Origin of the sequence: Burkholderia seminalis, assembly GCF_001718535.1 — a bacterium.
Lineage (GTDB): Bacteria > Pseudomonadota > Gammaproteobacteria > Burkholderiales > Burkholderiaceae > Burkholderia > Burkholderia seminalis.
Genome location: NZ_CP013398.1, coordinates 3,358,766 through 3,414,249 on the forward strand (window position 1 = coordinate 3,358,766; position 55,484 = coordinate 3,414,249).

The 55,484-nt window shown below is 68.9% G+C and carries 55 protein-coding genes (2 of these 55 running past the window's edge); 26 read left to right on the top strand and 29 right to left on the bottom strand.

Features of this window, described 5'->3' with window-relative positions; genetic code table 11:
* Positions 1–319, bottom strand: the beginning of a protein-coding gene (locus WJ12_RS15190; protein WP_059561587.1) for a M24 family metallopeptidase. It extends 1,532 nt beyond the left edge of the window; 319 of the gene's 1,851 nt are visible here — the first part of the coding sequence; the start codon lies at positions 317–319; its stop codon lies beyond the left edge, outside the window.
* 415 nt (positions 320–734) lie between these two features.
* On the opposite strand from WJ12_RS15190, the gene WJ12_RS15200 reads away from it, so the two are divergent.
* Positions 735–1,496 (top strand): helix-turn-helix domain-containing protein, encoded by a 762-nt coding sequence (locus WJ12_RS15200; RefSeq protein ID WP_049034916.1) that lies wholly within the window; start codon positions 735–737, stop codon positions 1,494–1,496.
* A gap of 34 nt (positions 1,497–1,530) precedes the next feature.
* Here WJ12_RS15200 and WJ12_RS15205 read toward each other — a convergent pair whose 3' ends face one another.
* The 4 genes from WJ12_RS15205 to WJ12_RS15220 form a co-directional block, all read right to left on the bottom strand.
* Entirely contained in the window at positions 1,531–2,772 is a 1,242-nt protein-coding gene (locus tag WJ12_RS15205; protein WP_034190303.1) for a multifunctional CCA addition/repair protein, read from the bottom strand.
* Positions 2,769–3,416, bottom strand: coding sequence for a glutathione S-transferase family protein (locus WJ12_RS15210; protein WP_034190302.1), 648 nt, complete (start codon positions 3,414–3,416; stop codon positions 2,769–2,771). The genes WJ12_RS15205 and WJ12_RS15210 overlap by 4 nt, the downstream gene beginning before the upstream one ends.
* 67 nt (positions 3,417–3,483) lie before the next feature.
* The gene (locus WJ12_RS15215) at positions 3,484–4,443 is read right to left on the bottom strand and encodes a complex I NDUFA9 subunit family protein (protein WP_034190301.1); all 960 of its coding nucleotides are present in this window, start codon (positions 4,441–4,443) and stop codon (positions 3,484–3,486) included.
* A 57-nt stretch (positions 4,444–4,500) separates the two neighbouring features.
* Positions 4,501–6,453 carry a lytic transglycosylase domain-containing protein gene (locus WJ12_RS15220; RefSeq protein ID WP_034190300.1) on the bottom strand — a complete coding sequence of 651 codons (1,953 nt, stop codon included), beginning with the start codon at positions 6,451–6,453 and terminating at the stop codon, positions 4,501–4,503.
* Positions 6,454–6,461: 8 nt separating this feature from the next.
* Between WJ12_RS15220 and WJ12_RS15225 the strand changes: the two genes are divergently transcribed.
* On the top strand, positions 6,462–7,070 hold the full coding sequence (locus tag WJ12_RS15225) for a 5-formyltetrahydrofolate cyclo-ligase (protein WP_051701040.1): 609 nt from the start codon (positions 6,462–6,464) through the stop codon (positions 7,068–7,070).
* A 74-nt stretch (positions 7,071–7,144) separates the two neighbouring features.
* Here the strand turns inward: WJ12_RS15225 and WJ12_RS15230 are convergent, their stop codons facing one another.
* Entirely contained in the window at positions 7,145–7,657 is a 513-nt protein-coding gene (locus WJ12_RS15230) for a winged helix DNA-binding protein (RefSeq protein WP_034190299.1), read from the bottom strand.
* 148 nt (positions 7,658–7,805) lie between these two features.
* On the opposite strand from WJ12_RS15230, the gene pxpB reads away from it, so the two are divergent.
* From pxpB to pxpA, 3 genes are read left to right on the top strand one after another with little or no spacing between them, the layout of a single operon-like run.
* Positions 7,806–8,462 carry a 5-oxoprolinase subunit PxpB gene (gene pxpB / locus WJ12_RS15235; protein ID WP_059561538.1) on the top strand — a complete coding sequence of 219 codons (657 nt, stop codon included), beginning with the start codon at positions 7,806–7,808 and terminating at the stop codon, positions 8,460–8,462.
* Positions 8,459–9,526, top strand: a complete 1,068-nt coding sequence (locus WJ12_RS15240; protein WP_059561535.1) for a 5-oxoprolinase subunit C family protein — start codon at positions 8,459–8,461, stop codon at positions 9,524–9,526. Before pxpB ends, WJ12_RS15240 begins: the two co-directional genes overlap by 4 nt.
* Before the next feature lie 56 nt (positions 9,527–9,582).
* A complete protein-coding gene (pxpA, locus tag WJ12_RS15245; protein ID WP_034190296.1) occupies positions 9,583–10,347 on the top strand; it encodes a 5-oxoprolinase subunit PxpA in 765 nt (254 codons plus the stop codon).
* A 545-nt stretch (positions 10,348–10,892) separates the two neighbouring features.
* On the opposite strand, the gene WJ12_RS15250 is transcribed toward pxpA, so the two are convergent.
* From WJ12_RS15250 to WJ12_RS15295, 10 genes are all read right to left on the bottom strand, one after another.
* Positions 10,893–12,038 (bottom strand): TraB/GumN family protein, encoded by a 1,146-nt coding sequence (locus WJ12_RS15250; protein WP_034190295.1) that lies wholly within the window; start codon positions 12,036–12,038, stop codon positions 10,893–10,895.
* A complete protein-coding gene (locus WJ12_RS15255) occupies positions 12,031–13,044 on the bottom strand; it encodes a peptide ABC transporter ATP-binding protein (protein ID WP_034190294.1) in 1,014 nt (337 codons plus the stop codon). The genes WJ12_RS15250 and WJ12_RS15255 overlap by 8 nt, the downstream gene beginning before the upstream one ends.
* Positions 13,041–14,036: an ABC transporter ATP-binding protein gene (locus WJ12_RS15260; RefSeq protein ID WP_175029089.1), complete on the bottom strand. Its 996-nt coding sequence runs from the start codon at positions 14,034–14,036 to the stop codon at positions 13,041–13,043. The genes WJ12_RS15255 and WJ12_RS15260 overlap by 4 nt, the downstream gene beginning before the upstream one ends.
* A gap of 2 nt (positions 14,037–14,038) precedes the next feature.
* Positions 14,039–14,956, bottom strand: a complete 918-nt coding sequence (locus tag WJ12_RS15265; RefSeq protein ID WP_034190292.1) for an ABC transporter permease subunit — start codon at positions 14,954–14,956, stop codon at positions 14,039–14,041.
* 4 nt (positions 14,957–14,960) lie between these two features.
* Positions 14,961–15,971 carry an ABC transporter permease subunit gene (locus tag WJ12_RS15270; RefSeq protein WP_034190291.1) on the bottom strand — a complete coding sequence of 337 codons (1,011 nt, stop codon included), beginning with the start codon at positions 15,969–15,971 and terminating at the stop codon, positions 14,961–14,963.
* Between the two features lie 110 nt (positions 15,972–16,081).
* Positions 16,082–17,710 carry an ABC transporter substrate-binding protein gene (locus WJ12_RS15275; RefSeq protein WP_034190290.1) on the bottom strand — a complete coding sequence of 543 codons (1,629 nt, stop codon included), beginning with the start codon at positions 17,708–17,710 and terminating at the stop codon, positions 16,082–16,084.
* A 325-nt stretch (positions 17,711–18,035) separates the two neighbouring features.
* The gene (locus tag WJ12_RS15280) at positions 18,036–19,343 is read right to left on the bottom strand and encodes an MFS transporter (RefSeq protein WP_034190289.1); all 1,308 of its coding nucleotides are present in this window, start codon (positions 19,341–19,343) and stop codon (positions 18,036–18,038) included.
* Between the two features lie 191 nt (positions 19,344–19,534).
* On the bottom strand, positions 19,535–19,846 hold the full coding sequence (locus tag WJ12_RS15285; RefSeq protein ID WP_021163765.1) for a high-potential iron-sulfur protein: 312 nt from the start codon (positions 19,844–19,846) through the stop codon (positions 19,535–19,537).
* A gap of 137 nt (positions 19,847–19,983) precedes the next feature.
* The gene (locus tag WJ12_RS15290) at positions 19,984–21,093 is read right to left on the bottom strand and encodes an NAD(P)/FAD-dependent oxidoreductase (RefSeq protein ID WP_059561533.1); all 1,110 of its coding nucleotides are present in this window, start codon (positions 21,091–21,093) and stop codon (positions 19,984–19,986) included.
* A gap of 159 nt (positions 21,094–21,252) precedes the next feature.
* The gene (locus WJ12_RS15295; protein ID WP_034190287.1) at positions 21,253–22,233 is read right to left on the bottom strand and encodes an AAA family ATPase; all 981 of its coding nucleotides are present in this window, start codon (positions 22,231–22,233) and stop codon (positions 21,253–21,255) included.
* Between the two features lie 229 nt (positions 22,234–22,462).
* On the opposite strand from WJ12_RS15295, the gene WJ12_RS15300 reads away from it, so the two are divergent.
* From WJ12_RS15300 to WJ12_RS15340, 9 genes are all read left to right on the top strand, one after another.
* On the top strand, positions 22,463–23,182 hold the full coding sequence (locus WJ12_RS15300) for a nitroreductase (RefSeq protein ID WP_049030758.1): 720 nt from the start codon (positions 22,463–22,465) through the stop codon (positions 23,180–23,182).
* A 146-nt stretch (positions 23,183–23,328) separates the two neighbouring features.
* The gene (locus WJ12_RS15305) at positions 23,329–23,817 is read left to right on the top strand and encodes a hypothetical protein (RefSeq protein WP_059561530.1); all 489 of its coding nucleotides are present in this window, start codon (positions 23,329–23,331) and stop codon (positions 23,815–23,817) included.
* A 5-nt stretch (positions 23,818–23,822) separates the two neighbouring features.
* Complete coding sequence (locus WJ12_RS15310; RefSeq protein WP_034190285.1) at positions 23,823–24,638, top strand: endonuclease/exonuclease/phosphatase family protein; 816 nt, start codon at positions 23,823–23,825, stop codon at positions 24,636–24,638.
* A gap of 97 nt (positions 24,639–24,735) precedes the next feature.
* Complete coding sequence (locus tag WJ12_RS15315) at positions 24,736–25,383, top strand: LysE family translocator (RefSeq protein ID WP_069245721.1); 648 nt, start codon at positions 24,736–24,738, stop codon at positions 25,381–25,383.
* A gap of 227 nt (positions 25,384–25,610) precedes the next feature.
* Positions 25,611–26,381, top strand: coding sequence for a ferredoxin--NADP reductase (locus WJ12_RS15320; RefSeq protein ID WP_034190283.1), 771 nt, complete (start codon positions 25,611–25,613; stop codon positions 26,379–26,381).
* A gap of 415 nt (positions 26,382–26,796) precedes the next feature.
* Positions 26,797–27,612: a quorum system sensor histidine kinase RqpS gene (rqpS, locus tag WJ12_RS15325; protein WP_059561524.1), complete on the top strand. Its 816-nt coding sequence runs from the start codon at positions 26,797–26,799 to the stop codon at positions 27,610–27,612.
* A 7-nt stretch (positions 27,613–27,619) separates the two neighbouring features.
* Complete coding sequence (rqpR, locus tag WJ12_RS15330; protein WP_049036699.1) at positions 27,620–28,276, top strand: response regulator transcription factor RqpR; 657 nt, start codon at positions 27,620–27,622, stop codon at positions 28,274–28,276.
* 244 nt (positions 28,277–28,520) lie between these two features.
* Positions 28,521–29,927: an amino acid permease gene (locus WJ12_RS15335; protein ID WP_059561522.1), complete on the top strand. Its 1,407-nt coding sequence runs from the start codon at positions 28,521–28,523 to the stop codon at positions 29,925–29,927.
* Positions 29,928–30,191: 264 nt separating this feature from the next.
* On the top strand, positions 30,192–31,217 hold the full coding sequence (locus WJ12_RS15340) for an XdhC family protein (RefSeq protein ID WP_059561519.1): 1,026 nt from the start codon (positions 30,192–30,194) through the stop codon (positions 31,215–31,217).
* A 55-nt stretch (positions 31,218–31,272) separates the two neighbouring features.
* Here WJ12_RS15340 and WJ12_RS15345 read toward each other — a convergent pair whose 3' ends face one another.
* The 6 genes from WJ12_RS15345 to fliE all read right to left on the bottom strand — a co-directional run bounded on the left by WJ12_RS15345 (position 31,273) and on the right by fliE (position 35,311).
* Complete coding sequence (locus tag WJ12_RS15345; RefSeq protein ID WP_034190278.1) at positions 31,273–32,007, bottom strand: PepSY-associated TM helix domain-containing protein; 735 nt, start codon at positions 32,005–32,007, stop codon at positions 31,273–31,275.
* A gap of 270 nt (positions 32,008–32,277) precedes the next feature.
* The gene (locus WJ12_RS15350) at positions 32,278–32,595 is read right to left on the bottom strand and encodes an EscU/YscU/HrcU family type III secretion system export apparatus switch protein (RefSeq protein WP_034190277.1); all 318 of its coding nucleotides are present in this window, start codon (positions 32,593–32,595) and stop codon (positions 32,278–32,280) included.
* Positions 32,592–33,941, bottom strand: coding sequence for a flagellar hook-length control protein FliK (gene fliK, locus WJ12_RS15355; protein WP_069245722.1), 1,350 nt, complete (start codon positions 33,939–33,941; stop codon positions 32,592–32,594). Before fliK ends, WJ12_RS15350 begins: the two co-directional genes overlap by 4 nt.
* 101 nt (positions 33,942–34,042) lie before the next feature.
* On the bottom strand, positions 34,043–34,375 hold the full coding sequence (locus tag WJ12_RS15360) for a flagellar protein FliT (RefSeq protein WP_006486993.1): 333 nt from the start codon (positions 34,373–34,375) through the stop codon (positions 34,043–34,045).
* A complete protein-coding gene (gene fliS, locus WJ12_RS15365; protein ID WP_034190275.1) occupies positions 34,372–34,806 on the bottom strand; it encodes a flagellar export chaperone FliS in 435 nt (144 codons plus the stop codon). The genes WJ12_RS15360 and fliS overlap by 4 nt, the downstream gene beginning before the upstream one ends.
* 160 nt (positions 34,807–34,966) lie before the next feature.
* Positions 34,967–35,311, bottom strand: a complete 345-nt coding sequence (gene fliE / locus WJ12_RS15370; protein WP_034190274.1) for a flagellar hook-basal body complex protein FliE — start codon at positions 35,309–35,311, stop codon at positions 34,967–34,969.
* 248 nt (positions 35,312–35,559) lie between these two features.
* Here fliE and fliF point away from each other — a divergent pair, with 248 nt between their 5' ends.
* Genes fliF through WJ12_RS15400 form a run of 6 tightly spaced genes read left to right on the top strand, consistent with a single transcriptional unit; the run spans position 35,560 to position 42,388 of the window.
* Positions 35,560–37,323: a flagellar basal-body MS-ring/collar protein FliF gene (gene fliF, locus WJ12_RS15375; protein ID WP_034190273.1), complete on the top strand. Its 1,764-nt coding sequence runs from the start codon at positions 35,560–35,562 to the stop codon at positions 37,321–37,323.
* Complete coding sequence (fliG, locus tag WJ12_RS15380) at positions 37,313–38,308, top strand: flagellar motor switch protein FliG (protein WP_049029801.1); 996 nt, start codon at positions 37,313–37,315, stop codon at positions 38,306–38,308. Before fliF ends, fliG begins: the two co-directional genes overlap by 11 nt.
* Entirely contained in the window at positions 38,301–38,984 is a 684-nt protein-coding gene (gene fliH / locus WJ12_RS15385; RefSeq protein ID WP_034190271.1) for a flagellar assembly protein FliH, read from the top strand. Before fliG ends, fliH begins: the two co-directional genes overlap by 8 nt.
* A 32-nt stretch (positions 38,985–39,016) precedes the next feature.
* Positions 39,017–40,522 carry a flagellar protein export ATPase FliI gene (gene fliI / locus WJ12_RS15390; RefSeq protein ID WP_264169519.1) on the top strand — a complete coding sequence of 502 codons (1,506 nt, stop codon included), beginning with the start codon at positions 39,017–39,019 and terminating at the stop codon, positions 40,520–40,522.
* 5 nt (positions 40,523–40,527) lie between these two features.
* Positions 40,528–40,986 carry a flagellar export protein FliJ gene (fliJ, locus tag WJ12_RS15395; RefSeq protein WP_034190269.1) on the top strand — a complete coding sequence of 153 codons (459 nt, stop codon included), beginning with the start codon at positions 40,528–40,530 and terminating at the stop codon, positions 40,984–40,986.
* Between the two features lie 31 nt (positions 40,987–41,017).
* Positions 41,018–42,388, top strand: a complete 1,371-nt coding sequence (locus tag WJ12_RS15400) for a flagellar hook-length control protein FliK (RefSeq protein ID WP_059561509.1) — start codon at positions 41,018–41,020, stop codon at positions 42,386–42,388.
* Positions 42,389–42,417: 29 nt separating this feature from the next.
* Here WJ12_RS15400 and WJ12_RS15405 read toward each other — a convergent pair whose 3' ends face one another.
* Positions 42,418–44,058, bottom strand: coding sequence for a GMC family oxidoreductase (locus WJ12_RS15405; RefSeq protein ID WP_034190267.1), 1,641 nt, complete (start codon positions 44,056–44,058; stop codon positions 42,418–42,420).
* 722 nt (positions 44,059–44,780) lie between these two features.
* Between WJ12_RS15405 and WJ12_RS15410 the strand changes: the two genes are divergently transcribed.
* Positions 44,781–46,223, top strand: coding sequence for a coniferyl aldehyde dehydrogenase (locus WJ12_RS15410; RefSeq protein ID WP_059561506.1), 1,443 nt, complete (start codon positions 44,781–44,783; stop codon positions 46,221–46,223).
* Positions 46,224–46,304: 81 nt separating this feature from the next.
* On the opposite strand, the gene WJ12_RS15415 is transcribed toward WJ12_RS15410, so the two are convergent.
* Positions 46,305–47,327, bottom strand: coding sequence for a serine/threonine protein kinase (locus WJ12_RS15415; RefSeq protein ID WP_082744767.1), 1,023 nt, complete (start codon positions 47,325–47,327; stop codon positions 46,305–46,307).
* A gap of 56 nt (positions 47,328–47,383) precedes the next feature.
* A complete protein-coding gene (locus WJ12_RS15420) occupies positions 47,384–47,596 on the bottom strand; it encodes a hypothetical protein (protein WP_006477514.1) in 213 nt (70 codons plus the stop codon).
* A gap of 657 nt (positions 47,597–48,253) precedes the next feature.
* Between WJ12_RS15420 and WJ12_RS15425 the strand changes: the two genes are divergently transcribed.
* Entirely contained in the window at positions 48,254–49,141 is an 888-nt protein-coding gene (locus WJ12_RS15425) for a DMT family transporter (protein ID WP_034190263.1), read from the top strand.
* A 305-nt stretch (positions 49,142–49,446) separates the two neighbouring features.
* Entirely contained in the window at positions 49,447–49,632 is a 186-nt protein-coding gene (locus WJ12_RS15430; RefSeq protein ID WP_011353526.1) for a hypothetical protein, read from the top strand.
* A gap of 112 nt (positions 49,633–49,744) precedes the next feature.
* Here WJ12_RS15430 and mgrA read toward each other — a convergent pair whose 3' ends face one another.
* On the bottom strand, positions 49,745–50,788 hold the full coding sequence (mgrA, locus tag WJ12_RS15435) for an L-glyceraldehyde 3-phosphate reductase (protein ID WP_034190262.1): 1,044 nt from the start codon (positions 50,786–50,788) through the stop codon (positions 49,745–49,747).
* Positions 50,789–50,979: 191 nt separating this feature from the next.
* Here mgrA and WJ12_RS15440 point away from each other — a divergent pair, with 191 nt between their 5' ends.
* Entirely contained in the window at positions 50,980–51,186 is a 207-nt protein-coding gene (locus tag WJ12_RS15440) for a DUF3185 family protein (RefSeq protein WP_034190261.1), read from the top strand.
* Between the two features lie 151 nt (positions 51,187–51,337).
* Here WJ12_RS15440 and WJ12_RS15445 read toward each other — a convergent pair whose 3' ends face one another.
* Positions 51,338–52,111, bottom strand: coding sequence for a phytanoyl-CoA dioxygenase family protein (locus WJ12_RS15445; RefSeq protein ID WP_049028738.1), 774 nt, complete (start codon positions 52,109–52,111; stop codon positions 51,338–51,340).
* Positions 52,112–52,463: 352 nt separating this feature from the next.
* Between WJ12_RS15445 and WJ12_RS15450 the strand changes: the two genes are divergently transcribed.
* Positions 52,464–52,805: a hypothetical protein gene (locus WJ12_RS15450; RefSeq protein WP_034190259.1), complete on the top strand. Its 342-nt coding sequence runs from the start codon at positions 52,464–52,466 to the stop codon at positions 52,803–52,805.
* Positions 52,806–52,918: 113 nt separating this feature from the next.
* Here WJ12_RS15450 and metK read toward each other — a convergent pair whose 3' ends face one another.
* Positions 52,919–54,106, bottom strand: coding sequence for a methionine adenosyltransferase (gene metK / locus WJ12_RS15455; RefSeq protein ID WP_011546455.1), 1,188 nt, complete (start codon positions 54,104–54,106; stop codon positions 52,919–52,921).
* Between the two features lie 265 nt (positions 54,107–54,371).
* On the opposite strand from metK, the gene lpxL reads away from it, so the two are divergent.
* Positions 54,372–55,256, top strand: coding sequence for a lauroyl acyltransferase LpxL (lpxL, locus tag WJ12_RS15460; protein ID WP_034190258.1), 885 nt, complete (start codon positions 54,372–54,374; stop codon positions 55,254–55,256).
* A gap of 30 nt (positions 55,257–55,286) precedes the next feature.
* On the opposite strand, the gene WJ12_RS15465 is transcribed toward lpxL, so the two are convergent.
* Positions 55,287–55,484 carry the 3' portion of a HigA family addiction module antitoxin gene (locus tag WJ12_RS15465; RefSeq protein WP_059561500.1) on the bottom strand. The gene runs 114 nt beyond the window's last position, so the window shows 198 of its 312 coding nt (coding positions 115–312); the start codon falls outside the window, past its right edge — the gene reads right to left on this strand; the stop codon is at positions 55,287–55,289.

A 55,484-nucleotide genomic window follows, 5' to 3' on the forward strand; every position in this document is an offset into this window, starting at 1 on the left:
GCGCCGGATCGCACTGCTGCTCGGCCTGCAGGTGATACCGGCCATCGACGAACAGCACGAACGGCGGCACGCCGAGCGCCTGCGCGGTGGCCGCGCTCAGGAAGATCCCGCAGCCGGCCGACCCGTCGAAGCCCGACAGCGCGTAGCGCGGATTGTTGCTGCGCGGCAGGTACTCGGTCACGTATTCGTCCTGCGACGTGACGACCACCGCGTCGAGGCGCGCGGCGTCGAGCAGGCGCGACAGGCCGGCCTGCGTGTCGGCGACGGACGCGTCGTACGGAGGCAGGCCGGAGAAGCTGTATTTCAGTCGATCGATCATCGTGTGCCCGTTATTCATTGTTGTCGGCGGCCGGCGGCGTGACGCGGCATGGCGCGTGCCTGAAGCGACACGCCGCCCTGACGCGGATCACGCACGGCCCGGCGCGCAGCCGGGCCGCGGTGCCGTTCCGGCAGCAGGCCCTCGGGGAATTTTTGTCTCACTTAACTTTGTTTGATGCGCGACAGAATCTAGAGCACGCTGAAATTGAGGTCAAGCTAAAATTTTCGTAGGACTAAAATCGGCACGACGGCTGCGGATCCCGGCACAGCGCCAGATCGCCCGGCGACACCGCGCGGTACAATGCGCCGGCATCGCCGTCCCGGCGGCCGTGCTTCGTGCGATGCGCGGAAAGCAAGTCCCGGCGACTGCACCGCCTCTCCGCTCGCCTGCCGACTCGTTGCCACGAAAGAGATTCATGGATTCAGACATCATGCGTATCGGCCTGCGCATTCGCCGCCTGCGCCGGGAAGCGAAGAAGACGCTGCTGGAAGTCGCGACCGAGGCGAAGCTGTCGGTCGGGTTCCTGTCGCAGGTCGAGCGGCATCTCACCGGCATCTCGCTGTCTTCGCTCGTCAACGTCGCCAAGGCGCTCGACGTCCCGCTCGGCGCGCTGATCGACCAGCCGCGCCAGGCGCAGCCCGATTCGCACGAAGGCAGCCGCCAGCCGTACGCGCTCGACGCCACGTCGCAGTGGTACGAGCGGCTCTCCACCACCTTCGACGGCAGCCAGGTCAACGCGCTCAAGGTGCGGATGATGGAAGGCTACCGCTCGGAATGGGTGTCGCACGGCGGCGACGAGTTCGTGTACGTGCTGGCCGGCCGCATCTGCTACACGATCGGCAAGAAGGTTTACCCGCTGGCGCCCGGCGATTCGCTGCACTTCGATGCGCGCAAGCGGCATCGGGTCGCGAACGTCGGCGACGGGCCGGCCGAGCTGATCGCGGTCGGCACGCTCCCGCTGTTCGACGACCGGTGTGCCGAACTGGTGTCGGCGACGATGGACATCAGGCAGCCGGCGGCGGGTAAGCCGCGCGTGACCCGACGCGGCGATCGCGGCGCCGATGCGGCACGGCCGGCCAAGGCCGGTACGGCAGACCCGCAGGCTTCAGCGAAGCCGCGCGCGGCCCCCGGCAAACGCGCCGCGGCCGCCACCCCGGCGCGCAAGAAGAAGTCGTAGCGGCCGCGGGCGCGCGCCGCCCGGTTCGCCGCCCTTATTCGCCGATCTCGAGCGCTTGCGCGACGGCCTGGATCCGCGCGCGATGCACGGCATCCTTGATCTTCTCCGCGTCGTTGCCGATGCCGCGCGCGATCGCGCCGGCATCGACGCTGCGCGCCGCCGCGAGCGCGACACGCAACCGCTCGGCCTGCGGATACGGCTGCGTCTCGAGCCCGAGCCGCCCGCGCGCATCCGATTCGCACGCCTGCAGCATCTCGGCGAAACGCGCGGGCTTGCGCAGCGCATCGCTGCGCTCGAACAGCCGCACCAGCGCGGCCGCGCCCATCTCCATCACGCGATGCAGGTTGCCGTGCTCGCGCGCGACCACCAGCGCGAGATCGCGGCACTCGTTCGGCACGCGCAGCCGCTCGCACAACGGCTTGAGCAGGTCGACGCTGCGGCCTTCGTGGCCGACGTGGCGCGGCAGCACGTCGGCGGGCGTCGTCGCCTTGCCGAGATCGTGCGTGAGCGCCGCGAAGCGCACCGGCAGCGAATAGCGCTGCTTCGCCGCATAGTCGACCACCATCATCACGTGCACGCCGGTATCGACTTCCGGGTGGTAGTCGGCCCGCTGCGGCACGCCCCACAGCGCGTCGACCTCGGGCAGGATGCGCACGAGCGCGCCGCACTCGCGCAGCACCGCGAACATCCGCGACGGCTTCGCTTCCATCAGCCCGCGCGCGATTTCCTGCCATACGCGTTCGGGCACGAGTGCGTCGACCTCGCCCGCGTCGACCATCCGGCGCATCAGCGCGAGCGTTTCGTCCGCCACCGTGAAATCCGCGAACCGTGCGGCAAAGCGCGCAATGCGCAGGATCCGCACCGGATCCTCGACGAATGCGTCGCTCACGTGCCGGAACACGCGCGCCCGCAGGTCGGCCTGCCCGTCGAACGGATCGATCACGGGCCCGACCAGCCCGCCTTCCGGGCTCACCTCGCGCGCCATCGCGTTGATCGTCAGGTCGCGCCGCGCGAGATCCTCATCGAGCGTCACGTCCGGCGCGTAGTGGAACTGGAAGCCGTGATAGCCGGCCGCCGTCTTGCGCTCGGTGCGCGCCAGCGCGTACTCCTCCTGCGTCTGCGGATGCAGGAACACCGGGAAATCCTTGCCGACCGGCCGGAACCCCTGCGCGGCCATCTGCTCGGGCGTCGCGCCCACCACCACGTAGTCGCGGTCCTGCACGGGCACGCCGAGCAATTCGTCGCGGATCGCTCCGCCTACTGCGTAGATATTCATGGCGTCGGCTCGTATTCGGCGATCACGGTCGTTTCGCGGCGCGCGGCGTCGATCCAGCGCTGCACGGCCGGCAGCGCCGTCACGCGCGCCGCGTAGCCGGCCGCTTCCGGCGACAGGCCCGGCGCATACGTGTTGAAGCGCATCACCACCGGCGCGTACATCGCATCGGCGATCCCGAATTCGCCGAACAGGAACGGCCCGCCCGACGCCTCGAGGCACGCGCTCCACAGCGCATCGATGCGCGCGACGTCGGCGAGCGCATCCGGCGTCGCGCCGCGCCCCGGCATCGACGCGCGCACGTTCATGCCCATCTGCGTGCGCAGCGCCGCGAAGCCCGCGTGCATCTCGGCCGACACGCAGCGCGCATGCGCCCGCTCGAGCGGGTCGGCCGGCCACATCGGCAACTGCGGATAGCGCTCGGCGAGCGTCTCGGCGATCGCGAGCGAATCCCAGATCGCGACGCCGTGATCGTCGACGAGGCACGGCACCTTGCCGGACGGCGAATACTCGAGGATGCGCGCGGCGGTGTCGTCGCGGCGCAACTCGACCGCGATCTCGTCGAACGGGATGCCGAAATGCGTGAGCAGCACCCACGGGCGCATCGACCACGACGAGTAGTTCTTGTCACCAATGACGAGTTTCATGACGGTTTTCCGGACAACGCAAAAAGGAAACGGAAAGGGGCTGAACGTCCGCGCCCCGCGCGGCGCGCTAGCGGCGCGAGCGGAACCAGTCGAAGCGCGAGCGCTTCGTCGCTTCGCCGAGATACGCGGGCGCGATGCTTTCGAGACTCGCGGGCGAGATCCCGAGTTCCGGCGCGAGCGGGCCGGACAGCACGTTCGGCACCGACATCGACGCGAGGTTGTCGCGTGTGATCACCGGCTCGCCGGGCAGGCATTCGAACACGCGCGCCTGCAGCCGCGCGAGCGCGTCGGGCAGCCGCACGATGCGTGCCTGCCGGCCGACCAGCGTGCCGCAATAGCGCACCAGCTGCTCGAGCGTATAGACGGTCGGCCCGCCGAGTTCGTAGGTCTTGCCGTGCGCGGCCGCGAGATCGAGGGTGTTGACGAACGCGCGCACGACGTCGCCGACGAACACCGGCTGGAAGCGCGCATCGGGCATCGCGAGCGGCAGCACGGGCACCGTGCGCTGCAGGTTCGCGAACGTGTTGAGGAACGCGTCGCCGGGGCCGAACACGACCGACGGGCGGAAGATCGTCAGCGCGAGCGAATCGGTCGCCGCGACCGCATGCAGCGCGGCTTCGCCGTCGCCCTTCGAGCGCTGGTACATGCTCGGGCCGCGCGAATCGGCGCCGAGCGCGCTCATGTGCAGCAGGCGCCGCACGCCGACCTCGGTGCAGGCGCTCGCGAGCGCGGCCGGCAGCGCGACGTGCGCGCGCTCGAAACCGGGCCCGTACGGCGTGCCGCGGCCGCCGTGCAGCACGCCGACCAGGTTGATCGCCGCGTGCGCGCCGGCGACGAAGCGCGCGAGCGTGCGCGTGTCGAGGGCGTCGAGCTCGACGATCTCGACCGGCAGCATCTGGAGGTGGCGCGCGTGGTCGCGCCGGCGCGTGCCGATCCGTACCTGCTTGCCGGCGTCGATCAGCGCATTGACGAGCCGGCTGCCGATGAAGCCGGTGCCGCCCAGCAGCGCGACGGTCTGGCGATCCATGTTCGGAACCTCAAAAGAGCACTGCCGCGTCTCGCGCGGCAGTGTGAAGATTGCGTATCAGGGCGAGATCATGCCTAGACGTTTCTTCAACGACTGCGGTTTGCCCTCGAAGAGCGCCGCGTAGTAGACGGTATTCGACAGCACGTTCTTCACGTAGTCGCGCGTCTCGTTGAACGGAATCGTCTCCGCGAAGATCGCGCCTTCGACCGGCTGCGTCAACACCTGGCGCCACTGGCGCGGCCGGCCCGGGCCCGCGTTGTAGCCGGCGGTGGCGAGCACCGGCGAGCTGTCGAAGTTGTTGTAGATGTCCGCCAGATACCAGGTGCCGAGCTGGATGTTGGTATCGATGTCGTGCATCTGCGCACGCGTGATCGTGCCCATGCCGAGCTTCTTCGCGACCATCTGGGCCGTCGCGGGCATCAGCTGCATCAGGCCGCCCGCGCCCACCGACGAACGCGCGCTGATGATGAAGCGCGATTCCTGGCGGATCAGCCCGTACGCCCATTCGACGTCGAGGCCCGTCGATTGCGCATAGCGCTCGACGATGTTGCGGTACGGCGACGGGTAGCGCAGCGTGAAGTCGTGCTCGGCCTTCGTGCGGTCGGCCGTGTTGACCGTGCGGTCGAGCAGCTCGACGCGCTTGCCGTATTCGGCGGCCGCGAGCAGCTGGCGATCGGTCATCCCGCGCAGCGGCCAGTTCCATTCGCGATTGCCTTCGAGGCGCAGGTTCAGCGCGTAGAAGCGCTGCGCGAGCGCGAAGCCCGGAATCTTGCCCATCGCGTCGATCTCGGCGTCGCTCACCTTGGTGCGCGGCGGGATCGACGTGCGCTGGCCGAGCTCTTCGCCGGCGAGCTGCCCGTAGAAGTTGAACTGCCCGGCGACCTGCTCGAATTCCTGGTTCGCCTGCAGCGTGTCGCCGCTCTGCTTGAGCGCGCGCGCATGCCAGTAGATCCACGCCGGATCGTTGCGCAGCGACGGCGGCATCTGCTCGATCGACCAGCGCACCATCGGCCAGTTGCCGGCGAGCAGCGCGGCGCGCGTGCGCCATTCGTAGCCCGGATTCGACAGCGGCGCGTTCGCGGATTTCGCGTACCAGACCGACGCGAGCGGCGAACGCTTGATCGCGCCCTGGTAGCCGATCGCGCCCCACGCGATCGCCTGTTCCTGCTTGGTCAGCGACGGCGCGACCGTCGTCAGCATCCCCGCGGCGGCGTCCGGATCGTTGCGCGCCATGCGGCCGAGTGCGATCAGCGCGAGCTGGTGCGACGTCGCGTCGGCGCCGACGCCGCGCGCGAGGTACAGCGGCGGCGCGCTCGTCGCCTGGTCGAAACCGACCGGGCGCGGGCCGAGCGCGTCGACGATCTTGCCGCCGAGCGTCGTGTAGTTCTGCTCGTAGGCGAGGCGCGCCTGCTGCCACACGTCGTCGCTCGTGAACTGCTGGTTGACGGTGAGCGCGGTGATCAGGTCGACGCACGCATCGCCGTAGTTCTTCGGCTCGACGAGCAGCGCCCGCGCCGCGTCGGCGACGTTCTCGCCGCGCGCCGCGCGCGATTCGAGCGCGTAGCACTTGACCTGCGTGTCGTCGTCGAGCACGAAGCGCTTGTACTGGTCGTCGAAGTTGCGCCAGTCGTGGCGCGCGCCGAGCACGAGCAGGTAATCGTTGCGCAGGCGGTCGGCGATCGCCTGGCCGTCGTAGCGCTGCAGGAACGACTGCACGGGCGCGTCCGGCGCATCGACGCGCGCGCGTCCCGTCGAATCGAACAGCTGCGGCTTGATCTGGAAATACTCGACGTAGGACGGGACCGGATAGTTCGGGATCATCGACGCGAGCTGCGCGGCTTTCGCGGCGTCGTTGCGGCGTGCGGCTTCGCGAAGCTGTACGAAGATCTGGTCATCCCCGGCGACCGTGTCGTCGTTCGGTGCGGCGCACGCGGCCGTACCGGCGACGAGCGCGGCGGCCGAAAGCGTCAGCGCGACCGCGCGATATACTCGGAAAAGGCTGTTCGACATCGATTTGAATGGAGCACGAAGTGAGCGAAAGCATAGCACGCAACCCTGTGCCGAACCCGAAGGTTGCGCTGCGCAAAACGCTGTCCGGCGCGCGTCGCGACGCCGCGTCGCAGCCCGCCGCGAACGCCGCGCTCGACGCCCGCCTGCGCTTGCTGCTCGACCGTCTGGCGCCGCGCACGGTCGGCTTCTACTGGCCGCTGCCCGGGGAATTCGATGCGCGCGACGCGGTGCTCGCCTGGTGCGCGGCGGGCGCCGGCCGGCGCGCCGCGTTGCCGGTGATCGGCGCGCGTCATGCGCCGCTCGCGTTCCATGCATGGGATGCGCACACGCCGATGCGCGAAGGTCATCACCGGATTCCGGAACCGGCGTCGGGAATCGTCGTCGTGCCCGACCTGTTGCTGATTCCCTGTGTGGGATTCGATCCGGAGCGCTACCGGCTCGGCTACGGCGGCGGCTATTACGACCGCACGCTCGCCGCGTGGCCGGGCGACGCGCCGCCCGTGACGGTCGGCATCGCCTATGAAGCGTGCCGCGTCGACGCGCTGCCGGCCGAAGCGCACGATCTCGCGCTGCGCTGGATCGTGACCGACGGCGCGCTCTACCCGGCCGCCGGATGACGCGGCGCGCGGCGCCGCGATCGTCGTCGCCGGCCCGTCAGCGCAACGCCGCGCGCAACCGCCCGGGCAATCGTTTACAGCGACGCCGCCGCGCGCGCGGCCGTGTCGTAGAGGCCCGACGCGTGGCGCAGCAACTGCGCCGCGTCGCCGATCTGCTCGTTGGTGAGCCCGCTGTCCTTCAGCGTCTCGATCAGGCAGTGCTCGCGCACCTCCCGGTATTTCAGGCACAGCTCGCGGCCCGCGTCGGTCGCGAAGAAAAAGGCTTCCTTGCCGCTCTTCTCGCTCTTCACATAGCCGCGCGCGATCAGTTTTTTCAGCGCATAGGTCGCGACGTGCGTATCCTCGATATTGAGCACGAAGCAGATGTCGGCGAGCTTCTTCTTGCGTTCGCGATGGCTGACGTGATGCAGCAGCGACACCTCGACCGCCGTCATGTCCTTCGCGCCGGCCGCCGACATGCAGCGCACCATCCAGCGGTTGAATGCGTTGCCGGCCATGATGAGCCCGTATTCGAGCTCCGACAGCTCCGCGCTCGAATCGGAAACGAGGTGTTCGGATGACACGATCTTGGTCGGATGACGCTTCATGGAAAGGCGGCGCAAGCAGGATGTCAGGGTGTGCCGAGTGTACGCCAGAAGCCGCTGTATACGGGCTAGGCGAAAACGCTTATTGGTAACTTATCGATATCTTATTGACAATGTGCGCTAACATTGCCGTCCGAACCGTGCCAGCCCGATGACGCAACCCCGCATTTATCCGCTCGGCGATGCCGCCCTCGTCTGCGAGGTGCCGCCGCCCGCCACGCTCGATTGCCAGCGCCGCGTCTGGGCCGTTGCCGAGGCCGCGCGCGCGTGGCCCGACGTGATCGACGTCGTGCCCGGCATGAACAACCTGACCATCGTGTTCGACGCGCTCGCCGCGACGGCCGAATCGCTCACGCCCGCGCTGCGCGACGCGTGGGAGACGGCCGACGTCGAGCACGCGGACGGCCGCGAGGTCGAGATCCCGGTCGAGTACGGCGGGGCCGCCGGCCCCGACCTGGCGGCCGTCGCCGCGCACACGGGCCTGCCGGCCGACGAGGTCGTCGCCCGCCACGCGGCCGGTGAATACGTCGTGTTCTTCGTCGGCTTCCAGCCGGGTTTCGCGTATCTCGGCGGCCTCGACGCATCGCTGCACACGCCGCGCCGCGCGGCGCCGCGCCTCGAGGTGCCGGCCGGCTCGGTCGGCATCGGCGGCGCGCAGACGGGCATCTACCCGGCCACGTCGCCCGGCGGCTGGCAGCTGATCGGCCGCACGTCGCAGGTGCTGTTCGATCCGGCGCGGCCGCAGCCGACGCTGCTGCTGCCCGGCGATCGCGTGCGCTTCACCATTGCGGGAGTCGACGCGTCATGACCCAGAGCAACGCACCGGGCACCATCGAGGTGTTGCGCGCCGGCCCGCTGTCGACCGTGCAGGATCTCGGGCGCCGCGGCGCACGCCACCTCGGCGTCGCGCAGGGCGGCGCGCTCGACGGCCTCGCGCTCGAGGTCGGCAACCGGCTCGTCGGCAACCGCCCCGACGCGGCGGCCGTCGAGATCACGATCGGCCCCGCCGCGTTCCGCTTCCCGCGCGCGACGCGCATCGCGATCACCGGCACCGAATTCGGCGCGACGCTCGACGGCCAGCGCGTGTATTCGTGGTGGAGCCTGCCGGTCGAGGCCGGCCAGACGCTCGTGCTGCCGGCCGCGAAACGCGGGATGCGCGGCTATCTGTGCATCGCGGGCGGCATCGACGTGCTGCCGATGCTCGGCTCGCGCAGCACCGATCTCGCGTCGCGCTTCGGCGGCCTCGGCGGCCGCACGCTGCGCGACGGCGACCGGCTCCCGGTCGGCGTGCCGCCGGCCGGCGCGGGCTGCCTCGCGGCCGATGCGCCCGAATTCGGCGTGAAGGCGCCCGCGTGGTGCGCCTTCGTGCGCGTCGACGAGCCGCCGCGCCGCCACCGCCCCGCGCATGCGCCGTGGGCGATGCCCGTGCGCGTGCTGCCGGGCCCCGACTACGCCTCGTTCGCGGCCGATTCGCAGCAGGCGTTCTGGGACGAGGAATGGCTCGTCACCGCGAACAGCAACCGGATGGGCTATCGCCTCGCGGGCGCCGAGCTCGTGCGCGAGCAGCCGGTCGAGCTGCTGTCGCACGCGGTGCTGCCCGGTACGATCCAGGTGCCGCCGAACGGCCAGCCGATCGTGCTGATGCACGACGCGCAGACCACCGGCGGCTACCCGAAGATCGGCACGGTGATCCGCGCCGATCTGTGGAAACTCGCACAGGCGCGGCTCAACCTGCCGATCCGCTTCGTGCGCACGACCCCCGACGCCGCGCGCGCCGCCCTCGCCGCGGAACGTGCCTATCTGCGGCAGATCGACGTGGCGATCGACATGCGAGAAGAAGCGCGCCGCCGCGCCCAATCGCGCGCAGCGTGACCCTGGCGGAAGCAGTAACGAAAGACGCGCCACGCCATCAGTGGACGAGGAACATCATGGAAATCGATCTGAATGCCGATCTCGGCGAAGGATGCGGATCCGACGAGGCGCTGCTCGACCTCGTCACGTCGGCGAACATCGCATGCGGCTGGCATGCGGGCGGCGCGAACGCGATGCGCGACTGCGTGCGCTGGGCCGTGCAGAAAGGCGTGTCGATCGGCGCGCACCCGAGCTTTCACGATCCGGAGAATTTCGGCCGCAAGGAAATGCAGCTGCCGGCCGGCGACATCTACGCGGGCGTGCTGTACCAGCTCGGCGCGCTGTCGGCGATCGCGCAGGCCGAAGGCGGGCGCATCGCGCACGTGAAACCGCACGGCGCGCTGTACAACCAGGCCGCGCGCGACCCGATGATCGCCGATGCGGTGGTGTCCGCGATCCACGACTTCGATCCGTCGCTCGCGGTGTTCGGGCTCGCGAACAGCGTGTTCGTCGCGGCCGCGCGGCATGCGGGGCTCGCCGCGGTGGAAGAAGTGTTCGCCGACCGCGGCTACCGCGCGGACGGCTCGCTCGTGCCGCGCAGCCAGCCCGGCGCGTTGATCGACGATGAGGACGCGGTGCTCGCGCGCACGCTCGACATGGTGCGCAACCGGCAGGTGCGTGCCTTGAGCGGCGAATGGGTGCCGCTCAACGCGCAGACCGTCTGCCTGCACGGCGACGGGCCGCATGCGCTGGCGTTCGCGAAACGGATTCGCGCGGCGCTGGAGGCTGCCGGCGTCGACGTGGTGGCCCCCGGCGCGCTGCAGGCCGACGAAGGCGCGTAACGCGCATCGTCATCTCGGCCGCCCAAAAGAAAAAAGCGCCCTCGTGGCGCTTTTCCGTTGGCGCAATCGCTGCGGCTTCGCCGTCTGTCGATTCGCCCCCCGAAACCGTCTTTCGACGGGACCGGAAAAATATTCCGGATTAAAAAACGTCCGCCGCCGCCCGATCACTGCCTTCCCCGGTCAGACGACGGAGCGTCGCTTATCCGCAAGTCGGCCTGCATGTATTGTTGTTGTCCGACGATGATTGGCCCCGCCGTACATGCAGACACTTCCGCGGCCGACACGTGTGCACCACGTGCCGGCAACGCGCTCACCCCGCGCTTTGTTTTCTGCTACCCCGTAGAACTTTTTCTATTCTTTTCAATTTTTCAACTTGTGGATCGAAGAATAGATATTGGCGGAACGGGATGTCAATCGTTTGAAACGCTATTTTCCGACGAATCGAGGGTTTTCCTTATCGAATCGCGTGTACAAACAAGCGTTTGACGTGGCCCGAACGACGTCGATCAAACAGGGGAGGATCGGTTCGGGCGCGACGGCGGCGATCAGTTCGCGTCGACCCTGTAACCTTGTTGACGCAACAATTCGAGCACGCCGCGCGGGCCGCCCAGATGCAGCGCGCCGATCGCGACGAACAGCGGCCGGTTCGGCGCGGCGATTGCAGTCATCCGTGCAACGAAGCGCCGGTTGCGCTCGTACACGATCTTGTTGTCGATCGACGCCGACAGCACCTTCGAACGCGCGAGCCGCTCGCTCTTCGCGACGGCCCACGCGGAGATCGCGTCGGCGTCTCCAATTCGCCACAGCCGGTGCAGCGCCTTGATGTCGTCGGCGTTCTGCGCGGGTGTCTGCACCATGTCCTGCGCGAGCATCTCGCGCTGCTCGGCCAGCGTCAGCCCGGTGAACGCGCGCATCTGTTCGGCGAGCGTCTCGAGCCCGATCACGCGGCCGCCCTTCTTCTTCAGGAACACGTTCTGCAGCTGGGCCTCGGTGCCGTATTCGGTCTGCAGGCCGGCCGACAGCGAATCGTAGGTCTCGACGACGAGCGCCGCGAGCCACGGCCGCATCTTGCGGATCTCGGCGAGCGCGGCCGGGTTGCCGCGCAGGCGTGCCGCGAGCCGCTGCCACAACGGCTCGGGCAGCAGGCGTTGCAGGCACGGGTAGCGGCACACGCCGTACTTCGACACGTCGTCCTGCGATTCGAGCAGATCGTCGGGCGACAGTTCGAGCGCAAGCGTCGGCGACGCGGCGAGCGCTGCCAGGATGCGCGGCCGGAACGGCTGCGCGCTCGGGTAATCGGACGGGTCGCCGGTATGCAGCGTGCCGAGCACGTACAGCGTGACGTTACCCTTGGTCGCGACGTAGAACGGCATGCGCGCGGGCTGCACGCGCACGGTGCCGCGCGACACCGTGCCGTCCGATACGGACGGCGCGTGGAAGCCCGGCAGGCTCATGCCGGGCGGCGGGACTTGCGACGGATGGATCGGTGACGTGGCCGGTGCGCGCCCTTCGGCGCGCGCGGATTCGACGGGAACCACGAGGCTGGCCGCCACGCACGCGCCGGCCAGCGCCGCGCCCGTGACGGTACGCACGCTCCAGCGCCGCGCGTCGCGGTACGCGCGCATCACGCGCGCCCCGCTTGCCCCCGCACGGCGCACGCCGGACACGCGCGCCGCCAACGCTTCAGGCATTCGCCTCCCCTACCTCCTCGGCGCGATGGCAGGCCACCTGCCGGCCGTCGACCTCGCGCAGCTTCGGCTCCTCCGCGCGGCACCGCTCGACCGCATAAGGGCAGCGCTGGTGGAACGCGCAGCCCGACGGCGGATTGAGCGGCGACGGCAGTTCGCCCTGCAGCTTGATCTGCACGCGGCGGTCTTCCTCGAAGATCGCCGGCGTCGCCGACATCAGCGCCCGCGTGTACGGGTGGCGCGGCCGCGCGTAGATCGTCGCCTTGTCGCCGAGCTCGGCGACGCTGCCGAAGTACATCACCATCACGTCGTCCGCGACGTGCTCGACCACCGACAGGTTGTGCGAGATGAACACGTAGCTCGTCTTGAACTGCTCCTGCAGGTCCATGAACAGGTTCAGGATCTGCGCCTGGATCGACACGTCGAGCGCGGACACCGGCTCGTCGGCGACGACGATGCGCGGATCGAGGATCATCGCGCGCGCGATCGCGACACGCTGGCGCTGGCCGCCCGAGAACATGTGCGGATAGCGCTTCGCGTGTTCGGGCCGCAGGCCGACCGTGCGCATGATCTGCGCGATGCGTGCGGCACGCTCGGCGGCCGTCAGGTTCGCGTTGATCTCGAGCGGCTCGGACAGCGTCTGCTCGACGGTCTTGCGCGGATTCAGCGATGCGAACGGGTTCTGGAACACCATCTGCACGCGGCGGCGCAGCTCGGCGATCGTGTCGCGGCTCGCGCCGGCGACATTCTTGCCGTCGATCGTCAGGCTGCCCGACGTGGGCGTCTCGATCATCGTGAGCTGGCGCGCGAGCGTCGACTTCCCGCAGCCCGACTCGCCGACGACGGCGAGCGTCTTGCCGCGTTTCAGCGAGAACGACACGCCGTTCAGCGCCTTCACCGTGCCCTGCCCGAACATCCCGCGCTTCACCGAATAGTGCTTCGCGAGGCCGTCGGCCACCAGGACGTCCTCGTCGGGCGACGCGTGGCGCGTATCTTGGACTGCATTCATCGTGCGCCTCCCGTCAGGTCGAGGTTGGAAACATTGAGCGGCTTGATGCAGCGCGCGCGCATCGCATCGTTGCCCGGCACCAGCGTGTCGAGCGCCGGCCGCGCCTTGCGGCAATCGTCGACGACGTACTTGCAGCGCGGCGCGAACAGGCACCCGGACGGGCGATCATCGCGGCCCGGCACCATGCCCGGCAATGCGGCAAGGCGACGCGCCCCCTGATTGTGCTCGGGAATCGCGGCGAGCAGCGCTTCGGTGTACGGATGATGCGGCGCACGGAAGATGTCGGGCACGCTGTTGGTCTCGATGATCTCGCCCGCGTACATCACCGCGACGCGCTGCGCGACCTCCGACACCACGGCCAGGTCGTGCGAGATCAGCACGAGCGCCATCCCGCGCTCCTTCTGCAGCTTCACGAGCAGATCCATGATCTGCGCCTGGATCGTCACGTCGAGCGCGGTGGTCGGCTCGTCGGCGATCAGGAGCTTCGGGTTGCATGCGACGGCCATCGCGATCATCACGCGCTGGTTCATCCCGCCCGACATCTGGTGCGGGAACGACGCGATGCGGTTCTTCGCGTCGGGAATGCCGACCTGGTCGAGCAGTTCGAGCGCGCGCCGGTTCAGCGCGTCGCCGCGCAGCCCTTCGTGCAGCTTCAGCACCTCCTTGATCTGGTAGCCGACCGTGTAGCTCGGGTTCAGGCTCGTCAGCGCGTCCTGGAACACCATCGCGATGTCCTTGCCGACGATCTTGCGGCGCGCCTTCGGCGACGCCTTCAGCAGGTCGACGCCGTTGAACGTGACCTCGTCGGCCGTCACCTTGCCCGGCGCGTCGATCAGGCCCATCAGCGCCATCATCGTCACGCTCTTGCCCGAGCCCGATTCGCCGACGACGCCCACCACCTCGCCCGGCGCGATCGACAGGTTGATCCGGTCGACGGCAGGCAGGCCGTTGAAATTCACCGCGAGATTGCGGATGGTCAGAAGAGTGCTCATGGTCATGCCATCCGTTTCAGTTTGGGATCGAGCGCGTCGCGCAGCCCGTCGCCGAGCAGGTTGATCGCGAGCACCGAAATCAGGATCGACAGGCCCGGCATCGTCACGATCCACCACGCGTTGTCGATGTAGTCGCGCGCGGAGGCCAGCATCGCGCCCCACTCGGCGGTCGGCGGCTGCACGCCGAGGCCGAGGAAGCCGAGCGCGGCCGCGTCGAGGATCGCCGACGAGAAGCCGAGCGTCGCCTGCACGATCAGCGGCGCCGTGCAGTTGGGCAGCACCTGCGAGAACATCAGGCGCAGCGTGCCGGCACCGGCCACGCGCGACGCCGTCACGTATTCCTTCTGCAGCTCGCCGAGCGCCGATGCGCGCGTGAGGCGCACGTAGGCCGGCAGCGCGACGATCGCGATCGCGAACATCGTGTTGGTGAGGCCCGGGCCGATGATCGCGACGACCGCGACCGCGAGCAGCAGCGACGGCAGCGCGAGCAGCACGTCCATGATGCGCATCACGGGCGTGTCGGCCCACTTCTGGAAGAACGCGGCGACGAGCCCGAGCACGATGCCCGGGATCAGTGCGAGCACGACCGACACGAAGCCGATCCAGAACGACATCCGCGCGCCGAACATCAGCCGCGAAAGGATGTCGCGGCCCGCTTCGTCGGTGCCGAGGATGAATTGCCAGTTGCCGCCGGCGAGCCACGCGGGCGGGATCTTCACGTAGTCGCGGTATTGTTCGACCGGGCTGTGCGGCGCGATCAGCGGCGCGAGCAGCGCGACGAGGATCAGCACGATCACGACGATGCCGGCGCCGACGGCGCCGCGGTTGCGCGAGAAGTTGGCCCAGAACTCGCGCAGCGCGAGCGCACGGCCGCCGGCCGGCGCGGATTCGGTCGGCAGGGTATTTTGCAGATTGCTCATGGAATTACCTCGTGTGGCGGATGCGCGGATTCAGCACGCCGTACAGCAGGTCGACGACCAGGTTCACGACGATCACGAGCGTCGCGATCAACAGGATGCCGCCCTGGACGACCGGATAGTCGCGGCGGCCGATCGCATCGATCAGCCACTTGCCGACACCGGGCCACGAAAAGAGCGTCTCGGTCAGCACGGCGCCCGCGAGCAGCGTGCCGATCTGCAGGCCGATCACGGTGACGACCGGGATCAGCGCGTTGCGCAGCGCATGCACGACGACCACGCGCACGGGCGACAACCCCTTCGCGCGTGCGGTGCGGATGTAATCCTCGCGCAGCACTTCGAGCATCGACGAGCGCGTCATCCGCGCGATCACCGCGAGCGGGATCGTGCCGAGCACGATCGCGGGCAGGATCAGGTGGCTGACCGCCGACTTGAACGAGCCTTCGTCCGGCGCGAGCAGCGCGTCGATCAGCATGAAGCCCGTCGGATGCGGGAAATCGTATTCGACGGCGATGCGCCCCGACACGGGCGTCCAGCCGAGGTACGACGAAAAGACCATGATGAGGATCAGCCCCCACCAGAAGATCGGCATCGAGTAACCGGTGAGCGCGGTCCCCATCACGCCGTGGTCGATCACCGAGCCGCGCCGCAGCGCGGCGATCACGCCGGCCGGCAGCCCGACCGCGAGCGCGAACACGAGCGCGCACAGCGACAGCTCGACGGTCGCCGGGAAGCGCGCGAAGAATTCGCCCGCGACGCTCGTGTTGGTGATGATCGACGTGCCGAGGTCGCCATGCAGCGCCCGGCCGATGTAGTGGATGTACTGCATGGGCAGCGGCTGGTCGAGCCCGAGGCGTTTCATCGCCTCCGCATGCATCGCGGGATCGACGCCACGCTCGCCCATCATCACTTCGATGGGGTCGCCCGGTATCAGGTGAATCAGCGCAAACGCCAGGATGGTGATGCCGATGAAGGTCGGGATCACCATGCCCACGCGGCGCAACACGAATCTGAACATGATGCGTCTCGTATTTTCTTGTGGGAAATGTGCGACCGGCGACGGGAAGCTTTTGGCCTCCCGCCGCCGGATGAGTTAGCCGGTCTTCGCGACAGCTTACGACAGGCGCGTTACTTCACGCTAACACCGTCGAAGCGGGCATAGCCGAGCGGTTCGATACGCATGTCGACCACGTTCTTGCGCACCGGCTGGTAGACCGTCGAGTTCGCGATCGGCGAGAACGGCAGCTGTTGCGCGAAGATCTGCTGGGCCTGCGTGTAGAGCTTCGTCCGGGCGTCCTGACCCGTCGTCGTGCGGCCCTTCTGGACCAGCTCGTCGAACGGCTTGTAGCACCAGTGCGAGAAGTTGTTGCCCTTGATCGCCTCGCAGCCGAGCAGCGTGCCGAGCCAGTTGTCCGGATCGCCGTTGTCGCCCGTCCAGCCGATCAGCATCGTATCCTGCTCGCCCGTGTGCGCGCGCTTGATGTACTCGCCCCACTCGTATGTGACGATCTTCGCCTTCACGCCGATCTTCGCCCAGTCGGCCTGGATCATCTCGGCCATCAGGCGGGCGTTCGGGTTGTACGCGCGCTGCACGGGCATCGCCCACAGCGTGATCTCGAAACCGTTCGGGAAACCTGCCTTCGCGAGCAGCGCCTTCGCCTTCGCGGTGTCGTAGGCGGCCATCTTCAGGTTCTTGTCGTACGACCATTGGGTCGGCGGCATCGGCGCGGTCGCGGCCTGGCCGGCGCCCTGGTAGACGGACTCGAGGATCGCCTTCTTGTTGATCGCCATGTCGAGCGCCTGACGCACTTCGAGCTTGTCGACCGGCTTGTGCTCGACGTTGTACGCGAGGTAGCCGAGGTTGAAGCCGGCCTGCGACGGCATGTCGACGTTCGCGTCGGCCTTCAGCGTCGCGATGTCGGCCGGACGCGGATAGCTCATCACCTGGCATTCGTTGCGCTTGATCTTCTGCACGCGCACGCCCGGATCCGGCGTGATCGAGAAGATCAGCTTCGACAGCTTCACTTCGCCCTTCTTCCAGTAATCAGGATTGCCGTCGAAACGGATCGTCGCGTCCTTCGTGTAGCTGCGGAAGATGAACGGGCCCGTGCCGATCGGCTTCTGGTTGATGTCGGCGGCCTTGCCGGCCTTCATCAGCTGGTCGCCGTATTCGGCCGACAGGATCGACGCGAATTCCATCGCCATGTTCTGGATGAACGGCGCATTCGGCTCGGCCAGCGTGAACTTCACGGTGTACGGATCGACCTTCTCGACCTTCGTGATCAGCTTGTCGAGGCCCATGTCGGTGAAGTACGGGAACGACACCGGGTACGCCTTGCGGAACGCCTGGTTCGGATCGAGCATGCGCTCGAACGTGAACAGCACGTCGTCCGCGTTGAATTCGCGCGTCGGCTTGAAGAAGTCGGTCGTGTGGAACTTCACGCCGTGGCGCAGATGGAACGTATACACCTTGCCGTCGGACGACACGTCCCACTTCTCGGCAAGGCCCGGCTCGACCTTCGTGCCGCCGCGCTCGAATTCGACGAGACGGTTGTAGACGGTGAACGTGGCGGCGGTGAAATCGACGCCGGTCGTGAATTGCGCGGAATCGAAACCCGCCGGGCTGCCTTCTGAGCAGTAGACGAGCGTTTTGTTCGGGATCTGTGCGAATGCAGAGCCCGCGACGCCGAGCGATGCCGCTGCCACGCCTGCAATGGCTGTAACACGCAGGGTGTGCAACAGACGGTTGTATTCCATGTTTCCTCCAGGTCTCCAGATCGGAACCGTTCCCGCCAGGGTCCGGCGTACGCGGATATTACTTGAGCTAGCGATGCTGCAACAAGCTGGAGAAAAAACTCTTCTCGACGCCCTTGCGCGGGTTTTTGCCGATGTTTCGCCCCCGCGGGAAATGCGAGAACGCGCGCGAACGGCAGTTCCGTTCATCCGGCGCAAGTTTCGTTCGACAACTAAACAATTCGGGCGCGAACGCGTGGGGGGCGGCGGCTGTTTTCATCGTTTTGCCACCCGTCCATCATTGCGTTTTGCGAAACGATCCGATGACCGTCCTCGATCCGTCATGCGATCACGCCGGCGCATCGAGGTCGGCGCTGCGCGCGGGCACGAACGCGACCGCGACGATCGACAGCGCGATGCCGGCCATCACGTAGTAGGTCGGCGCGAGCGGCGTGCCCGTGACCTTGATCAGCCACGTGACGATGAACTGCCCGAAGCCGCCGAACAGCATCACCGCGACGTTGTACGCGATCGACAGCCCGGTCGAGCGCACGTTGGCCGGGAACAGCTCGGCGATCATCGCGCCGAACGGCCCGTAGTAGCCCGCGAGCGTCACCGACAGCACGGCCTGCACCGCGATCAGCCGCCCGATGCTCGGCGCCGCGTCGAGCCACGCGAACAGCGGATACATCAGCGCGAGCGTCAGCACCAGCGACCACAGCGACAGCCCCTTGCGGCCGATGCGGTCGGACCATGCGCCCGCGACCGGCGACAACACCATCAGCAGCAGGTTGCCGACGATCACCGCGTAGAACGATTCCGCGTACGGCAGCTTCAGCTGCTTCACCGCGAAGGTCGGCAGATAGCTGATCAGCACGTAGATCGTCACCGTCAGCGCGATCACCGAGCCGAGCCCGCACAGCACCTCGCGCGGGTGGCGCGTGAACACTTCGCCGAGCGTCGCGCGGCGCGCGCTCTGCTGCGCATGCAGGAACGCCTCGGAATCGGCGAGATGGCGGCGGATGTAGAAGCCGATCGGGCCAATCAGGAGCCCGAGGACGAACGGCACGCGCCAGCCCCAGCTGCGCAGCGCGTCGTGCGACAGCCCGCGCGTGACGGCCGCGCCGACGAGCGCGCCGATCAGCAGCGCGGCCGCCTGGCTCGCCATCTGCCAGCTGCCGTAGAAGCCGCGTTTCGAGAACGGCGCGGCTTCGATCAGCAGCGCCGTCGCGCTGCCGAATTCGCCGCCCGCGGAAAAGCCCTGCAGCAGCCGGCCGAGCACGATCAGGATCGGGCCGCCGATGCCGATCGCCGCATAGGGCGGCGCGATCGCGAGCAGGAAGATGCCGGCGGTCATCAGCAGGATCACGAGCGACAGCGCGGCCTTGCGGCCCGCGCGATCCGCGTACAGCCCGAACACGATGCCGCCGATCGGGCGCATGAAGAACGCGACGCCGAACGTCGCGGTGGTGAGGAGCAGCGACGAGTATTCGCTGGAGGTCGGGAAGAACAGCTCGGCGATCACGACGGTCATGAAGCCGAACACCGTGAAGTCGTACCACTCGAGCGCGTTGCCGATCACGGCGGCGGCCACCGCGCGGCGGTTCAGCGCACGCTCGGGCCGCACCGTTTTGGTTGAATTCGCAATCGTCGCCATGCGTGTGTCGTCCTCGTGAATTCACCGTATCGGGCGGCGCGTCGCGCGGGTGGGCCGCGGCGCGCAGGTTTGCAGCGAGTGTAGAAAGCGACGGAACCGTTTTCAAGCAATAAAAAACGCCCGCGGTCGTTCGACGGCGGGCGTTGTGCGGTTTTCGCCACAATGCGGCATCGCACGATGCCGCACGGGCCTCAACCCATCTTCGAGAAGGCGCTGCACCAGCCCTTCGCCGACACCTGCTTGCCGGGGAAGGCGCCGCACGGGCCCGAAGCCGAGCCCTTCTTGCCCTGGTACAGCATGCAGGCCGCGCAATCCTGGCCCGCGGCGTATTTCGGGTACTTCGTCTTGTCGACCTTGGTGGCATCGGCCTTGTAGCCGAGCGCCACGGCGGTCGGATCCGTCTCCGACAGCATCGGCGCATCGGCCAGCGCTTCGCGCGACAGCGCCAGCGCGGACACGGCACCAATGCTCGTAATCAGGAAACTCCGACGGGATGTTTTCATGGGGGACTCGCTCCAACGTTATCGATTTGAAAGCTGTTCTGGCGACAGCCGTTCGACAGAATAACGCTCAAGCGAATAAATGTGCGCGCCGAAATTCCGGAGATAAGGGATTTCGCACTGCCGTCACGCGCGCCGCGTCAACGGCGGGCGGTCATCTCTCCCACACGCTGCGCGAGCGCGAGCGACGCGGTGAGCCCCGGCGACTCGATGCCGAACAGGTTCACGAGCCCGCGCACGCCATGCTGCGCGGCGCCCTGCACGATGAAATCGGCCGGCGGCTCGCCGGGCCCCGCGAGCTTCGGCCGGATGCCCGCGTACGCCGGCTGCAGCGCGTCGTCGGGCAGGCCCGGCCAGAACGCGCGGATCGACGCGTAGAACGCGCCCGCGCGCGCCGGATCGACTTCGTAGCGCAGCGAATCGCACCACTCGACGTCCGGGCCGAAGCGCGCCTGCCCGCCGAGATCGAGCGTCAGGTGCACGCCGAGCCCCGCGCGATCGGGCATCGGGTAGATCAGGTGCGAGAACGGCGCGCGGCCCGACAGGCTGAAGTAATTGCCGCGCGCGAGATAGAGCGGCGGCACCCAGCGCGGGTCGAGCCCGTGCGTGCGGCGCGCGAGCGCCTGCGCGCCGAGCCCCGCGCTGTTGATCACGCATGCGGCCTCGATCTCGGTCGGCGCGTCGCCGCCCGTGCGCACGACGAAGCGCCCGCCGCGCAGCACGTCGATCGATTCGACCGGGGATTTCAACGCGCACATCGCGCCGTCGCGCTGCGCGTCGCCGAGCAGCGCGAGCATCAGCTGGTGGCTGTCGACGATGCCCGTCGACGGCGAGAACAGCGCCTCCACGCATTCGAGCGCGGGCTCGAGCGTCTGCGCCTCGGCACGCGTGAGCGGCAGCAGGTCGAGCACGCCGTTTTCGACCGCGCGCGCGGCGATCGCCTTCAGCTGCTTCACCTGCGCGGCGCTCGTCGCGACGAGCAGCTTGCCCGCACGCCGGTGCGGCACGTGATGCGTTTCGCAGAATTCGTACAGCATGTCGCGGCCATGCACGCACGACGTCGCCTTCAGCGACCCGCGCGCGTAATAGAGCCCCGCGTGGATCACTTCGCTGTTGCGCGAACTCGTGCCCGTGCCGATCGCGTCGGCCGCCTCGAGTACGATCGTTTCACGCCCGCGCGCGGCCAGTTCCCGCGCGATCGCCAGACCGACGACGCCCGCGCCGATCACGACACAATCCATCTGCTCCATGACATTTCGCGCCGCTAACGCGTCGAAGGGGGAGAAGAGAATTGTACGTCCCGGTTCATTCGCTTGCCGAACCCGGTTGCATCGCGTCGCGACGGGGCCGCCGGCGGGGCGGCGGCGCGTGCAGCGCGCCCACCCCGCGGCCGTGCACGCGCCAGCGTGTCAGAAGCCGATCGGCCGGCGCTTCTGGGCGCCTTCGTCCGCGCGGATGTCGTGCGGCCCGATCGCATCGCGGCCGTCGAGCCGCGCGGCGCCGAATGCGTGCAGCAGCGCGCGGCGCATCGTGCGCGGCGGCGTCGCGGCCAGCACGTCGAGCGCGTCGTCGCCGAGCGTGTCGGGGAAGCGCTGCCCCCACGCATGCGACGTGCGGATCTCGTCGTAGATCGTCTGCGCGATCCGGCGCGCGCCGGCCGCATCGGGCGGCGCGATCTCGTACACGTTCATCCGGTTGAGCAGCGGCTCCGGAATCGCCTGCGCGTCGTTCGCGGTCGCGATCCAGATCACGTTGCCCGCATTGATCGGCACTTCCGCGAATTCGTCGACGAACGCGCGCGCCGTGTCGTGTTCGAGCAACGCGTACAGCGCGCCGAGCGGATCGTATTGCGCATCGCTGCCGGCCTTGTCGATCTCGTCGACCGCGATCACCGGGTTCGCGTAGCTGCCGTTCACGAGCGCCTCGAACACCTTGCCGGGCTTCGCGTTCTTCCATTGCGACGACGCGCCCGACAGGATCCAGCCGGCCGTCAGCGAACTCATCGGCACGTAGTGGTACGCGGTGCCGAGCAGGTGCGCGAGCGCCTTCGCGAAATGCGTCTTGCCGATCCCGGGCGGCCCGAGCAGCAGGATCGGCATCAGTTCGAGCCGGTCGTCCGTTTCGAGGCACAGCGCGACCTGCTTGCGCACGTCGTCGAGCGGCTCGCCGAAATTCGGCAATGCTTCGCCGAGCTCATCGAACGACGGCATCCGGTTCGGCTTCACGCAGAAGCGCAGATTCCCCGTCTTGAGCATCCGCTCGTAAGTGGCGCGCAGTGCGTCGCTCGCGCTCTCGTTCAGGTCGCTCAGCGCCGTCTCGACCTGCTCAAGGTCGTACACCGTGCTGAAGGAGGCCACCGCCAGTTCATGTTTCACCATCGCCGTCGTCATACCAACCTCGCTGCACTTGCCATCACATGATCATCAGACCCTTACGATTTCAGTGTAGCGATCCCGCATCACCGCGCAAGCAAGCAGCCGGGCGAGTCTGCTGCTAACACCTCGCGCGCGCTGCACGGCCGCGCGCCGCGGCGTATGATCGTCGGTTCACCCACCCGCCGCGCCGGTGTTGCCGACGGCGCCCGCGCGGCGCGTCGCCCGATGGCCCGAAGGTATGCCGATGTCCGTCCCCACTGCTTCCCCGCGCGTTCATGCCGATGCGATCGACGCCGTCGACGCGGCGCTCACGTCGCGCCGCGCGATCCGCGCCTTCCTGCCGACGCCCGTGCCGCGCGACACGCTCGAGGCGATCCTCGAAGCCGCGAGCCGCGCGCCGTCGGGCACCAACATCCAGCCGTGGCGCGTGTACGTCGCGACGGGCGCCACGCGCGATGCGCTCGCCGCCGCGCTGACCGCGGCGCACGACGATCCCGCGCGCGACGAGAAATACGTCGCCGAATACGACTACTACCCGCGCGAATGGGTGTCGCCGTATGTCGACCGGCGCCGCAAGGTCGGCTGGGACCTGTACGGCCTGTTGAACATCGGCCGCGACGAGAAGGCGCGCATGCATGCGCAGCATGCGCGCAACTTCCGTTTCTTCGATGCGCCGGTCGCGCTGTTCTTCACGCTCGACCGCGTGATGACGCACGGCGCGTGGCTCGATTGCGGGATGTTCCTGCAGGGCGTGATGACGGCCGCGCGCGCACGTGGGCTCGACACCTGCCCGCAGGCCGCGTTCGTGCCGTTTCACCGGATCATCGCCGGCCACCTCGGCATTCCCGCCAACGAACAGTTCGTCTGCGGGATGTCGCTCGGCCATGCGGACCCCGACGCGATCGAGAACCGCCTCGTCACCGAGCGCGCGCCCGTCGCCGAGTTCGCGCGCTTCTTCGCTTGAAAACGCGTGCGGCGGCCCTACCTTTCCGGCAGGACCGCATCGTGCGGCGAACCTGTCGCCGCCTGTCCTGTCACATCACGATCGAAATCGATCGGGCGTAAGATGTGCGTCCGTTCCCCGTTATCGCGCGTTTCCGGAGACGTTTCATGCTGAAACACGGCCTGGCCGTCCTGCTTGCGAGCGTCGCGCTCGCCGCCCATGCGCAAAGCCCCGCGCCGGCCTCCGTCGCGTGGGAGATCCAGGTGGTGCGCGACGGTCAGACGATCGACACGTTCCAGCAGCGCACCACCGTCGGTCAGAGCCGCACGGATACCCATCGTTATCCGTCCGCCGTGCCGGTCGGCTGCGGCAATGCCGCGCGCGTCGTGCCGGCCGAGCGCACGCGTTCGGTCACCGTCGCGCCGCTCGCCGTCGATGCCGGTGCGAACACGGTGTCGCTCGCGCTCGACGTGCAGGAAACACTCGACGACGAAAACGCGACGCGCAGCGATCCGTGCATACCGGCGTCGCCGCGGCAGATCGTCGCGAGCCATCCCGGCCTGTCGGTCGGCGGCGATGCGTGGACCGACTGGACGCTCGTCGAGCAGCATCCGCACCTCGTGTACCGCGTGCGTGCGCACGTCGCGAAGGACTGAGCGTCATGTCCGCCGACGCCCTGTCCCTGCCGTTCGCCGAACCGCACGCCGCGCCCGACGAAATCACCGCGGTCAGCTGGAACCTGCACAAGGGCCGCTCGCCGCTCGGCTTCACCGCGTGGAACGCGATGCGCAACTGGATGCAGTCGACGCACGCCGACGTGTATTTCCTGCAGGAAGCGATGGCGCGCCGCATGCCGCGCCCCGTGCTCGCGCCCGGCTTCGGTGCGCAGATGGACGACGCGGTCGACGACGTGTGGCATTGCCAGGCCACCGAGATCGCGCATGCGCTCGACTGGCAGATCGCGCTCGGGCCGAACGTCTTCAAGCCGTCGTGGCGGCACGGCAACGCGATCCTGTCGCCGCACCCGCTCGACCTCGGCGGCCGCTGGGACATCTCCGCGCACCGCTTCGAGCGGCGCGGGCTGCTCGTCGCGCGCGCGACGCTCGCGGGCGCGCGCCCGGTCACGCTGCTGTGCGCGCACCTCGCGCTCACGCGCGCCGCGCGGCTGCGCCAGATGCACTGGATCGCGCACTGGATCGTGCGCAACGCGGGCGACGGCCCGCTGATGCTCGCCGGCGACTTCAACGACTGGCGCAACGACTCGGTCGCGCTGTTCGGCGAGATCGGGATGTCCGAGGTCGCGACGCTGCTCGGCGAATCGGGCCGCACGTTCCCCGCGTTCTCGCCGGCGCTCGCGCTCGACAAGATGTTCGTGCGCGGCCTGACGCCGCTCGAATGGCGCGCGCCGTCCGGCGAGGCCGCGTGGCTGTCCGACCACCTGCCGTACATCGCGCGCCTGCGGCTCGATCCGCAATAGCGGCCCGCTCGCGCGCCGCCGAAGCGCGGCCGCGCCGCGCGCGCTACAGTAACGGCTTGCCCATTCCGCCCTCGCCCCGCCGCCGGGCCGCGCCGCCATGACCTACCTGCCGATCCTGCTGCAGATCGCCGTCGTCTACCTCGTCGCGGCGATCACGCCCGGCCCGAATTTCTTCATGATTTCGCAACTGTCGCTCGCCGGCCGGCGCAGCCTGGGCGCCGCGTCGGCGCTCGGCGTCGGCACCGCGTCGGTCGCGTGGGCGACGCTCGCGATGCTCGGTCTCGCGGCCGTGCTGCACCAGGTCGAATGGCTGTACGAGGCGATCCGCATCGGCGGCGCCGTGTATCTCGTGTATTTCGGCTTGAAACTGCTGCGCGCGGGCGTGCGCCGCGACGCGGCGCCGGTCGACGCGCCGGACGCCGCCGCGCCGCTGGCCGCGCCGCAGGCGCGCGACTACCTGCGCGCGTACCGCAGCGGCCTGTTCACGTGCCTGACGAACCCGAAGTCGTGCGCGTTCTGGACCAGCGTGTTCGCGGCGATGCTGCCCGCGCACGTGCCGCTGTGGTTCGACGGCGCGGTGCTGGTGACGATCGGCGTGCTGTCGGCCGGCTGGTATTCGTGCGTCGCGTACCTGTTCGCGAGCCCGCGCGCGCAGCGCGGCTACCGGCGCGTGCGGCGCCCGCTCGACGCGCTGTGCGGCGTCGCGCTCGTCGGCCTCGGCGCGAAACTCGCGGCCGACCGCTGAAAGCTCGTTGCAAGTATTTGTTGCGCCAAATCCGCGCAGCCGCGGGGGTCAAGCCCGCGATCGGCGCCAACAGGGTAAAATAACGAGTTCCTCAAACGTCTGTCATCGAGAAGGCGCGTGTCCGACGCGCCGGCCGGCCGATCCAGGATCGGGCCGTCGCACTCGGTTTTTTTGCCCGTTTTTGGGCCCGTTACACGCGTTCGCCACGCGCGTCCGTTTTCAAAGCCATGAGCAAATACGACACCGCCACCGTCCAATCCGTCCATCACTGGACCGACACGCTGTTCAGCTTCACCTGCACCCGTGAGGCGAGCCTGCGCTTCAACAACGGCGAATTCACGATGGTCGGCCTCGAGGTCGACGGCAAGCCGCTCGCGCGCGCCTACTCGATCGTCAGCCCGAACTACGAAGAGCATCTCGAATTCTTCAGCATCAAGGTGCAGAACGGCCCGCTGACGTCGCGCCTGCAGCACCTGAAGGTGGGCGACACCGTGCTGATCGGCAAGAAGCCGACGGGCACGCTGGTCGCCGACAACCTGCTGCCGGGCAAGACGCTGTGGATGCTGTCGACGGGCACGGGCCTCGCGCCGTTCATGTCGATCATCCGCGATCCGGAGATCTACGAGCGCTTCGACAAGGTGATCCTGACGCACACGTGCCGCCTGAAGGGCGAGCTCGCGTACATGGACTACATCAAGCACGACCTGCCGGGCCACGAGTACCTCGGCGACATCATCAAGGAAAAGCTCGTCTACTACCCGACGGTCACGCGCGAGGCGTTCGACAACGAGGGCCGGATCACCGACCTGATCGCGACGGGCAAGCTGTTCACGGATCTCGACGTCCCGCCGTTCTCGCCGGAAAACGACCGCGTGATGCTGTGCGGCAGCACCGCGATGCTGAAGGATACGACCGACCTGCTGAAGCAGGCCGGCCTCGTCGAAGGCAAGAACAGCGCACCGGGCCACTACGTGATCGAGCGCGCGTTCGTGGACTGATCGGTCCCCAGATTTGCGCATCGTCAAGAACCGGAGCAAAAGCTCCGGTTTTTTTTCGTCCGCACTTGGCGAATTCGTAACAAACTGGGACCATCTCATCTCAAATAGTTACATTTGGATACGTCATCGCCGGGTCGTCGGGTGTCAGTGTTTTTCCTACAACAGGTTCATTCCGATTATTCACATTTACCCTTAAATGTCCGCCCGACATGACCTTTTCGGAAATTTTGAGATATTATTCGGCGCGCGTGGTTGTCGTTCGAATGAGAGTGGAAGGGTCGGATGCAAGTGTTACAAGGTGTAACTTTTGTTACCTCGGCATGGAGCGATTCTCTGGCGGCGACCGTCATCGAAACGGCAGCCGATTCACGCAGCCAGCCGGTGTCTGAACCGCTTTCTGACAGCAGGGAGAGTCATGGATACGTCGCTTAACGCGCCCGCGGGCGCCCACGCCCCGTTCCCGTCGCAGCAGCGCGTGCCCAACCGCGTCGCGACTCCGCCCGTTCCCGACACCGCGTCCGGACGCGACGCCTCCGCCGCACGGATCGCGGCCCTGTCCGCCCAATTGCTCGCCGCCGACGAAGCCGCCCGCCGCCATCTGGCCGGCGAGCTGCACGACGGGCTCGGCGCCGAATTGACCGCTGCCCGTTTCGCCCTCGCAAACGTTCAAACGTGGCTGCCGGCCGATGCGCCGGACGGCTGCCTGCGCGCGCTGGAGCTGGCGCAGCAGGCGCTCGACGCCGCCACCGACGCGAATCGCCGGCTGATCGACGAACGCGACACGCCGGCGCTCGACGCGGGCATGATCGGCGCGCTGTCGTCGTGGATCGACACGCACGCGGCGCGCACCGGCCTGCGCACGAGCTTCGTGTGTGCGGCCGACGCGCGCCTCACGCAGATCGCCGGCGCCAGCGCACTCGCGATATTCCGCGTCGCGCAGGAAGCGCTGTCGAACGTCGCGAAGCACGCCCGCGCGACGTCGGTCGACGTACGGATCGTCACGGACGGCACGCATCTGTCACTGATTGTCGCCGACGATGGGACCGGTTTCGCGCGCAGCCGCCGCACCGGCTACGGCCTCGCCGGCATGCGCGCCCGCTGCGAGGCCTTCGGCGGCGGCTTCGAGACGGCCACGCCGGAAACCGGCCGCGGCACGCGCGTCACCGCGCGTTTCGCGTGGGATTCGCTGCTCGCGGTGCCCGTCGCGGCCCGCCGCGCGTCGCTTTCGTGAGGTCGTCATGAGCCTGAACATCCTGCTCGTGGACGATCACGCGATCGTCCGGCAAGGGATTCGCCAGCTGCTGATCGACCGCGGCATCGCGCGCGACGTCACCGAGGCCGAGACCGGCGGCGACGCGATGGCGGCCGTCGACAAGCAGGAATTCGACGTGATCCTGCTCGACATCTCGCTCCCGGACACCAACGGCATCGAGGTGCTCAAGCGCCTCAAGCGCAAGCTGCCGCGCACGCCGGTGCTGATGTTCTCGATGTACCGCGAGGACCAGTACGCGGTACGCGCGCTGAAGGCCGGCGCGGCCGGCTACCTGTCGAAGACGGTCAACGCCGCGCAGATGATCGGCGCGATCCAGCAGGTCGCGGCCGGCCGCAAGTACGTGAGCCCCGCGATGGCCGAGGCGCTCGCCGAATACGTGTCGTTCGAGAACGAGCCGCTGCCGCACGAGAAGCTGTCCGACCGCGAATACCAGACGCTCTGCATGCTCGCGTCGGGCAAGCGGCTCACCGACATCGCGAACACGCTGTCGCTGTCCGTGAAGACGGTGAGCGTGTACCGGTCGCGGCTGCTCGAGAAGATGCGGCTGTCGAACAACGCGGAACTCACGTTCTACGTGATGAGCAACCGGCTGGTCGACATGGCGCCCGCGACCGGCGCCTGACCGGCCCGCCGGCGTTGGGCCGGCCCGATTGGCTCGCCACCTCGGATTCGTCCGATTCCACGACGCGGCACGCGCCGCGTCGCCTTCAAACCGCCCCCCGTTTCGCGCGCAAGCGCTTGTTTTTCCGGACGATTCCGCGACATGCCGCTGCGCCGCAGCGGGTCTTGTTCGTCAAATCGGCTAAAATTACGGGTTTTCACTCAGTCAGCGCGCCGCCCCTGCGCGCGCCGGCGATTCATCCGCAATGTCTCTCTTCCGCAAGAAAAACGTCGATCGCATGATCGCCGGCGCGCACGCCGCTGGGCTCAAGAAAGCGCTCGGCGCGATCGACCTCACCTTCCTCGGCATCGGCGCGATCATCGGCACCGGCATCTTCGTGCTGACCGGCACCGGCGCCGTGCAGGCCGGCCCCGCGCTGATGCTGTCGTTCGTGATCGCCGCGATCGCGTGCGGCCTCGCGGCGCTGTCGTACGCGGAATTCGCGTCGACGATCCCCGTCGCCGGCTCGATCTACACGTATTCGTACGCGACGCTCGGCGAGCTCGTCGCGTGGATCATCGGCTGGGACCTGATGCTCGAATACGGCCTCGCGTCGTCGGCCGTGTCGGTCGGCTGGTCGGGCTACCTGCAGTCGCTGCTGCAGGGCTTCGGACTGTCGCTGCCGACCGTGCTGACGGCCGCGCCCGGCGCCGTGCCGGGCGTCGTCACGTGGTTCAACCTGCCCGCGTTCCTCGTGATGATCGTGATCACGACGCTGCTGTCGATCGGCATCCGCGAGTCGACCCGCATCAACAACATCATGGTGTTCATCAAGGTGTCGGTCGTGCTGCTCGTGATCGCGGTCGGCCTGTTCCACGTGACGCCCGCGAACTGGAAGCCGTTCATGCCGCACGGCTGGAACGGCGTGTTCGGCGCCGCGGCCGTGATGTTCTTCGCGTTCATCGGCTTCGACGCGGTGTCGTCGGCGGCCGAGGAGGTGAAGAACCCGAAACGCGACCTGCCGATCGGCATCATCGCGTCGCTCGCGGTGTGCGCGGTGCTGTACGTGACGGTCGCCGCGGTCGCGACCGGCATCGTGCCGGCGGCCCGGTACGCGAACATCTCGCACCCGATCTCGTACGCGCTGCAGGTTGCCGGCGAGACGTGGGTCGCGGGCTTCATCGATCTCGGCGCGGTGCTCGGCATGCTGACCGTGATTCTCGTGATGAGCTACGGCCAGACGCGCGTGATCTTCGCGATGTCGCGCGACGGGCTGCTGCCGGCGATGCTGTCGCGCGTGCACCCGCGCTACGCGACGCCGTTCCTGACGACCTGGCTCGTCGGCCTGTTCTTCGGGCTGATCGCCGCGCTCGTGCCGCTCAACGTGCTCGCCGAACTGATCAACATCGGCACGCTCGCGGCATTCTCGATGGTGTCGATCGCGGTGCTCGTGCTGCGTCGCACGCACCCCGACCTGCCGCGCGCGTTCCGCTGCCCGGGCGTGCCCGTGGTGCCGATCCTCGCGGTCGCGGCCTGCCTGTTCCTGATGCTGAACCTGCAGCCCGTCACGTGGGCCGCATTCGGCATCTGGCTCGTGATCGGTCTCGCGATCTACTTCCTGTACTCGCGGCACCACTCGAAGCTCGCGCACGGCCACCACGACGCGCACTGAGCGCCGTCGTCGCGCGCCCATGCCGCGCGACGACGAACGCGACATCCGCGGGGCCGCCACCGGCCCTGCGCGTCCCCTCCCCCGAACCGGCCAGGCGCCGTTCCCGCGCGCGATCGCTGTCCGATCGTCGCGATCTCTTGCCCGATTCTCCGGATTTGCCCGCACGGGCCGCCACGCCGCCTGCACGCGTGCGCCGCGCGGTTCATAATCCCGCCATCGAACGACGGTCCCGGGCAAAGGGCCGTCCGGCAACAGGAAAACACGATGGAAAGTGTCGATCTCGATGTACTGAAATCCAGCGCGCGCTGGCTCGAAGAAGGGCGCCGCGTGCTGCTCGTGACGGTCGTGAAGACGTGGGGCTCGTCGCCGCGCCCCGAAGGCGCGATGCTCGCGGTGCGCGAGGACGGCCTGGTGGTCGGCTCCGTGTCCGGCGGCTGCATCGAGGACGACCTGATCGCCCGCGTGCACGCGAGCGGCATCGCGGCCGACGCGCGCCCGGAAGCGCTGAAGTACGGCGTGACGGCCGAGGAGGCGCACCGCTTCGGGCTGCCGTGCGGCGGCACGATCCAGCTCGTGCTCGAGCCGCTCACGCGCGACAGCGGGATTGCCGCGCTGTGCGCGGAAGTCGAGGCCGGCCGCCTCGTCACGCGCACGATGACGCTCGCGACCGGCCGCGCGTCGCTGTCGCCTGCCCAGGCCACCGACGGGCTCGCGTTCGACGGCGAGCGGCTCGTGACGATCCACGGGCCGCGCTACCGGATGCTCGTGATCGGCGCCGGCCAGTTGTCGCGCTATCTGTGCCAGATCGCGGTCGGGCTCGACTACCAGGTAACGGTGTGCGATCCGCGCGAGGAATACACGGATGCGTGGGACGTGCCGGGCACGCGCGTCGTGCGCACGATGCCCGACGATACGGTGCTCGAGATGAAGCTCGATGCGCGTTCGGCCGTGATCGCGCTGACGCACGACCCGAAGCTCGACGATCTCGCGCTGATGGAAGCGCTGAAGACGCCCGCGTTCTACGTGGGCGCGCTCGGCTCGCGGCGCAACAATGCGGCGCGGCGCGAACGGCTGCGCGAATTCGACCTGAACGAAGCGGAACTGGGCCGGCTGCACGGGCCGGCCGGCATCTACATCGGCAGCAGGACGCCGCCGGAAATCGCGATCTCGATCCTCGCCGAGGTCACGGCCGCGAAGAATCACGTGTCGCTGCCGACGATCCTGCAGGTCGAAGGCGCGAAAGCCGCCCGCGAGATCGCGGCGAACAGCGGCGCGGCCTGCGGGCTCTGAGCCGCCGCGGCGGCCAACGACGATCGCGCCGGCGACCGCCCGGCGCGAACCCCGATCAGGCCAGGCCGGCGGCCAGCGCCGCGGCGACCGAACCGACCACCAACACGACGCCGACCGTGCGGCGCTTGTTCAGCTCGGTCCACAACAGCACGCCGGTCAGCGACAGCAGGATCAGCGAGCCCGCGATCGTATCCATCAGCAGCACCCAGCCGAGGTTCATCCCGACGCCGCGATGCAGGTTGTTCAGCGTCGTCAGGAACGTATTGCCGGTACGCTTCACCGATACGTAGCCGTTGCCGACCCAGTATTCGGCCTGCAGGTTCTGGTGCGGGCCGAACACGCCGAACTGCCAGTGCTCGGGCTGCATCACGCGTTTGTCGCCCCACGCGACGGCCTGCGCGGGCTCCTTGCGCATGCGGCCCGGCTTGCCGTCGAAATGCAGCTCCTGCTGCAGCCACTTCGTCATCGCGGCGGGCGTCTTCGGCACCGGATCCGGCAGCGCGATCTGCATCTCCTCGACCTGCGGCTCGCCGGTCGGGATCTTCAGCGGCGGCGCGCGGTGATTGAGCAGCACGCCCGTCACGCCGAACAGCAGCCCGAGCACCGCGCCCCACAGCCCGACCCAGCCGTGCACCTTGCGCAGCCACTTGATGAAGGTGGCGCGCCGCGAGCGCTGGCGGCGCGCGGCCAGTTCGTCGTCGCTGAGCGGGCGGCCCGCCGGGTGCAGCACGGTGACGCCGGCGCGCGGCATGCCCGTCTTGGGCGGGTCGATCGTTTCGGGCGCGTTCACGCGAAAGGTTCCATTCGTTCAAAACAACGGCCGGCGCGCAGTGCGTGCACGCCGGCCGAGCAACATGAAAATGAGAATGGATATCATTACATAAATCGATCGCCGGCTCAATCCGTCACGGTCGCCGGCGGCGGCCCATCATGCATGGAGAGATTCGGCTGATGAGTGCGCGTTGCACGGAAATGCCGATCGATATGCGGCAAATGCCGTCGGACTGGCGCGACACGGCCGAGACAGCATTTCGTAAGAAGTCGCGCGACGCCAGGCGCGTCAGCGCAGCGGCGGCAGCGGAAAGCGCGGCGCGGTGTCGTCCGGCCCGGCCTCGGTGCGATCGAGCGCGTACAGCCACGCCAGCAGATCGGCGACGGCCTGGTAGAGCTGCGGCGGAATCCGGTCGTCGAGATCGACCTGCATCAGCAGCGACACCATCTCCGGCGCCGTATGCACGTACAGCCCCGCGTCGCGCGCGCGTGCGACGATCATCTCGGCGAGCAGGCCATACCCCTTCGCAACCACACGCGGCGCCGTGTCGCCGCCTTTCGGGTCGTAGACGAGCGCGGCCGCGCGCTTGCGGGACGTCATGCTCATCGCGGCGCCTCGTCGTCGGCCACCTGCGTCGGCGGGGCGCCGGCCGCTCCCCGCGCATACGCGGCGGCGGCCGCCTGGGCCGCGAACAGGTCGAAGCCGTCCGGCCCGTCGTCGACCGCGCGGATCGACAGTCCGCCGACCTTGAGCCCCGACCCCTCGAGCCGCTGCCGCAGCGCGGCCTCGTTTCGCGTGAGACGCTCGGCGCCCGTCTGGTTCGCGCGCAGCCGCGCGACGAGCTGCGCGCCGTTCAGCACCAGTTCCGCATCGACCGTGCCGAGCGACGGCAGCGTCAGCGTGAGGCGCGTGCGCCAGGCGATGCCGTCGCCCGCGTCGTCCCCTCCGCTGCGCTGCCCGCGGTTGTCCGGCGCGTCGGGCTCGATCGTCCAGTCGAGCCGCGCGCCCGGCCAGGCCTCGCCGGTCCAGCGAAACTGGTCGGTCGCGAGCGCATCGAGCTGCTGCCGGACGATCGGCACGGTGGCCGGATGGACGGTCGCAAGCGTCTGCGCCTGCGGATCAGACGATGCGGCAGCCAGGTCGGCCCGCGCCGGTGTCCAGCGCGTGTCGGCATGCGTGCCCAGCGGATCGGCGGGATCGGGCGGCAACGATGCGCCCTGCCGGGCGGCCGTCGTCAGGGCCTGCGCGGGATCGCGGGCCGCGCCCCCGCCCTGCGCCGGCGTACCCGGCTGCGCGGCCGCCCGCGCGGTCGCAGGCGGCGGCGGACGCTGCGCCAGCAGCTCGTCGAGCACATCGGTCGAACCGGACGGCAACGCATCGGGATCGGCCGGCGCGAGTGCGGCCGTCAGGCGCGCCTGCGGCTCGCGCATCAGCGCCGCGAGCGGACGCTGGCCGGCCAGCCACTGCGCCAGATGGGATTCGTAGAAGAGGCCGCTCTCGCTCACGGCCTGCGCGAGCGCCGCGCACAGCGCGGCGACCGGCAGCGGCGCGGCCGCTTCACGGGCGGCCGCGGCGGACGATGCCGCCGCGGAGGCCGGCGTGGATGCAGCCGACGCGGGGGCCGCGGCAACGGGCGCCGGCACGGCCGGATCGGTCAGCAGCACGGCGGGATCGGCCAGCAGCGGCGTGCGGCCGGCAATCGCGGGCGTCGCATCGCCGCCCGCGCGTGAAATCGCGTCGAGCACGCGCCCGACGTCGGACAGCGCGGTCTGCGTGGAGGCCGGCGGCGCGGCCGGCGGGCTGCCGGCCGGCGGCGACGACGGCGCACCGCTGCCCGGCGTGCCGACCTGCGCGGTCGCGCCGCCGCCGGCGGATGCCGATACGGTGTCGGTCAGCAGGCTGTCGAGGCGGCTTGCCAGCAGCGCGGCCGCAACGGAGTCGATACCGGTCATGATCGGAGCCTGCTCACCTCAGCCACTTCGTTGCGAATCCGGGCACGGCACGCCGGTGCCATCCGCGGGTACGGCGCGCCGGCCTCTCCCGTCGACGGGCCCTAGCCGCGCGCGCGATAGAGATCGGTCAATACCTGGGTCGAGCGCCGCGCCTCGAACAGCGCGGACAGCCGCGCGACGTCCGGGCTCGCGAGATCGCGGATCGCCGCGTCGTCGGCCAGGATGCGGCGGATCAGGTCGAGCTTGCGGCCGAGATCCGATTCGTCGAGCGCGACGCCCGGATCGGCTTCCTTCAGCCCGTCGACAAGCTGCATGAATTCGGCCTGCAACCCCGGCAACGCGCTCCAGTCGGCGCCGCGGGCGGCGCACAGCATGCGCCCCGACACGGCGGCGAGCGCCTCGTAACGTGCGAAGTATTCGGCCTTGTGATTCATCGTGATGCTTCCGCTGCCTGTTGCGCGGCCATCCGCGCGACTTCCGGGGCGATGCCCGTCCAAGCTTCCTCGAGCGTCGCGAGCAGCCCGTCGACCTCGACCAGCATCGCGTCGCTCGCCTGCGCGTTCGCGTCGAGCAGGCGCCGGCCGATATACGCATACAGCGCGCCCAGCCGGTCCGCGATCTCGCCGCCCGCGTCGTGGTTCAACGATGCCTGCAGGCCGCTCTCGACGATCCGGATCGCCTTGCCGATCGCGTCGCCGCGCGCGGGCACGTTGCCCTGCTGCAAATGCATGCGCGCCAGCGCGATCGCTTGCCGCGCGCCCTGGTACAGCATCGCGATCAGCCGGTGCGGGGAGGCGCCCATCACCCCCGTCTCGACGCCGACACGCGCGTATGCACTGGCTCCAGCGTGCCCTGGGGAAAACATGCGCTTCTCCTTGTCTTGCCTTGGCTATACGGTCGCCGCCGCCGTGCATCGCACGGCGCGGCCTTCTCCGGAGTTATCGGAAGGGATTTGAAAACCTTTAGGCGCAAGCGGCGGCCGCCGGCTCGGGAAGCCGGCCCGCCGGCCCCGCCCGGCACGCCCGTCACACCGACATCTGCATGATGTCGTTGTAGGCGCTCACGAGCTTGTTGCGGACCTGGAGTCCGAACTGGAAGCCGATGTTGGCTTTCTGCATGTCGACCATCACGTCGTTCAGCGATACGTTCGGCGCGCCGACCTCGAACGCCTTCGCCTCGCCGAGCGCGTGCTGCTGGTCGCCGCTGATCTTGTCGAGCGACGCCTTCATCGCGCTCGCGAACGTGCTGGCCGTCGCCGCGCCCGAGCCGGCAAGCGCCGCCGTCGGGCTCGCGACGCCGCCGGACGCCTGCGCGGCCATCGACTGCATCTGTTGCAACACCGAACCGATTCCGCTGACGTTCGCAGTCATGCTGTCCCCAGACTTAGAGAAGAGACCCGGACGCACCGGGCGTTCCGCCGGCGCCGCACCACGCGCACCATGCCGGATCGCAAAAAAGGATAGCAGCGCGCCGCCTGTCAAAGCCGAGAAAGTACGGGGGAAACCCCGCTCTTTTCGGTCGATCGGAGTGCGCGTCGGATCCCGATAATCGCATCGTGTCATTGTCCGCCCGCTCGTCCGAGCGGGCTCAGTGGTCCCGCTCCGGAGAAACTCGACGCATGGATTCGCAGGCCAACTCGCTGATCAACCCCGACGCCCGCGCGGGCCTCGCCAGCCCGGCGCCCGGCGCCGCCGCGGCCGCCGCGCTGCCGGGCGCGGGCGTCGCCGGCGCTGACTTCGGGCTGGGCGGCTTCGCGGAACGCATTCCCGGCATCTCGCGGATGAAGGGCAACCCGAAGCTGCCGTTCCTGATCGCCGTCGCGTTCGCGATCGCCGCGATCACCGCGCTCGTGCTGTGGAGCCGCGCGCCCGACTACCGCGTGCTGTACAGCAACCTGTCGGACCGCGACGGCGGCGCGATCATTGCCGCGCTCCAGCAGGCAAACGTTCCCTACAAGTTCGCCGACGCCGGCGGCGCGATCCTCGTGCCGTCGAACCAGGTGCACGAAACGCGCCTGAAGCTCGCCGCGATGGGCCTGCCGAAGGGCGGCTCGGTCGGCTTCGAGCTGATGGACAACCAGAAATTCGGCATCAGCCAGTTCGCCGAGCAGATCAATTACCAGCGCGCGCTCGAAGGCGAGCTGCAGCGCACCATCGAATCGATCAACGCCGTGCGCAGCGCGCGCGTGCATCTCGCGATCCCGAAGCCGTCGGTCTTCGTGCGCGACAAGGAAGCGCCGAGCGCGTCCGTGTTCGTCGACCTCTACCCGGGCCGCGTGCTCGACGAGGGACAGGTCCAGGCGATCACGCGGATGGTGTCGTCCGGCGTGCCCGACATGCCCGCGAAGAACGTGACGATCGTCGACCAGGACGGCAACCTGCTGACCCAGACCGCGTCCGCCTCCGGCCTCGACGCGAGCCAGCTCAAGTACGTGCAGCAGGTCGAGCGCAACACGCAGAAGCGCATCGACGCGATCCTCGCGCCGATCTTCGGCGCCGGCAACGCGCGCTCGCAGGTCAGCGCGGACCTCGATTTCTCGAAGGTCGAGCAGACGTCCGAAAGCTACGGCCCGAACGGCAATCCGCAGCAATCGGCGATCCGCAGCCAGCAGACCAGCAGCTCGACCGAACTCGCGCAGGGCGGCGCCTCCGGCGTGCCGGGCGCGCTGTCGAACACGCCGCCGCAGCCGGCGTCCGCGCCGGTCGTCGCCGGCAACGGCCAGAACGCGCCGCAGACGACGCCGGTCAGCGACCGCAAGGACCAGACGACCAACTACGAACTCGACAAGACGATCCGTCACCTCGAGCAGCCGATGGGCAGCGTGAAGCGGCTGTCGGTCGCGGTCGTCGTCAACTACCAGCCGGTCGCCGACGCGAAGGGCCACGTGACGATGCAGCCGCTGCCGCCCGCGAAGCTCGCGCAGGTCGAGCAGCTCGTGAAGGACGCGATGGGCTACGACGAGAAGCGCGGCGACTCGGTGAACGTCGTGAACAGCGCGTTCTCGACCGCGAGCGACCCGTACGCCGACCTGCCGTGGTGGCGCCAGCCCGACATGATCGCGATGGCGAAGGAAGCCGCGAAGTGGCTCGGCATCGCGGCGGCCGCGGCGGCGCTCTACTTCATGTTCGTGCGCCCGGCGATGCGCCGCGCGTTCCCGCCGCCCGAGCCGGCCGCGCCGGCGCTCGCGGCGCCGGAGGATCCGGTCGCGCTCGACGGCTTGCCCGCGCCGGCCAAGACGGAGGAGCCCGACACGATGCTGCTCGGCTTCGAAACCGAGAAGAACCGCTACGAACGCAACCTCGACTACGCGCGCACGATCGCCCGCCAGGATCCGAAGATCGTCGCCACCGTCGTGAAGAACTGGGTGTCCGATGAACGCTGAAGGCTTGACCAAGAGCGCGCTGCTGCTGATGTCGATCGGCGAGGAAGAGGCCGCGCAGGTATTCAAGTTCCTCGCGCCGCGCGAGGTCCAGAAGATCGGCGCCGCGATGGCCGCGCTGAAGAACGTCACGCGCGAGCAGGTCGAGGACGTGCTGCAGGAGTTCGCGAAGGAAGCCGAGCAGCACACCGCGCTGTCGCTCGATTCGAGCGACTACATCCGCTCGGTGCTGACGAAGGCGCTCGGCGAGGACAAGGCCGGCGTGCTGATCGACCGCATCCTGCAGGGCAGCGACACGAGCGGCATCGAGGGCCTGAAGTGGATGGACTCGGGCGCCGTGGCCGAACTGATCAAGAACGAGCATCCGCAGATCATCGCGACGATCCTCGTGCACCTCGACCGCGACCAGGCATCGGAGATCGCATCGTGCTTCACCGAGCGGCTGCGTAACGACGTGATGCTGCGGATCGCGACGCTCGACGGCATCCAGCCGGCCGCGCTGCGCGAACTCGACGACGTGCTGACGGGCCTGCTGTCCGGCAGCGACAACCTGAAGCGCAGCCCGATGGGCGGCATCCGCACCGCGGCCGAGATCCTGAACTTCATGACGAGCGTGCACGAGGAAGGCGTGCTCGAAAGCGTGCGCCAGTACGACGCCGATCTCGCGCAGAAGATCGTCGACCAGATGTTCGTGTTCGAGAACCTGCTCGACCTCGAGGATCGCGCGATCCAGATGGTGCTCAAGGAAGTCGAGTCGGAAACGCTGATCATCGCGCTGAAGGGCGCGCCGCCCGCCCTGCGCCAGAAGTTCCTCGCGAACATGTCGCAGCGCGCGGCCGAACTGCTCGCCGAGGATCTCGACGCGCGCGGCCCGGTGCGCGTGTCCGAAGTGGAGACGCAGCAGCGCCGCATCCTGCAGATCGTGCGCAATCTCGCCGAGAGCGGCCAGATCGTGATCGGCGGCAAGGCGGAAGACGCGTATGTCTGATTCGGCGAGCGATCGCGTGGGCACCCTCACCGCGTACCAGCGGTGGGAGATGGCGTCGTTCGACCCGCCGCCGCCCCCGCCGCCGCCCGACGACGCGGCGGCCGCTGCCGCCGCGCTCGCCAAGGACCTGCAGCGCGTGCGCGACGCCGCGCACGCCGAAGGCCATGCCGCCGGCCACGTCGAAGGCCAGGCGCTCGGCTATCAGGCCGGTTTCGAGCAGGGCCGCGAACAGGGTTTCGAGGCCGGCCAGGCCGACGCGCGCGAACAGGCCGCGCAGCTGGCGGCGCTTGCCGCATCGTTCCGCGAGGCCGTGTCGAACATCGAGCACGATCTCGCGTCCGACATCGCGCAGCTCGCGCTCGACATCGCGCAGCAGGTCGTGCGCCAGCACGTGAAGCATGACCCGGCCGCGCTGGTCGCGGCCGTGCGCGACGTGCTCGCGGCCGAACCCGCGCTGTCCGGCGCGCCGCATCTCGCGGTGAATCCGGCCGACCTGCCCGTCGTCGAAGCCTATCTGCAGGACGATCTCGATACGCTCGGCTGGACCGTGCGCACCGACGCGTCGATCGAGCGCGGCGGCTGCCGCGCGCACGCCGCGACCGGCGAGGTCGACGCGACGCTGCCCACCCGCTGGCAGCGCGTCGCCGCCGCGATCGGCAAGGTGAGCACGTGGTAACGCGGCCGCCCGAGGCGCTCGCGCACGACGGCATGACGCCGCTCGAGCGCGAGCTCGCGCTCGCGTCGTTCGGGCCGGTCGCCGCGCACGATACCGCTCACTCCGCCGCGCCGCACGCAGGCGCCGACACCGCTGCCGCCGCCCCGCGCGCGCCGCACAATCCGCATCTCGCGCACTGGCGCACGCACCTGAACGGGCTCGCCGCGCGCAGCCACCGCGCGCTGCCGCTGCGGCCCTGCGGGCGCCTCACGCGCGCGGCCGGCCTCGTGCTCGAGGCGATCGGGCTGCGCCTGTCGGTCGGCGCCGAATGCACGATCGAACTGCCGCCCGGCAGCACGCTGCCGCATGCGGAAGCCGAAGTCGTCGGCTTCGCCGGCGACCGCCTGTTCCTGATGCCGACCACCGACGTCGCCGGCGTCCTGCCCGGCGCGCGCGTGTGGCCGCGGGAGGCCGCGCCCGTCGCCGACCCGCTCGCGGGCGCGAAGCGGCTGCCGGTCGGCTGGGAGATGCTCGGGCGCGTCGTCGACGCGTCGGGCCGCCCGCTCGACGGCCTCGGCCCGCTCACCGCGAAAGTCGATGCGCCGCTGTCGGCGCCGTCGATCAACCCGCTCGATCGGGAGCCGATCCACCACGTGCTCGACGTCGGCGTGCGCGCGATCAACGCGCTGCTCACCGTCGGCCGCGGCCAGCGGATGGGCCTGTTCGCGGGCTCGGGCGTCGGCAAGTCGGTACTGCTCGGCACGATGGCGCGCTACACGAGCGCCGAAGTGATCGTGATCGGGCTGATCGGCGAACGCGGCCGCGAAGTGAAGGAATTCATCGAACAGATCCTCGGCGAGGACGGGCTCGCGCGCTCGGTCGTCGTCGCCGCGCCGGCCGACGTGTCGCCGCTGCTGCGGATGCAGGGCGCCGCGTACGCGACCTCGCTCGCCGAGTATTTCCGCGACCAGGGCAAGCACGTGCTGCTGCTGATGGATTCGCTGACGCGCTACGCGATGGCGCAGCGCGAGATCGCGCTGGCGATCGGCGAGCCGCCCGCGACCAAGGGTTATCCGCCGTCGGTGTTCGCGAAGCTGCCCGCGCTCGTCGAGCGCACCGGCAACGGGCCCGAGGGCGGCGGCTCGATCACCGCGTTCTACACGGTGCTGACCGAAGGCGACGACCAGCAGGATCCGATCGCCGATTCGGCGCGCGCGATCCTCGACGGCCACATCGTGCTGTCGCGCGCGCTCGCCGAGGCCGGCCACTATCCCGCGATCGACATCGAGGCGTCGATCAGCCGCGCGATGACGGCGCTGATCGACGAAGGCCATCTCGATCATGTACGGCAGTTCAAGCAGATGCTGTCGCGCTATCAGCGCAATCGCGACCTGATCGCGGTCGGCGCTTACGCACCCGGCCGCGACGCGCAGCTCGACCGCGCGATCGCGCTCTATCCGCGCATCGAGGCATTCCTGCAGCAGGGCTTTCGCGAATGCGCGCCGTTCGCACCGAGCCTCGCCGCGCTCGATGCGCTGTTCGACGCTTACGGAGGCTGATCCCGATGGCTCACGGCTTTCCCCTTCAACTGCTGCTCGACCGTGCGCAGGACGACCTCGACTCGGCCGCGAAGCAGCTCGGCACCGCGCAGCGCGACCGCACCGCGGCCGCCGAACAGCTCGACGCGCTGCTGCGCTACCGCGACGAATATCACGCACGCTTCGCGCAGTCCGCGCAACACGGGATGCCGGCCGGCAACTGGCGCAATTTCCAGGCGTTCATCGACACGCTCGACGCGGCGATCGCGCAGCAGCGCAACGTGCTGGCCGCCGCCGAAGTCCGCATCGACGAAGCGCGCCCGAACTGGCAGCAAAAGAAACGCACCGTCGGCTCGTATGAAATCCTGCAGGCGCGCGGCGTCGCGCAGGCAGCGACGCGCGAGGCCCGGCGCGAACAGCGCGACGCCGACGAACACGCCGCGAAGATCCTGCGCATGCGGGCCGACGCGGCCCGCTCGTCGTAACCGACCACCGCATTCGAACGAGAGAACCGACATGCCTCCCCTGCCCCTGCTCGGCGCGCTGCTCGATACCGCCGGCGCCGCACTCAAGGCCGCCCGCGGCGCGGGTTCGTCCGCCGCCGGCAACGATGCATCGGCGACCGCGACCGCCGTGCCGTTCGCGCAGACGCTGAAGCAAAGCGTCGTCACGCGTCGCGACGCGTCGAGTACCGCCGCGCCCGATGCGTCGACGACGCAGGCCGCGTCGAAGCCGGCCGCCGGCACGAAGCCGTCGGGCACGGACGACGACGACAAGTCGACCGACGCCGCGAACGCGACGACCAGTCCGGACGCCGCCGCGCTCGCGGCCGCCGCGGCCGTGCAGGCGCAACTGCAGGCGCGCACGGACAACGCGACGACGCCGGCCGATGCGGCTGGCACCGCCGCCGCTGCCGCTGTCGCCGACACGACGCAAAAAACGGCCGTGTCCGGCCAGCCCGACGCCACGGCGACGCTGGCCGATCATGCAACCCGGGATACGGCTGCCCTGCCGCTCGAACCGGCGTCGAGCCGCGACGCGCTGCAAGCCGCGCTCGCCAAGCTGACGGGCGGTGCGGGCGCGATCGCGCTGCCGGCAACCGGCACGTCCGCAGCGGCAACGACCTCGGCGCCGGCGGCTACCGCGTCGAGCGCCGCCGCGCCGCTGACGCCGAAGGTGCCGACGTTCGACCGTACGCTCGCCGATGCGAAAGGCGCGCTCGCCACCCAGCAGGCGCCGGCCCAGGCCACGCCGCAGGCGCTGCAGGCCGACGCGAACGCGCAGTCCGGCGCGCAGCATGCCCTCGCGGCCGCCGGCGACGCGACCGATCCGGCCGCCAGCGCAACGCTCGCGGCCGGCGCAACGGCCGCGGCCGCCGCGCAGGCGAACCTGCAGCTGTCGCCGGCCGCCGGTGCGATCGCCTCCGCCAACGCGCACGTGCTCGCGCCGCACGTCGGCAGCGCCGACTGGACGGACGCCCTGAGCCAGAAGGTCGTGTTCCTGTCGAATGCGCACCAGCAGAGCGCCGAGCTGACGCTCAACCCGCCCGATCTCGGGCCGCTGCAGGTCGTGCTGCGCGTCGCGGACAACCATGCGCACGCGCTGTTCGTGTCGCAGCACGCACAGGTGCGCGAAGCCGTCGAAGCCGCGCTGCCGAAGCTGCGCGAGGCGATGGAAGCGGGCGGGCTCGGGCTCGGCAGCACGACCGTCAGCGACGGCGGCTTCGCTTCCCCGCAGCAGAACCCGCAACAGACCTTCTCCGGCGGCCAGTCGTCGCGGCGCGGAAACGGCGAACCGTCAGCCGTCGATGCACCGGCCGACGTTGCGCAATCCGCACCGGCCGCCGCGAGCGTGAGCCGCGCCGGCCTCGTCGATACGTTTGCCTGAGCATGGCCGCTGCCGTGCGCGCGCCGCGCTCAGCGGCCGTGCACCGCGGCAGCCGCCTCGCCGCGCGGTACCCCGCCCTTGCGCGCCGCGACGATGAAGTCCGCCGCGCGCTCGCCGATCATCACCGACGGCGCATTCGTGTTCCCGCCGACCAGTGTCGGCATCACCGACGCATCGACCACACGCAGCCCTTCGACGCCGCGCACGCGCAACTGCGGATCGACGACCGCACGCGCATCCGAGCCCATCCGGCACGTGCCGACCGGGTGGTAGATCGTGTCGGCATGCGCGACGATCGTCGCGCGCAGCTCGGCCTCGCTCTGGTCCGCCCGCGTGTACAGCTCGCGCCCGCCCTGCGACGCGAGCGGCGCCTGCGACAGGATGCGGCGCATCGCCTGCGTGCCGCGCACGAGCAGGTCGAGATCGCGTGAATCGCTGAAGAAGCGCGGATCGATCAGCGGCGCGTCGCGCGCATCGCCGCTCGCGAGCGCGACCGTGCCGCGGCTGAACGGCCGCAGCGCGCACACGTGCAGCGAATAGCCGAACCCCCAGTGCATCTTGCGGTTGTGGTCGTCGACGAGCGCCGTGCAGAAATGCAGCTGCAGGTCGGGACGCTCGAGCGACGGATCGCTCTTGATGAAACCGCCGGCCTCCGCGACGTTGCTCGTCATCATCCCCGTGCGGCTCGAGAAATAGCGCGCGAGCGCGGGCGTCATCTTCGCGATCCCGCGCACGCACACGCCGACCAGCTCCGACGAATTCACGCGCGTGTTGATGATGAAGTCGATGTGGTCGATCAGGTTCGTGCCGACGTCCGGCGCATCCTGCACGACCGCGATCCCGTGCCGGCGCAGTTGCTCGGCCGGGCCGATCCCCGAACACATCAGCAGCTGCGGCGAATTGAACGCGCCGGCCGACAGGATCACCTCCGCGCGCGCGCCGAGCGTCTCGACGCGGCCGTTGCGCGATACCGCGACACCGACCGCGCGCTTGCCGTCGAAGCCGACGCGCAGCACCGTCGCATCGGTGATCACGTGCAGGTTCGGCCGGTTGCGGCCGTAGATGTACGCGCGCGCCACGCTGCAGCGCGAGCCGTCGCGGTGCGTGACCTGGTAGAAGCCGACGCCTTCCTGCGTCGCGCCGTTGAAGTCGTCGTTCAGCGGATAGCCGGCCGCGTGCGCGGCCTGGATGAATCGTTCGGAGAACGGATTGCGAAAGCGCAGATCCGACACCGTCAGCGGGCCGTCCGCGCCGTGCCATGCATCGGCGCCGCGTTCGTTGCCTTCCGCGCGGCGGAAATACGGCAGCACGTCCTGCCAGCCCCAGCCCGTCGCGCCGAGCTGCGCCCACTCGTCGTAGTCGCCCGGATGGCCGCGCGTGTAGATCATCGCGTTGATCGCGCTCGAGCCGCCCATCCCGCGCCCGCGCGGCTGGTAGCCGCGCCGCCCGCCGAGGCCCGGCTGCGGCACCGTCTCGTAGCCGTAGTTGGTGCCGAGCTTGAACGGCACCAGCGCCGCGATGCCGACCGGCATGTTGACGAGCAGGTTGCGCTCCGTATGCGAGCCGGCCTCGATCAGCGCGATCGTCGCATCGGGGCAGGCATCGGCGAGACGGCCGGCCAGGCTCGACCCGCCCGAACCGCCGCCGACGATGATGTAGTCGTATTGCATGTCACGTCTCCGTCGTGTCATGGAGGGCGCCCGGCACCGCCGCGCGACCGCGTCTCCTCTTGTAATGTTCGGGCATTGTAGGAACGGCCGTCGCATGCACGGCGCGCGGATTCAAGAGCGATTCCTCTAAACGCCCGCGTGAACTAAATTTAAGATGTATCGATTCGCTTCGCGCGATACGCCGGCCACGAGAAGCCGGTCCGTCGCGAAACGGGAGGGACGACGATGCAGCGCCGGATTCTGCAGGCCGTGTGTCGACCGGGTGGTCCGGATGTCACGCGCGCGGCCCGCATTTCATTTCAAACGGCCGCCCCCGCGGCGACGCTCGGCATCATGCGCTCGGTCGATCGAAATCGAACGGCACGGGTCGTCGCCGACCGTTTGGATAACGTATCGCCGCAGCCGCACGATGCATCGCGATACGGATCGGCGGACACGTCGCCCGGCGCTGCTTCGGTGCGCCGGCATGCGATCGCGCGGCAGCATCGCACGCCCGCTCGTCACCGCCTCGGGGCGCGCACGCGTGCCGTGCGACACGCGTGTCGACGGCGGACACCGTCGCGCGGATGCGACGCCCGCCGCGGGATGCAACCGGTTTTCGAGTACACGTCGCATCCGGCCCCGCGCCGCGCGACACGCATCACCCGATCCGCGCCGCCGCGCTCGCCGAGCGTGCGGCGTGACGGCCGGCCGGCCCGCCCGGTCCAACTGGAGGAGACGACATGAAGAACGACCTGCCCGAACTGGCCCCGCAAGCACTGCCGTCGGTCGACGCGCTGACGGCGCTGCTGCGCGACCAGCGCGCGGCGTACCTGCGCGCACCGTATCCGGCATGGGAGACGCGCATGCAGCACCTGCGCGCGCTGCGCACGATGCTGATCGACCATGCGGACGCACTCGCCGAGGCGATCAGCGCCGATTTCGGCCATCGCGCGAAGCAGGAAGTGCTGCTGTCGGAAATCTGGATGGCGAAGGAAGAGATCGATGACGCGCTGAAGCACGGCAAGCGCTGGATGAAGCCGATCCGCAAGCCGATGAACAAGTGGCTGCGGCCGGCGCGCGCGAAGGTGATTCCGCAGCCGCTCGGCGTGGTCGGCATCGTCGTGCCGTGGAACTATCCGGTGCTGCTCGCGGCCGGGCCGCTGATCTGCGCGCTCGCGGCCGGCAACCGCGCAATCATCAAGATGTCGGAACTGACGCCGCGCACGTCGGCCCTGTTCGAGCAACTCATCGGCAAGACCTTCACGCGCGACCACGTCGCGGTCGTGAACGGCGACGCGGAGGTCGGCGCCGCGTTCAGCGCGCTGCCGTTCGATCACCTGCTGTTTACCGGTTCGACGCATGTCGGCCGCCACGTGATGCGTGCGGCCGCCGACAACCTGACGCCCGTCACGCTCGAGCTCGGCGGCAAGTCGCCGGCCATCGTCGGCCCGAACGCGCGCTTCGACGCGGCCGTCGACGCGATCGTCGCCGGCAAGTCGCTGAATGCGGGCCAGACCTGCATCGCGCCCGACTACGTGCTGCTGCCGCGCGGGATGGAAGCCGCGTTCATCGAGCGCGCACGGGCACGCTTCGCGAAGCTGTATCCGAACCTGGCGACGAACGGCGACTACACGACGATCGTGTCGCCGCGTCACTACGCGCGCCTGCAGCAACTCGCGAGCGACGCGCAGGCCGCCGGCGCGCAGCTGCATCCGCTGTCCGACGCGCCCTCCGATCCCGCGTCGCGCCGCTTCGTGCCGTGCGCGGTCACGCAAGTGCCGGCCGCGTCGCAGTTGATGCAGGAGGAAATCTTCGGGCCGCTGCTGCCGCTCGTGCCGTACGAGCGGCTCGACGAGGCGATCGCGTACGTGAACGCCCGCCCGCGTCCGCTCGCGCTCTACCTGTTCGACGAGGATGGCGGCACGATCGACCGCGTGATGCGCGAAACGATCTCGGGCGGCGTGACGATCAACGAAGCGCTGATGCACATCGCGTGCGGCAGCTTGCCGTTCGGCGGTGTCGGCGCGAGCGGCATGGGCGCATACCACGGCTACGACGGTTTCGTGACGTTCTCGAAGATGAAGCCCGTGCTCACGCAGGCGCGCCTGAACACGCGCAACCTGCTTGCGCCGCCGTACGGCAAGCGCTTCGCCGCGCTGATCAAGCTGATGCTGAAGCTCTGAGGCAGCCGTATCGGACGGGCCGCGCGCATCGCGCCGCGGCCCTTGCCAGCCTGCCGCGCGGCGGGGATGCCGCGCGTGCCGTCACACGGGCCAGAGCGGCCCTTCCTGCATCGCGCCGATCTGCTCGCGCAACTCGAGCACGCGCGCTTCCCAGTAACGGTGCGTGTTGAACCACGGGAAGGCGGCCGGAAACGCGGGATCGTCCCAGCGCCGCGCAAGCCATGCCGCGTAGTGGATCAGCCGCAGCGTGCGCAGCGCTTCGACCAGATGCAGCTCGCGCGGCTCGAATTCGCAGAAATCCTCGTAACCGGCGAGCAGGTCCGCGAGCGCGCGCGACGCGCCTTCGCGATCGCCCGGCAACAGCAGCCACAGATCCTGGACCGCCGGCGCCATCCGGCTGTCGTCGAAGTCGACGAAATGCGGGCCGGCATCGGTCCACAACACGTTGCTCGGATGGCAGTCGCCGTGCGTGCGCAGCAGGCGGATGTCGCCCGCGCGTTCGAACGCGGCCTCGACGCCCTCGAGCGCGAGCGCGACGGCCGTCTCGTAGGCCGGTCGTACGTCATCCGGGATGAAATCGTGCGCGAGCAGGTAGTCGCGCGGCTCGTAGCCGAACGTATGGATGTCGAGCACGGGACGCGCGACATACGGCTCGGTCGCGCCGACCGCGTGAATCCGGCCGATGAAGCGGCCGAGCCATTCCAGCGTGTCGCTGCGGTCGAGATCGGGGGCGCGCCCGCCGCGCCGCTCGAAAATCGAGAAGCGGAAGCCGTCGAACGCGTGCAGCGTACGGCCGTCGAATGTGCGCGCGGGCACCGCCGGAATCTCGCGCGCGGCGAGTTCGGCGACGAACGCATGCTCTTCGAGAATCGCGTCGTCCGACCAGCGTGCCGGGCGATAGAACTTCGCGACGACCGGCGGGCCGTCTTCGATGCCGACCTGGTAGACGCGGTTTTCGTAGCTGTTGAGGGCGAGCAGGCGCCCGTCGGTGCGCAGGCCGGCCGGTATCAGCACGCTGTCGAGCGCGTCGAGCACGCACTCGGGCGTGAGGCCGGCGAACGGCGGGCTGGCGGGAGAAGCGGAAGCGGAAGTGGCGTCTGTCATGCCCCGCATTGTGCCGCCAGCCGGACCGAAAGACGAGCGTCCGGTGCGGGGCCCGCTTAGTGAAGCGCCGCGCCGGCCGGCAGCACGGATTCGCCGGTGTCGATCAGGTCCTCGAGAAAGAACGGCTCGGTGTTGAGTTCTTTCGACTCACCCGGCACGCCCGCGTACCAGGTCACCATGGCCATGTCGCCCAGGATGCGCTGGACGATGCCGCGCGCGCCCTTCGGCACCGCGATATGGGTAGTGCAGACAATCGACCCGATATGCATGATGGTTCCCCACTCTTGACTCTTGAAACCCGGCCCGCTGGCGGGCCGGCAAATGCACGATCCGCGCCGCTCTCGACGAAGCGTTGCGCGTCATCCCATTGTTCACGGTTTATCGAAGCACGAAAAGAAGAAGAAGCAGGCGAAGTGCCGCGAATTCGTCGAATGTCTCCAATCAACCACTGCGCCGGGCACGTACTTGCCCGCCCGGTTACCCCCATCATACCCTGTCGAATGTGACTGCCCGCCGAAACCGCCCGGCACGCCGGCACGCACGTGATCGACGCATCGCGTCGTTCGTGATGCGACGCCGCCGACAAGGGTTGCGCTCGATCCTTGCCTTGCGGTACCTTTAGCCTTCATCCGCGTTCAAGCGCCTTCCGACACGATGCATCCGCTCACGTCCGCCCTCGCCCAATCCCGGCCGCAGTTCGACTCGCGGCCGCAGGCGTGCGCGCATCCGTCGGTCCTGCCTCCTCCTGTCGCACCGCCGCTCGTCGGCGCCGCGCCGCCCCCTCCGGCAGCGCGCGCCGGCTGACCAGCCGGCTGCCGTTTCGTCTTCCATTCGCCCCCGCTGGCCGCAGTGCGTGCATCGTCACGTACCGCCTGTTGCCGCGCGCGCGGATGGAACGTTCCGATCCGTTCGACAGGTGGATTCACATGGTTTCGTTCAAACGCGCGCTCGCCGCGCATGGCGCGACGTCGCTCTTCGTGCTGCTGTGGAGCAGCGGCGCGATCTTCTCCGAACTCGGGCTGCGTCACGCGTCCGCATTCGCCTTTCTCACCGCGCGCTTCGCGCTCGCGTCGCTCGTGCTGCTCGCGCTGGCCGTCATGCGCAAACGCTGGCTGCCGCCGCGCGGCGAGCGGCGCATGGCCGCGCTGACCGGCGTGCTGATGATGGGCGGTTATTCGATCTTCTACCTGCTCGCACTCGAGCGCGGAATCGCGCCCGGTGTGCTCGCAACGATCCTCGGCGTACAGCCGATCCTCACGCTCGCGATCGTCGAGCGACGCTGGCAACCCGTGCGCGTCGCGGGTCTCGCGCTGTCGCTGGCCGGGCTCGCGCTCGTCGTGTGCCGGGGCGCGAGCGGCGGTGCGGGCGGCCTGTCGGCGGCAGGCATCGCGTGCGCGCTCACCTCGCTCGTCGCGCTGACCGCCGGCTCGCTGCTGCAAAAGCGCGTACGCGCGGCGCCCGCCGACGTGCTGCCGCTGCAGAATGCGATCGGCCTTGCGCTGTGCGTCGCGATCGTGCCGTTCCGGCCGGTGTCGTTCGAGACGAGCTGGGCGTTCGTCGTCCCGCTACTGTGGCTCGGCGTCGTGATTTCGGTGATCGCGCAACTGCTGTTCTACCGGTTGATGCAGCGCGGCGATCTCGTGAACGTGACGAGCCTGTTCTATCTCGTGCCCGTCGTCACCACGCTGATGGATGCCGTGTGGCTCGGCAACCGGCCGGAGCCGCTCGCGCTCGCCGGCATGGGGGCGATCGTCGCGGGGCTCGCGCTCGTGTTCCGCGCATCGGCCGCCCGCGCGCAACCCGAGCGCGCGTAAGCGCGCGGGCCGCCGCGCTGCGGTGCGGTGCGGCGGCCCGCATCGGACACATGCGCCCAGTGCGCGAAAAACGAAAGGAACGGGAAAGATACGCGCAAGGCGTTCGTCTGACTTGCGGAAAAAATGCGTGTTTCCGCGGGCTTTCCGCTGATTTTTAATGGTTCGGATAGCGAAAAGCGCCGCCGGTTGCCTATACTCGAATTGACCGCCCCGCTCGCAAACGGGTCGGGCCAACACTAGAAACACCCGGCATGGGGCCGAATCAAGCGCCAACGCACTGACTCCGGCCGGCACTGGAGACACGCATGACGACCTATTTCACGATCGGCGACTTCATCCTGTTGATTCCGATGGCGCTGGCCGGAGCGCTGTTTCTCGGCGCGGTACCGTGCGCCACCGAATTCCGTCACAACCTGCTGCGCGTGCTCGGCGTCATCCTCGGCGTCGGCGTCGCGGTGTTGCTCGTCGAAGGCCTGCCTGCGCTGATCTAGCGCGGCACCCGGCGTTATCGCACGCATCGCTGCGCCGCGGCGATGCGAGGGGTTGCCCGCACGCCCGCGATACGGCACGCGAGATCGTTTCGCATGCCGTATCGACTGCCGGTCAGATCGCCTGATCGGTGGACGGCTTTTCCCACAGATTGATGCCGCCTTCGGTCGCGTAACGATCGATCTCCGCCAGTTCCTCCGCCGAGAATTCGAGGTTCTTCAACGCGCCGACGTTTTCGCGCACCTGCTCCGCACGGCTCGCGCCGATCAGCGCGGACGTCACGCGGCCATTGCGCAGCACCCACGCCAGCGCCATCTGCGCGAGGCTCTGCCCGCGCCGCTCGGCGATCGCGTTGAGCTTGCGCACGTGCTCGAGGTTGTCCGCGCTCAGGTGATCCTGCTTCAGCGAGCCGCCGCCCGGCTTGTTCACGCGCGCGTCGGCCGGCACGCCGTTCAGGTATTTCGACGTGAGCAGGCCCTGCGCGAGCGGCGTGAACGCGATGCTGCCCGCGCCGACGTCGTCGAGCGCGCCGAGCAGGTCGCCCTCGATCCAGCGGTTCAGCATGTTGTACGACGGCTGGTGGATCAGCAGCGGCACGCGGTACTGCGCGAGCAGCTCGGCCATCTCGCGCGTCTTCGCGGCCGAATACGACGAGATGCCGATGTAGAGCGCCTTGCCTTGCTGCACGGCCGACGCGAGCGCGCCCGCCGTTTCCTCGAGCGGCGTGTGCGCATCGAAGCGGTGCGAGTAGAAGATGTCGACGTAGTCGAGCCCCATGCGCTGCAGGCTCTGGTCGAGACTCGCGAGCACGTACTTGCGCGACCCGCCGCCGCTGCCGTACGGCCCCGGCCACATGTCCCAGCCGGCCTTCGTCGAGATCAGCAGCTCGTCGCGATACGGCCGGAAATCCTCCTTCAGCAGCCGGCCGAAGTTGGTTTCGGCACTGCCGTACGGCGGCCCGTAGTTGTTCGCGAGATCGAAGTGGTTGATGCCGAGATCGAACGCGGTGCGCAGGATCTCGCGCTGCGTCGAGATCGGCGTCGAGTCGCCGAAGTTGTGCCACAGGCCAAGCGACAGGGCGGGCAGTTTGAGCCCGGATTTGCCGCAGGTGCGGTATTGCATGCCGGCATAACGTTCGGAAGCTGCTTCGTAGGCCATGAATAATTCCCGTCAGGACATCGGACAGAAGGACGCGCGCCGGCCGCGCACGGCGCGGCGGCGGCGAAGGAGTCGTACGACGACTATGTTAGCGAAAGCGGCCGGAACGCGCACGGCCGCGTCGCGATGGACGTGACCGCGGTCGTCGCCTACACTGCGGCGTCTCGAATCACCGTTTCAGCGAGGTTGGTATGTCCCGGGTCATCTCGGTTGCATTGCTCGTCGGCGGCGTCGTGCTGCTGTACTTCGGCGGCCAGTCGTTCCATTCGATCAACGACAACGTGTCGCGCTTCTTCACCGGTTCGCCCGCGACGAAGACGATCCTGCTGATCGTCGGCGGGGCCGTCGCATCGCTCGTCGGCCTGATCGGCCTCGCGATGCCGGGCGCCAAGCGCTGATCGCGCGGCCGCACCGCGCACGCACGGCCCGCGTCCTGCGGTCGGGCCGCACCAAACGAAACGGGCGGCCAGGCCGCCCGTTGCTTCATGCGCCGGCGATGCGCCGCATCGCCCGATACGTCGCGGCATCTGCGCGCCGCCCGATTCGCACCTAGAACTGCACTTCCGGCTTCGACGCCGAGCGCGTGCCGGGCACCGGCCGGTTGCTCGCGCCGTGGTACGTGTACACGAGCGAGAATTTCACCTGGTCGGAGCGGTTCTGTCCGGCCGAATGCAACGTGTTGCAGTGGAAGAACACGACATCGCCCGTCTGCAGCGGCGGGCAGGTGGCCGCGTCGATCAGCTTGCGGTTCTCGGGCAGGTCGCCGCGGAAAAACTTCGCGTCGTCGAACGCTTCCGGCCCGAATTCCGCCGTATGCGAGCCCGGCACGAGCCACAGCGCGCCGTTCTCGTTCGTTTCCGGCCCCAGCGCGAGCCACACCGACACCATGTCGGGACGCGCGAACGACCAGTAACGGAAATCGCGGTGCCACCCCGTCAGGCTGCCGTACGCGGGATGCTTCGTCATCATGCAGTTGTGATGCGCGCGCGACAGCACGGGCTCTTCACCGAAATACTCGCGCATCCACGCGCCGATTTCGGGGGCGATCGCCCGTTCGGCGAACGCCGGATCGCGCGAGTACGCATCGAGCAGCCGCCGCACCGTGTGCCCGCCCGGCGCATGCTTCGACTCGGGCGCGCCCGGGTAGCGCAGATCGGCTTCGAATTCGATCGGCTCGGCGGCCTCGCGCAACTGACGCTCCGCGATCTGCCTGAGCGTCGCGCACTGCTGCTCGCCGACGAGGCCGCGCGCGACGACGAAGCCGCGCTCGCGCAATTCCGCGACTTGCGCGCGGATCGATTCCGACTGCAATGAAGACGACATGGGATGCCAGACGTTTATTGTGTGAATGTGACGATTGTAAATCGGCGCCGGATGCCGCGAACAGCGCCATTGTCGTGCGCAGGGGCATGCCAATCGCGGATTTGATCCGGCTCAAGGGAACTGTTCGTCGCGGCACCTGCCTCACCGACAGGCGGTATGCGGCACACGCCTTGCGGCTCAAGGGTTTATCGCGACTTTTGCCCGTCATGAATCCCCTGTAGCCTGTCGCGGCCTGTCAATTCTGGCGGGCGCGGCGCGCAGCGAGTTTCGGTAAGATCCGTTGCGCCATCCGAGGCCGTTCATACCAGTGCGCTCTCCAGGGCGCCACCCATACAAGCGAAGCATCGTTCACATGCCATTCCGTCTGACTTCCCGTTTCAACCGCGCTGCGAAGCGCGTCGTGCCGCCCGCTCCTGCCCGCTCGCTGCGCCATCACCGCGCCCGCACGCAGGCGCTGGCCGAGCGTACGCCCGCGCACAGCCGGCTGGACGGTATCCGTGCGTGGTTCCACGCATTTTTCTCGATGATGAGCGCGCAGGCATTCACACGCCGTGCCGGCCTGCGCTCGCTGCTGCAGAAGCCGTCGTCGCTGCGCGCGCTCGCGTTGCGCCGCGCGCTCGGCCCGCAGCGCCGCATCAACCGCCCGCGCCGCCTCGCGGCCAGCAACGGCTGGTTCGGGTTCGGCGCACGCTGAACGCGCGCCGGCGGGCACACCCGCCCCGCCACGATCGCCGCCGTTGCGCCGGCGATCGGCACCCATAAAAAAACCCCGGCAAGCCGGGGTTTTTCTTTGCGGGCGAACGACGCTTACGCGACGCGTGCCGTCGGCTCGACGCCAGCCGCTTCGGCCAGGGCGAGCGCCTTGTCGGTCGCTTCCCACGAGAATTCCGGCTCTTCGCGGCCGAAGTGGCCGTAGGCAGCGGTCTTCTCGTAGATCGGGCGCAGCAGGTCGAGCATCTTGATGATGCCCTTCGGACGCAGGTCGAAATGCTCGCGCACGAGCTTCGTGATCACCGCATCCGACACGCGGCCCGTGCCGAACGTGTTGACCATCACCGAGGTCGGCTCGGCCACGCCGATCGCGTACGACACCTGGATCAGCGCGCGCGACGCGAGGCCGGCGGCGACGATGTTCTTCGCGACGTAGCGGCCTGCATACGCGGCCGAACGGTCGACCTTCGACGGATCCTTGCCCGAGAACGCGCCGCCGCCGTGCGGTGCGGCACCGCCGTACGTGTCGACGATGATCTTGCGGCCGGTCAGGCCGCAATCGCCCTGCGGGCCGCCGATCACGAACCGGCCGGTCGGGTTCACGAGGAACTTGATGTCGCCCTTGATCAGCTCGGCCGGCAGCGTCGGCTTGATGATTTCCTCGATCACGGCTTCGCGCAGCGCCGGCAGTTCGATGTCCGGTGCGTGCTGCGTCGACAGCACGACGGTGTCGATCGAATCGGGCTTGCCGTCGACGTAGCGGACCGTCACCTGCGACTTCGCGTCCGGACGCAGCCATTGCAGGCGGCCGTCGCGGCGCAGGCTGGCCTGGCGCTCGACGAGGCGGTGCGACAGGTAGATCGGCAGCGGCATCAGTTCCGGGGTTTCGTCGCACGCATAGCCGAACATCAGGCCCTGGTCGCCCGCGCCTTGGTCGAGGTTGTCGTCGTGAGCACGATCGACGCCCTGCGCGATGTCCGGCGACTGCTTGTCGTACGCGACGAGCACCGCGCAACCCTTGTAGTCGATGCCGTAGTCGGTGTTGTCGTAGCCGATGCGCTTGATGGTGTCGCGCGCGATCTGGATGTAGTCGATGTTGGCCGTCGTGGTGATTTCACCGGCCAGAACGACGAGACCCGTGTTGCACAGCGTTTCGGCCGCTACGCGGGAATATTTGTCCTGCTCGAGGATGGCGTCGAGAATCGCGTCCGAGATCTGGTCCGCGACTTTGTCCGGATGGCCTTCGGAGACGGATTCGGACGTGAAGAGATAATCGTTTGCCACTTTTTCAGGCTCCTGTGTGGTTACGGTTGGTTTCACGTAGCCAGCTTCGTTGGGCCTGAAGCGGCGACGCTTTAGCGGATTACCAGGACCGGGCAGTGCGTGTGGCACCAGCCGGCTTCGCCCCGCAAGTTGTCAGTTAACTCGGCGAAGCCCGTATTATAGCGGCTTTCCTGAATTGTCACAGAGCGCCGCCCGTGCTGCATCTTCCGCTGTCTTACCACCCTGTTCTCGACATGCCGGCCAGCCGGTCCCTCGGAGGTTTCGCATGCTAGGTCGTCTAGCCACGCACCTCGCCATCGGCTTGCTGAAACTGCTCGCCCTGCTGCCGTACGGCCTGACCGCACGGTTCGGCGATGGTCTCGGCTGGCTGCTGTACCAGATCCCCAGCCGGCGAAAGCGCATCGTACACACCAATCTGAAACTCTGCTTCCCGGACTGGAGCGACGCGCGGCGCGAGGAAGTGGCGGGCCAGCATTTCCGCCATGCGATCCGCAGCTACGTCGAGCGCAGCGTGCAGTGGTTCGGCTCGGAGAAAAAGCTCGCGAAGCTGATCCAGGTCGACAGCGCGGTCGATCTCGACGATCCCGACCTGCCGCCGACGCTGTTCCTCGGCCTGCACTTCGTCGGCATCGAGGCCGGTTCGATCTGGCTGAACCGTTCGCTGCACCGCCGCTGCGGGTCGCTGTACCAGCCGTTCTCGAATGCGGTGCTCGAGGAAGCGGCGAAGAAGGCGCGCGGGCGCTTCGACGCCGAGATGGTCGGCCGCGCGGACAGCGCGCGCGTCGTGCTGCGCTGGCTGCGCGACCGCAAGCCCGTGATGCTCGGCGCCGACATGGACTACGGGCTGCGCAACTCGACGTTCGTGCCGTTCTTCGGCGTGCCGGCCTGCACGCTGACGGCCGTCGGCCGGCTCGCGAAGACGGGCCGCGCGCAGGTCGTGCCGTTCATCGGCGAGGTGCTGCCGAACTACAAGGGCTACCGTCTGAAGGTATTCAAGCCGTGGGATCACTACCCGACCGGCGACGACGATCTCGACGCGCGGCGGATGAATGCATTCCTCGAGGAGCAGATCCCGCTGATGCCGGAGCAGTACTACTGGGTCCACAAGCGCTTCAAGACGCGCCCGCCCGGCGAGCCGAGCCTGTACTGACCCTGCCGCGCGAAACCCGCGGGCGCGCCGTCACGTGCGCGCCTGCGCTCTCGCCACCTTCGGCGCGCCTTTCGCGCGCGCCCGCCACGGATCGTAGGCCGACTGCTGCGCGAGCCACAGATCGGCCCGCCCCTCGCCGTCCTCGCCGTCCTCGCCGAGCCACGCTTCGAGACGCAGCGCCATGTCCGGTGAGATGCCCGCATGACCGTGCAAGATGCGCGACAGTGC

Excerpts from the sequence above, each read along its gene's own strand:
- WJ12_RS15200 (WP_049034916.1), top strand. The coding sequence starts at position 735 with ATGGATTCAGACATCATGCGTATCGGCCTGCGCATTCGCCGCCTGCGC.
- WJ12_RS15205 (WP_034190303.1), bottom strand. The coding sequence starts at position 2,772 with ATGAATATCTACGCAGTAGGCGGAGCGATCCGCGACGAATTGCTCGGC.
- WJ12_RS15210 (WP_034190302.1), bottom strand. The coding sequence starts at position 3,416 with ATGAAACTCGTCATTGGTGACAAGAACTACTCGTCGTGGTCGATGCGC.
- WJ12_RS15215 (WP_034190301.1), bottom strand. The coding sequence starts at position 4,443 with ATGGATCGCCAGACCGTCGCGCTGCTGGGCGGCACCGGCTTCATCGGC.
- WJ12_RS15220 (WP_034190300.1), bottom strand. The coding sequence starts at position 6,453 with ATGTCGAACAGCCTTTTCCGAGTATATCGCGCGGTCGCGCTGACGCTT.
- WJ12_RS15225 (WP_051701040.1), top strand. The coding sequence starts at position 6,462 with ATGGAGCACGAAGTGAGCGAAAGCATAGCACGCAACCCTGTGCCGAAC.
- WJ12_RS15230 (WP_034190299.1), bottom strand. The coding sequence starts at position 7,657 with ATGAAGCGTCATCCGACCAAGATCGTGTCATCCGAACACCTCGTTTCC.
- pxpB (WP_059561538.1), top strand. The coding sequence starts at position 7,806 with ATGACGCAACCCCGCATTTATCCGCTCGGCGATGCCGCCCTCGTCTGC.
- WJ12_RS15240 (WP_059561535.1), top strand. The coding sequence starts at position 8,459 with ATGACCCAGAGCAACGCACCGGGCACCATCGAGGTGTTGCGCGCCGGC.
- pxpA (WP_034190296.1), top strand. The coding sequence starts at position 9,583 with ATGGAAATCGATCTGAATGCCGATCTCGGCGAAGGATGCGGATCCGAC.
- WJ12_RS15250 (WP_034190295.1), bottom strand. The coding sequence starts at position 12,038 with ATGCCTGAAGCGTTGGCGGCGCGCGTGTCCGGCGTGCGCCGTGCGGGG.
- WJ12_RS15255 (WP_034190294.1), bottom strand. The coding sequence starts at position 13,044 with ATGAATGCAGTCCAAGATACGCGCCACGCGTCGCCCGACGAGGACGTC.
- WJ12_RS15260 (WP_175029089.1), bottom strand. The coding sequence starts at position 14,036 with ATGAGCACTCTTCTGACCATCCGCAATCTCGCGGTGAATTTCAACGGC.
- WJ12_RS15265 (WP_034190292.1), bottom strand. The coding sequence starts at position 14,956 with ATGAGCAATCTGCAAAATACCCTGCCGACCGAATCCGCGCCGGCCGGC.
- WJ12_RS15270 (WP_034190291.1), bottom strand. The coding sequence starts at position 15,971 with ATGTTCAGATTCGTGTTGCGCCGCGTGGGCATGGTGATCCCGACCTTC.
- WJ12_RS15275 (WP_034190290.1), bottom strand. The coding sequence starts at position 17,710 with ATGGAATACAACCGTCTGTTGCACACCCTGCGTGTTACAGCCATTGCA.
- WJ12_RS15280 (WP_034190289.1), bottom strand. The coding sequence starts at position 19,343 with ATGGCGACGATTGCGAATTCAACCAAAACGGTGCGGCCCGAGCGTGCG.
- WJ12_RS15285 (WP_021163765.1), bottom strand. The coding sequence starts at position 19,846 with ATGAAAACATCCCGTCGGAGTTTCCTGATTACGAGCATTGGTGCCGTG.
- WJ12_RS15290 (WP_059561533.1), bottom strand. The coding sequence starts at position 21,093 with ATGGAGCAGATGGATTGTGTCGTGATCGGCGCGGGCGTCGTCGGTCTG.
- WJ12_RS15295 (WP_034190287.1), bottom strand. The coding sequence starts at position 22,233 with ATGACGACGGCGATGGTGAAACATGAACTGGCGGTGGCCTCCTTCAGC.
- WJ12_RS15300 (WP_049030758.1), top strand. The coding sequence starts at position 22,463 with ATGTCCGTCCCCACTGCTTCCCCGCGCGTTCATGCCGATGCGATCGAC.
- WJ12_RS15305 (WP_059561530.1), top strand. The coding sequence starts at position 23,329 with ATGCTGAAACACGGCCTGGCCGTCCTGCTTGCGAGCGTCGCGCTCGCC.
- WJ12_RS15310 (WP_034190285.1), top strand. The coding sequence starts at position 23,823 with ATGTCCGCCGACGCCCTGTCCCTGCCGTTCGCCGAACCGCACGCCGCG.
- WJ12_RS15315 (WP_069245721.1), top strand. The coding sequence starts at position 24,736 with ATGACCTACCTGCCGATCCTGCTGCAGATCGCCGTCGTCTACCTCGTC.
- WJ12_RS15320 (WP_034190283.1), top strand. The coding sequence starts at position 25,611 with ATGAGCAAATACGACACCGCCACCGTCCAATCCGTCCATCACTGGACC.
- rqpS (WP_059561524.1), top strand. The coding sequence starts at position 26,797 with ATGGATACGTCGCTTAACGCGCCCGCGGGCGCCCACGCCCCGTTCCCG.
- rqpR (WP_049036699.1), top strand. The coding sequence starts at position 27,620 with ATGAGCCTGAACATCCTGCTCGTGGACGATCACGCGATCGTCCGGCAA.
- WJ12_RS15335 (WP_059561522.1), top strand. The coding sequence starts at position 28,521 with ATGTCTCTCTTCCGCAAGAAAAACGTCGATCGCATGATCGCCGGCGCG.
- WJ12_RS15340 (WP_059561519.1), top strand. The coding sequence starts at position 30,192 with ATGGAAAGTGTCGATCTCGATGTACTGAAATCCAGCGCGCGCTGGCTC.
- WJ12_RS15350 (WP_034190277.1), bottom strand. The coding sequence starts at position 32,595 with ATGAGCATGACGTCCCGCAAGCGCGCGGCCGCGCTCGTCTACGACCCG.
- fliK (WP_069245722.1), bottom strand. The coding sequence starts at position 33,941 with ATGACCGGTATCGACTCCGTTGCGGCCGCGCTGCTGGCAAGCCGCCTC.
- WJ12_RS15360 (WP_006486993.1), bottom strand. The coding sequence starts at position 34,375 with ATGAATCACAAGGCCGAATACTTCGCACGTTACGAGGCGCTCGCCGCC.
- fliS (WP_034190275.1), bottom strand. The coding sequence starts at position 34,806 with ATGTTTTCCCCAGGGCACGCTGGAGCCAGTGCATACGCGCGTGTCGGC.
- fliE (WP_034190274.1), bottom strand. The coding sequence starts at position 35,311 with ATGACTGCGAACGTCAGCGGAATCGGTTCGGTGTTGCAACAGATGCAG.
- fliF (WP_034190273.1), top strand. The coding sequence starts at position 35,560 with ATGGATTCGCAGGCCAACTCGCTGATCAACCCCGACGCCCGCGCGGGC.
- fliG (WP_049029801.1), top strand. The coding sequence starts at position 37,313 with ATGAACGCTGAAGGCTTGACCAAGAGCGCGCTGCTGCTGATGTCGATC.
- fliH (WP_034190271.1), top strand. The coding sequence starts at position 38,301 with ATGTCTGATTCGGCGAGCGATCGCGTGGGCACCCTCACCGCGTACCAG.
- fliI (WP_264169519.1), top strand. The coding sequence starts at position 39,017 with ATGACGCCGCTCGAGCGCGAGCTCGCGCTCGCGTCGTTCGGGCCGGTC.
- fliJ (WP_034190269.1), top strand. The coding sequence starts at position 40,528 with ATGGCTCACGGCTTTCCCCTTCAACTGCTGCTCGACCGTGCGCAGGAC.
- WJ12_RS15400 (WP_059561509.1), top strand. The coding sequence starts at position 41,018 with ATGCCTCCCCTGCCCCTGCTCGGCGCGCTGCTCGATACCGCCGGCGCC.
- WJ12_RS15405 (WP_034190267.1), bottom strand. The coding sequence starts at position 44,058 with ATGCAATACGACTACATCATCGTCGGCGGCGGTTCGGGCGGGTCGAGC.
- WJ12_RS15410 (WP_059561506.1), top strand. The coding sequence starts at position 44,781 with ATGAAGAACGACCTGCCCGAACTGGCCCCGCAAGCACTGCCGTCGGTC.
- WJ12_RS15415 (WP_082744767.1), bottom strand. The coding sequence starts at position 47,327 with ATGACAGACGCCACTTCCGCTTCCGCTTCTCCCGCCAGCCCGCCGTTC.
- WJ12_RS15420 (WP_006477514.1), bottom strand. The coding sequence starts at position 47,596 with ATGCATATCGGGTCGATTGTCTGCACTACCCATATCGCGGTGCCGAAG.
- WJ12_RS15425 (WP_034190263.1), top strand. The coding sequence starts at position 48,254 with ATGGTTTCGTTCAAACGCGCGCTCGCCGCGCATGGCGCGACGTCGCTC.
- WJ12_RS15430 (WP_011353526.1), top strand. The coding sequence starts at position 49,447 with ATGACGACCTATTTCACGATCGGCGACTTCATCCTGTTGATTCCGATG.
- mgrA (WP_034190262.1), bottom strand. The coding sequence starts at position 50,788 with ATGGCCTACGAAGCAGCTTCCGAACGTTATGCCGGCATGCAATACCGC.
- WJ12_RS15440 (WP_034190261.1), top strand. The coding sequence starts at position 50,980 with ATGTCCCGGGTCATCTCGGTTGCATTGCTCGTCGGCGGCGTCGTGCTG.
- WJ12_RS15445 (WP_049028738.1), bottom strand. The coding sequence starts at position 52,111 with ATGTCGTCTTCATTGCAGTCGGAATCGATCCGCGCGCAAGTCGCGGAA.
- WJ12_RS15450 (WP_034190259.1), top strand. The coding sequence starts at position 52,464 with ATGCCATTCCGTCTGACTTCCCGTTTCAACCGCGCTGCGAAGCGCGTC.
- lpxL (WP_034190258.1), top strand. The coding sequence starts at position 54,372 with ATGCTAGGTCGTCTAGCCACGCACCTCGCCATCGGCTTGCTGAAACTG.